At 33.0% G+C, this 57,671-nt stretch carries 50 protein-coding genes, 2 tRNA genes and 1 riboswitch (1 of these 53 running past the window's edge); of the genes, 24 read left to right on the forward strand and 28 right to left on the reverse strand.

Going from position 1 to position 57,671, the window contains the following annotated elements; genetic code table 11:
* Positions 1-29 precede the first annotated feature (29 nt).
* Entirely contained in the window at positions 30-455 is a 426-nt protein-coding gene (locus tag H6622_11665; GenBank protein ID MCB9062168.1) for a VTT domain-containing protein, read from the forward strand.
* 100 nt (positions 456-555) lie between these two features.
* On the forward strand, positions 556-2,679 hold the full coding sequence (locus H6622_11670; protein MCB9062169.1) for a hypothetical protein: 2,124 nt from the start codon (positions 556-558) through the stop codon (positions 2,677-2,679).
* Here the strand turns inward: H6622_11670 and H6622_11675 are convergent.
* Both H6622_11675 and H6622_11680 read right to left on the reverse strand, forming a co-directional pair.
* Positions 2,676-3,455, reverse strand: a complete 780-nt coding sequence (locus H6622_11675; GenBank protein MCB9062170.1) for a SpoIIE family protein phosphatase — start codon at positions 3,453-3,455, stop codon at positions 2,676-2,678. The genes H6622_11670 and H6622_11675 overlap by 4 nt on opposite strands.
* Positions 3,442-4,185: a protein kinase gene (locus H6622_11680; protein MCB9062171.1), complete on the reverse strand. Its 744-nt coding sequence runs from the start codon at positions 4,183-4,185 to the stop codon at positions 3,442-3,444. Before H6622_11680 ends, H6622_11675 begins: the two co-directional genes overlap by 14 nt.
* Before the next feature lie 249 nt (positions 4,186-4,434).
* Between H6622_11680 and H6622_11685 the strand changes: the two genes are divergently transcribed.
* Positions 4,435-5,811 carry an MBL fold metallo-hydrolase gene (locus H6622_11685; GenBank protein MCB9062172.1) on the forward strand — a complete coding sequence of 459 codons (1,377 nt, stop codon included), beginning with the start codon at positions 4,435-4,437 and terminating at the stop codon, positions 5,809-5,811.
* 45 nt (positions 5,812-5,856) lie between these two features.
* Here the strand turns inward: H6622_11685 and H6622_11690 are convergent, their stop codons facing one another.
* Genes H6622_11690 through H6622_11700 form a run of 3 tightly spaced genes read right to left on the reverse strand, consistent with a single transcriptional unit; the run spans position 5,857 to position 8,612 of the window.
* Positions 5,857-6,198, reverse strand: a complete 342-nt coding sequence (locus H6622_11690; protein MCB9062173.1) for a hypothetical protein — start codon at positions 6,196-6,198, stop codon at positions 5,857-5,859.
* Positions 6,199-6,217: 19 nt separating this feature from the next.
* Positions 6,218-6,958: a transporter substrate-binding domain-containing protein gene (locus tag H6622_11695; GenBank protein ID MCB9062174.1), complete on the reverse strand. Its 741-nt coding sequence runs from the start codon at positions 6,956-6,958 to the stop codon at positions 6,218-6,220.
* A 40-nt stretch (positions 6,959-6,998) separates the two neighbouring features.
* A complete protein-coding gene (locus H6622_11700; GenBank protein ID MCB9062175.1) occupies positions 6,999-8,612 on the reverse strand; it encodes an FMN-binding glutamate synthase family protein in 1,614 nt (537 codons plus the stop codon).
* A gap of 216 nt (positions 8,613-8,828) precedes the next feature.
* Between H6622_11700 and H6622_11705 the strand changes: the two genes are divergently transcribed.
* The gene (locus H6622_11705) at positions 8,829-9,068 is read left to right on the forward strand and encodes a hypothetical protein (GenBank protein MCB9062176.1); all 240 of its coding nucleotides are present in this window, start codon (positions 8,829-8,831) and stop codon (positions 9,066-9,068) included.
* Here the strand turns inward: H6622_11705 and H6622_11710 are convergent.
* The 5 genes from H6622_11710 to H6622_11730 form a co-directional block, all read right to left on the reverse strand.
* A complete protein-coding gene (locus tag H6622_11710; protein MCB9062177.1) occupies positions 9,062-11,032 on the reverse strand; it encodes a DEAD/DEAH box helicase in 1,971 nt (656 codons plus the stop codon). The two genes, H6622_11705 and H6622_11710, sit on opposite strands and share 7 nt — an antisense overlap.
* A gap of 177 nt (positions 11,033-11,209) precedes the next feature.
* The gene (locus tag H6622_11715) at positions 11,210-11,683 is read right to left on the reverse strand and encodes a CBS domain-containing protein (protein ID MCB9062178.1); all 474 of its coding nucleotides are present in this window, start codon (positions 11,681-11,683) and stop codon (positions 11,210-11,212) included.
* Between the two features lie 3 nt (positions 11,684-11,686).
* Positions 11,687-12,136, reverse strand: coding sequence for a CBS domain-containing protein (locus tag H6622_11720; protein ID MCB9062179.1), 450 nt, complete (start codon positions 12,134-12,136; stop codon positions 11,687-11,689).
* A gap of 67 nt (positions 12,137-12,203) precedes the next feature.
* Positions 12,204-12,599 carry a cyclic nucleotide-binding domain-containing protein gene (locus tag H6622_11725; protein MCB9062180.1) on the reverse strand — a complete coding sequence of 132 codons (396 nt, stop codon included), beginning with the start codon at positions 12,597-12,599 and terminating at the stop codon, positions 12,204-12,206.
* Position 12,600: 1 nt separating this feature from the next.
* Complete coding sequence (locus tag H6622_11730; protein MCB9062181.1) at positions 12,601-14,991, reverse strand: hypothetical protein; 2,391 nt, start codon at positions 14,989-14,991, stop codon at positions 12,601-12,603.
* 380 nt (positions 14,992-15,371) lie between these two features.
* Between H6622_11730 and H6622_11735 the strand changes: the two genes are divergently transcribed.
* From H6622_11735 to H6622_11745, 3 genes are all read left to right on the forward strand, one after another.
* Complete coding sequence (locus tag H6622_11735) at positions 15,372-15,551, forward strand: transposase (protein ID MCB9062182.1); 180 nt, start codon at positions 15,372-15,374, stop codon at positions 15,549-15,551.
* Positions 15,552-16,040: 489 nt separating this feature from the next.
* Entirely contained in the window at positions 16,041-16,337 is a 297-nt protein-coding gene (locus H6622_11740) for an RNA-binding protein (protein MCB9062183.1), read from the forward strand.
* A gap of 82 nt (positions 16,338-16,419) precedes the next feature.
* Positions 16,420-17,844 carry a LysM peptidoglycan-binding domain-containing protein gene (locus H6622_11745; GenBank protein MCB9062184.1) on the forward strand — a complete coding sequence of 475 codons (1,425 nt, stop codon included), beginning with the start codon at positions 16,420-16,422 and terminating at the stop codon, positions 17,842-17,844.
* Positions 17,845-17,849: 5 nt separating this feature from the next.
* On the opposite strand, the gene H6622_11750 is transcribed toward H6622_11745, so the two are convergent.
* From H6622_11750 to H6622_11765, 4 genes are all read right to left on the reverse strand, one after another.
* Positions 17,850-18,038: a hypothetical protein gene (locus tag H6622_11750; GenBank protein MCB9062185.1), complete on the reverse strand. Its 189-nt coding sequence runs from the start codon at positions 18,036-18,038 to the stop codon at positions 17,850-17,852.
* 92 nt (positions 18,039-18,130) lie between these two features.
* On the reverse strand, positions 18,131-19,225 hold the full coding sequence (preA, locus tag H6622_11755) for an NAD-dependent dihydropyrimidine dehydrogenase subunit PreA (protein ID MCB9062186.1): 1,095 nt from the start codon (positions 19,223-19,225) through the stop codon (positions 18,131-18,133).
* 72 nt (positions 19,226-19,297) lie between these two features.
* Entirely contained in the window at positions 19,298-19,759 is a 462-nt protein-coding gene (locus tag H6622_11760; GenBank protein ID MCB9062187.1) for a glutathione peroxidase, read from the reverse strand.
* A 3-nt stretch (positions 19,760-19,762) separates the two neighbouring features.
* Positions 19,763-21,493 (reverse strand): OPT/YSL family transporter, encoded by a 1,731-nt coding sequence (locus H6622_11765; protein ID MCB9062188.1) that lies wholly within the window; start codon positions 21,491-21,493, stop codon positions 19,763-19,765.
* 134 nt (positions 21,494-21,627) lie between these two features.
* Between H6622_11765 and gltB the strand changes: the two genes are divergently transcribed.
* The 3 genes from gltB to H6622_11780 are packed head-to-tail and all read left to right on the forward strand — an operon-like array spanning position 21,628 to position 27,665.
* Positions 21,628-25,905, forward strand: coding sequence for a glutamate synthase large subunit (gene gltB, locus H6622_11770; protein ID MCB9062189.1), 4,278 nt, complete (start codon positions 21,628-21,630; stop codon positions 25,903-25,905).
* Positions 25,906-25,915: 10 nt separating this feature from the next.
* Positions 25,916-27,139, forward strand: a complete 1,224-nt coding sequence (locus tag H6622_11775) for an OsmC family protein (GenBank protein ID MCB9062190.1) — start codon at positions 25,916-25,918, stop codon at positions 27,137-27,139.
* Positions 27,129-27,665 (forward strand): GNAT family N-acetyltransferase, encoded by a 537-nt coding sequence (locus tag H6622_11780; GenBank protein ID MCB9062191.1) that lies wholly within the window; start codon positions 27,129-27,131, stop codon positions 27,663-27,665. Before H6622_11775 ends, H6622_11780 begins: the two co-directional genes overlap by 11 nt.
* Here H6622_11780 and H6622_11785 read toward each other — a convergent pair.
* Positions 27,636-29,246: a Na/Pi cotransporter family protein gene (locus H6622_11785; GenBank protein MCB9062192.1), complete on the reverse strand. Its 1,611-nt coding sequence runs from the start codon at positions 29,244-29,246 to the stop codon at positions 27,636-27,638. The two genes, H6622_11780 and H6622_11785, sit on opposite strands and share 30 nt — an antisense overlap.
* 55 nt (positions 29,247-29,301) lie before the next feature.
* On the opposite strand from H6622_11785, the gene H6622_11790 reads away from it, so the two are divergent.
* Entirely contained in the window at positions 29,302-29,772 is a 471-nt protein-coding gene (locus tag H6622_11790) for a hypothetical protein (protein MCB9062193.1), read from the forward strand.
* An 89-nt stretch (positions 29,773-29,861) separates the two neighbouring features.
* On the forward strand, positions 29,862-30,416 hold the full coding sequence (locus H6622_11795) for a fasciclin domain-containing protein (protein ID MCB9062194.1): 555 nt from the start codon (positions 29,862-29,864) through the stop codon (positions 30,414-30,416).
* Between the two features lie 1,810 nt (positions 30,417-32,226).
* Here the strand turns inward: H6622_11795 and H6622_11800 are convergent.
* The 9 genes from H6622_11800 to H6622_11840 all read right to left on the reverse strand — a co-directional run bounded on the left by H6622_11800 (position 32,227) and on the right by H6622_11840 (position 38,287).
* Complete coding sequence (locus H6622_11800) at positions 32,227-32,433, reverse strand: hypothetical protein (GenBank protein ID MCB9062195.1); 207 nt, start codon at positions 32,431-32,433, stop codon at positions 32,227-32,229.
* A 1,110-nt stretch (positions 32,434-33,543) separates the two neighbouring features.
* Entirely contained in the window at positions 33,544-33,738 is a 195-nt protein-coding gene (locus H6622_11805; GenBank protein MCB9062196.1) for a hypothetical protein, read from the reverse strand.
* Between the two features lie 935 nt (positions 33,739-34,673).
* Complete coding sequence (locus tag H6622_11810) at positions 34,674-34,877, reverse strand: hypothetical protein (GenBank protein MCB9062197.1); 204 nt, start codon at positions 34,875-34,877, stop codon at positions 34,674-34,676.
* A gap of 9 nt (positions 34,878-34,886) precedes the next feature.
* Positions 34,887-35,417, reverse strand: a complete 531-nt coding sequence (locus H6622_11815) for a hypothetical protein (protein MCB9062198.1) — start codon at positions 35,415-35,417, stop codon at positions 34,887-34,889.
* 287 nt (positions 35,418-35,704) lie between these two features.
* A complete protein-coding gene (locus H6622_11820) occupies positions 35,705-35,908 on the reverse strand; it encodes a hypothetical protein (protein MCB9062199.1) in 204 nt (67 codons plus the stop codon).
* Positions 35,905-36,474, reverse strand: a complete 570-nt coding sequence (locus tag H6622_11825) for a hypothetical protein (protein MCB9062200.1) — start codon at positions 36,472-36,474, stop codon at positions 35,905-35,907. The genes H6622_11820 and H6622_11825 overlap by 4 nt, the downstream gene beginning before the upstream one ends.
* Before the next feature lie 236 nt (positions 36,475-36,710).
* Positions 36,711-37,610 (reverse strand): hypothetical protein, encoded by a 900-nt coding sequence (locus tag H6622_11830; protein ID MCB9062201.1) that lies wholly within the window; start codon positions 37,608-37,610, stop codon positions 36,711-36,713.
* 3 nt (positions 37,611-37,613) lie between these two features.
* A riboswitch (cobalamin riboswitch) is annotated at positions 37,614-37,742 on the reverse strand.
* The gene (locus tag H6622_11835; GenBank protein ID MCB9062202.1) at positions 37,724-38,122 is read right to left on the reverse strand and encodes a hypothetical protein; all 399 of its coding nucleotides are present in this window, start codon (positions 38,120-38,122) and stop codon (positions 37,724-37,726) included. (Overlaps the previous riboswitch by 19 nt.)
* Before the next feature lie 90 nt (positions 38,123-38,212).
* Positions 38,213-38,287, reverse strand: a tRNA-Val gene (locus tag H6622_11840).
* Between the two features lie 123 nt (positions 38,288-38,410).
* Between H6622_11840 and H6622_11845 the strand changes: the two genes are divergently transcribed.
* The 5 genes from H6622_11845 (at position 38,411) to pyk (ending at position 46,718) form a co-directional block, all read left to right on the forward strand.
* On the forward strand, positions 38,411-40,078 hold the full coding sequence (locus tag H6622_11845; GenBank protein ID MCB9062203.1) for an ABC transporter ATP-binding protein: 1,668 nt from the start codon (positions 38,411-38,413) through the stop codon (positions 40,076-40,078).
* Entirely contained in the window at positions 40,050-41,798 is a 1,749-nt protein-coding gene (locus H6622_11850; protein MCB9062204.1) for an ABC transporter ATP-binding protein, read from the forward strand. Before H6622_11845 ends, H6622_11850 begins: the two co-directional genes overlap by 29 nt.
* A 76-nt stretch (positions 41,799-41,874) precedes the next feature.
* Positions 41,875-42,912, forward strand: a complete 1,038-nt coding sequence (locus H6622_11855; protein MCB9062205.1) for a DsbA family protein — start codon at positions 41,875-41,877, stop codon at positions 42,910-42,912.
* A 132-nt stretch (positions 42,913-43,044) separates the two neighbouring features.
* Positions 43,045-44,976, forward strand: coding sequence for a hypothetical protein (locus H6622_11860; protein MCB9062206.1), 1,932 nt, complete (start codon positions 43,045-43,047; stop codon positions 44,974-44,976).
* Between the two features lie 62 nt (positions 44,977-45,038).
* Positions 45,039-46,718 (forward strand): pyruvate kinase, encoded by a 1,680-nt coding sequence (gene pyk, locus H6622_11865; protein MCB9062207.1) that lies wholly within the window; start codon positions 45,039-45,041, stop codon positions 46,716-46,718.
* 224 nt (positions 46,719-46,942) lie between these two features.
* On the opposite strand, the gene H6622_11870 is transcribed toward pyk, so the two are convergent.
* Together H6622_11870 and H6622_11875 are read right to left on the reverse strand one after the other, a co-directional pair.
* A complete protein-coding gene (locus H6622_11870; GenBank protein MCB9062208.1) occupies positions 46,943-47,287 on the reverse strand; it encodes a DMT family protein in 345 nt (114 codons plus the stop codon).
* 241 nt (positions 47,288-47,528) lie between these two features.
* Positions 47,529-47,604: transfer RNA gene (locus H6622_11875), tRNA-Phe, on the reverse strand.
* A 100-nt stretch (positions 47,605-47,704) separates the two neighbouring features.
* Here H6622_11875 and H6622_11880 point away from each other — a divergent pair.
* Positions 47,705-48,475, forward strand: a complete 771-nt coding sequence (locus H6622_11880) for an alpha/beta fold hydrolase (protein MCB9062209.1) — start codon at positions 47,705-47,707, stop codon at positions 48,473-48,475.
* Here the strand turns inward: H6622_11880 and queG are convergent.
* On the reverse strand, positions 48,459-49,475 hold the full coding sequence (gene queG, locus H6622_11885) for a tRNA epoxyqueuosine(34) reductase QueG (protein MCB9062210.1): 1,017 nt from the start codon (positions 49,473-49,475) through the stop codon (positions 48,459-48,461). The two genes, H6622_11880 and queG, sit on opposite strands and share 17 nt — an antisense overlap.
* A gap of 147 nt (positions 49,476-49,622) precedes the next feature.
* On the opposite strand from queG, the gene H6622_11890 reads away from it, so the two are divergent.
* The 3 genes from H6622_11890 (at position 49,623) to H6622_11900 (ending at position 53,908) form a co-directional block, all read left to right on the forward strand.
* Positions 49,623-52,238, forward strand: a complete 2,616-nt coding sequence (locus tag H6622_11890) for a hypothetical protein (GenBank protein MCB9062211.1) — start codon at positions 49,623-49,625, stop codon at positions 52,236-52,238.
* A gap of 140 nt (positions 52,239-52,378) precedes the next feature.
* A complete protein-coding gene (locus H6622_11895; GenBank protein MCB9062212.1) occupies positions 52,379-53,329 on the forward strand; it encodes an SRPBCC domain-containing protein in 951 nt (316 codons plus the stop codon).
* 57 nt (positions 53,330-53,386) lie between these two features.
* Positions 53,387-53,908, forward strand: coding sequence for a GNAT family N-acetyltransferase (locus H6622_11900; GenBank protein MCB9062213.1), 522 nt, complete (start codon positions 53,387-53,389; stop codon positions 53,906-53,908).
* Between the two features lie 2 nt (positions 53,909-53,910).
* On the opposite strand, the gene H6622_11905 is transcribed toward H6622_11900, so the two are convergent.
* Positions 53,911-55,215 carry a deoxyribodipyrimidine photo-lyase gene (locus H6622_11905; protein ID MCB9062214.1) on the reverse strand — a complete coding sequence of 435 codons (1,305 nt, stop codon included), beginning with the start codon at positions 55,213-55,215 and terminating at the stop codon, positions 53,911-53,913.
* Between the two features lie 187 nt (positions 55,216-55,402).
* Between H6622_11905 and H6622_11910 the strand changes: the two genes are divergently transcribed.
* The 3 genes in view from H6622_11910 to H6622_11920 are tightly spaced (each overlapping or abutting the next) and all read left to right on the forward strand, a layout consistent with a single transcriptional unit that may run on beyond the window.
* Positions 55,403-56,173: an efflux RND transporter periplasmic adaptor subunit gene (locus H6622_11910; GenBank protein ID MCB9062215.1), complete on the forward strand. Its 771-nt coding sequence runs from the start codon at positions 55,403-55,405 to the stop codon at positions 56,171-56,173.
* A complete protein-coding gene (locus tag H6622_11915) occupies positions 56,173-57,411 on the forward strand; it encodes an ABC transporter permease (protein MCB9062216.1) in 1,239 nt (412 codons plus the stop codon). The genes H6622_11910 and H6622_11915 overlap by 1 nt, the downstream gene beginning before the upstream one ends.
* Positions 57,411-57,671, forward strand: partial view of an ABC transporter ATP-binding protein gene (locus tag H6622_11920; protein ID MCB9062217.1) — the start only. It continues 399 nt past the right edge of the window; 261 of the gene's 660 nt are visible here — the first part of the coding sequence; its start codon is at positions 57,411-57,413; its stop codon lies off the right edge, out of view. Before H6622_11915 ends, H6622_11920 begins: the two co-directional genes overlap by 1 nt.

The following is a 57,671-nucleotide window of genomic DNA, read 5'->3' on the forward strand; positions in this document are numbered from 1 at the left end:
GGGAGAATTGAGTCCCTTTAAAGTTTATATTGCCGCAGCCATTAGGTCTTAGTGTAGGTGAGAATGCGACCTATTTATTAGGACGACTTGTAGGTTTCAAACTTCTCAAGTTATTTCCTTTCAATTATTTTTTTAAAAAGAGGCATATCTACAGGGCATCGCGTTTTTTGAAGCATAGAGGTCCTTCAATGATGTTTTTAGTAAGATTTCTTCCTGGAACGAGGACAATAACCTTCTTTACTGCTGGATTGTTTAAATTGAAATACACAAAGTTTTTTCCAATGTGGGTTTTAGGATTGTATTTTCTTTGTGGAACTTTAATCTCTATTGGTTATTTTAGTATAAGAAGTGTAATTGAGGCCAAAGAATTTTTGCCCTTAATATTGCTCGGAATGTTCATCTTTGGGGTGATTTTATTTTTCATTTCAAGAAAAATTACCAGAAAGAAAAACTAATAATCAAGAGGTCTAGGATTACATTTAAAAGTTATTTTTCATTGATAGATTTTATTATCTTACGATATACTTCATATATTATTTTTTGAAGGATTAATGCATGCATCAAGACAGCTCTTATGAGAAAATAATTGATAATATTCTATTAAAGTTGAATAACCAAATCATTCTAGCAACGCCTTTGGGAGCAGGTAAACCAAACTATTTTTTGAATACTCTGTATAATAAGGCCAAACAAAACCCTGAAATTAACCTCACAATTTGTACGGCCCTTACTCTTCAAAGACCCAAGGGAGGAAGTCTACTTGAACAAAGATTTATTGATCTATTTGAAAACAGAGTTTTTGGAGATTATCCTGATCTCCAATACGAACTTGATAGGGTTGAAAATAAATTACCCAAAAATGTTGAAGTTATTGAATTTTATTTTCCCCCAGCTAAATATTTAAAAAACAAAAGAGCTCAACAGCATTATATATGTTCAAATTATACTCATGTTTGTCGTGATTTGAGTGATAGAGGGGTAAATCTAATTGCTCAAATGGTTAGTGTTGAAGACGATAAATGCAGCTTGAGTTGTAATGCGGATTTAACAATAGATCTAATTTCTTTGATGAGACAAAAAAATATACCATCCTTTGTAATTGGTGAAGTTAATCAAAATTTGCCTTTTATGTATGGAGAATGTTGCTTAGATAAAAATATATTTGATTTTTTACTAGATGATCCTAAAAAATATTTTAAAATATTTGGTCCTCCTAAAATGTCGATACCTGACCAAGATTTTATTATTGGTCTCTATGCTTCAAGCCTAGTAAAAGATGATGGAGAGCTGCAAGTCGGGATTGGATCTCTAGGGGATGCTGTTATCTATGGACTTACGCTCAGACAAAATCATAATGAAATTTATCAAGATGTTCTCAGAGAAACAAATTATTCGCAGAAATTTCAAGACGTAATCACCCGATTAGGGGATACAGCTACTTTTAAAAAAGGTCTTTTTGGTGCCACCGAAATGATGGTAGACGGCTTTAAAACTCTTTATGAAAATAATATTTTGAAAAAGAAAGTATATGATCACATTGGCATTCAAAGATTAATTAACATGGGTGAGATTGATCCAGAAAATTTACCTCATAATATCCTCGATATTCTCATAAAAAATAAGATAATATTTCCGCAAATCACTGATGAAGATTTATGTTTGATCAAAAAGTTTGGAATTTTAAATGCAGATTTAAAACTTAAAGGAAGTACCCTCATAATAGATGAATATAAACTAAGCAATGATTTGAATAACTCTGAAACCTACTCAATTCTATCGCAAAAATATATTGGTAAAAAATTGGTCAATGGCCATATTATTCATGCTGGATTTTTTCTTGGGCCTGAAAATTTTTATAGCTGGCTTAAAGATTTGCCGATAAAAGAAAGAAAACTTATAGATATGAGGAGCGTTCTTAAAATCAACCAACTCTATGGACATGAAAAAATCGATAGATTACATAGAAAAAATGCAAGATTTATCAATACTTGCATGATGACAACTCTTAGCGGTGCTCATGTATCAGACGGTATTGGAGATGGAAGAGTTGTCAGTGGAGTGGGGGGACAATTTAATTTTGTTGCAATGGCACAAGAGCTGCCTGACGGGCATTCTATTCTAACGATGCGTTCAACGAGAATAAAAAATGGAAAAGTATATTCTAATATTGTTAAAAATTACCCTCATATTACAGTACCTAGACATATGAGAGATGTTCTTATAACTGAATATGGAATTGCTTTTCTAAGAGGAAAAACGGACGCAGAGTTAATCCAAGAGTTACTAAAAGTTTGTGACAGTAGGTTTCAGGGAGAACTTTTAAAGTGGGCAAAAAAAAGTGGAAAAATAAACTCCGAATATGAAATTCCCATTCAATTTAAAAATAATTTTCCTCATACCTATGAAGATATTCTTAAAAAATTTAAAAAGAGTGGATACTTTCCTAAATTTCCATTTGGCACTTCATTTACAGAGGATGAATTAAAAATAGGTGCAGCACTAAAAAATATTGTCTTCTGCAAAGAGAAAAATTTAAATAAGTTTATAGGAATAGTCATTAAATCGATCTTTAGTCCCATTAAAAAAGATAATCAGAAATTACTTCAGATGATGAAACTAGATTCTTCATCCTCATTTATTGAACGAATTTATGCAAAAATTTTGAATTATTTTCTTTAATTTTTTCTTATAACGATAAAAGCAATATCGTCTTCTTTTTTCCAATTCTTCTTTTCAGTACAGGAATTTTTTAAACTATCAAATAAAATGCCAAAGTCACTTTCGTTGCATAATTTTCCAAGCTCGACATGGGAGATATTATCAAATATTCCATCTGTTCCCAACAAAATCGTATGACCTTTTTTTATCATTCGTTCAGTAGTTCCTTCAATCCTTACCGCTGGATCTCCAAGCATATTATTTACAATATGTCTTTCAGGAAAACCTAATGACTCCTCTTGCGACATTACCCCGGCCTCAATACTATGCCCAATCATAGAATGTGGAATAGTGGCAAAGCATTTATCTCCTATACTATTCCAAGAGATAATTTCTGAGTCTCCAACATGAAAAGTACGAAGAAAATCTTTATTAATTTCAACCATGGACAAAGTACAGAATGCTCCGGCCTTCAAACCTAAAACGGCCTTATTTGCCTTTTCAATGCAGGAGAAAAAATTTAAATTCTTGGCCCGTGATTTTTTGATTTCATTAAGTAAAGTTTCAGCAGTGGCAATCGCAGCATCCTGACCTCTTGGATGCCCTCCTGCTCCGTCTGAAACTCCAAATACTAATAAGTCAGCTTTTTGGGCAATAAATAATACATCTTCATTTTGAGTTTTATCTTTACCCATAGAACAATAATAGCCAACAGTGAAGTTTTCAAAATCAAATTTTCCAAACTGTGCTTCTCTATTATTTTTAATGATTAAGGGTAATTCTTTAATTAATGGCATCAGACCAATCCATTGTTTCTAAATGAAACTTTAAGTCGCTAATCGTTCTAAAACGATGTAGGATCAAACTTCGTTTTAACCCACATATTATATATTTTAGGGATGGAGGTAGTTTTTGATATTGCTTTTGTCCACCTAGAATATCATAAAAAATGCGTATGATTTTAATGATGTCTTCATCGCGATTATCTTTTTTTGAATCACCCCAGTGATGGAGATCGATAATTTTCAGATCAAATTCAAGGCCAAACTTTTGGATGATGATATTATCAGTATGTAAATCACCATGGTACTCTCCATGGAGATGAATACTCTCAACTCCACATACAATTGAGTAAAGTAGGTGAATGGCCGGGAATACACCAAGGCGTTTTCCTTTTTGTTTTGCTACAAAATTTCCAAGAATTTCTCCCTCAATAAATTCTGAAACTAAACAGGCGACGCGATGGCCACGAATTTTTACAATTTCATGAGAGAGATAATCCATCACAATAGGACTGCCTCTTAATTTATCCAACTTTTTTGCATAACGTATACTAACTTTAAATCCAGGATTTCGATGAGGGTAAAAAAGTTTAACAGCTCTTTCTTTATTAGTATGAGTTTCGACTACTTTATAAACTTCCCCCTCGTAACCTTCCCCAAGCTTTTGGGTGATTACGTAGCGCGGTGTGATGGCCCTACCGTTTAATAAGCAAAATTCTGTGAGTTTTTGCAAAATTTCCTCCATAAGCTCATTCTAAGACTATTTTAATAAGATAGCAATGCACTAGAGTATTGTATAAACTTTATGTTTAATTGTGTCGCGAATACAAAATTAATCGTACTTTTTAGAGATTTAAATCAATAAAGTTGCTAAAATGCACATAAGAATTTTTCTTGCTAATGTGTTTTTATTTTTTTTTCTACAACATCACCAGATGGTTATCTATATTTTTACAGAGATAGTGGAAAAGTATACAAAATTTTGGGAGTAATAATGGAATTAACATTTTTGGGAGGAGTGGAAGGAGTAACTGGTTCAAAGACTTTATTGAAAGTTGCGAAAGAAACTTATCTAGTAGATTATGGACTATTTCAAGGGAGTTCAGAAAGAAGAGAATTAAATTGGAAAAAGTTCGAGGGCATTGAGCAAGTTGATGCGTTGTTTTTGACTCATGCTCATATTGATCATTCAGGGCTTATTCCCAGATTAGTTAAGGAAAACTTTAAAGGTAAAATTTATTGCACAAGTGATACATTCGAACTTTGTAAAATTTTACTTGAGGACTCTGCTAGAATTCACGTGGAAGACGCTGAGTATAATAATAGGAAAAAAATAACAAAATTTTTACCAGCACTTCCTCTTTATACTCCAGAGGATGTGAATAAGATTTTGAACCAGTTTGTAACAGTAGAATTTGAAGAAGAAAAAATCATTTCTAAACATGTCACTATAAAATTTCATTGGGCCGGACATATTTTAGGTGCTAGTTTTATAGAGATTAAATTAAAAGAAGAAGAAAAAGAAAGAACAGTTGTTTTTTCCGGAGATATTGGACATGACAGAAACGTTCTTTTAACTCCACCAGATTCATTGTGTAAATTAGATTATCTTGTATTGGAATCAACATATGGTAATAGATTACATGCAAGGATTCCATCCAAAAAAGTCTTATCTTTGTTTCTTAATACTATTTTGAACAGGGATGGAGTGGCCATTATTCCATCATTTTCAATTGGTCGAACTCAAGACATACTTTATCTCATTGGAGAATTAATGAGAGGTGATGAAATATCTAACGTACCAGTTATTTTAGATAGTCCACTATCTAAGAAGGCCAACCATATTTTCAGAAGATCGATGAAAGCTCCCTATATAAAGAAAGAAGTTTTAGAACAGACGAATCTATTTCCACGTACTTTGCAAGAAGTAGAGTCTGCAAGAGAATCAATTGAAGTAAACAATATGAAGGGCCCTCTCATTATTGTGAGTGCCTCTGGAATGTTGGATGGAGGGAGAGTTGTCCATCATGTTAAAAATAGGGTTATAGATGAGAAGAACGGGATAATTTTTGTTGGATTTCAACCAGTAGGTACAAAAGGTCGTATTCTAATTGATGGTAATAAAATGTTGAGGTTGCATAAAGAAGAACTTCCAGTAAGAGCAGATATATTTTACGTTGATTCTCTTTCTGCTCATGGAGATTACCTAGATATTATCGAATGGATAGATCGATCTCAGGTATCTCCAAGTCTTGTAATCTTAAACCATGGAGAGGAGCTGGCCAGTAAAAACTTAAAAACGTTAATAGAATCTGAACTTGAATTTAAGACTACAATCGCCAAAGAAAATGAAACGATTTTTTTAAGTTAATATTTTTAAATAAATTAACAGATGCTCTAATTAAGTAAATCTTCTCTATATCATTTGGCATAATATATCGTTTTCTTTATCAGTATTAATTTGTCCAAATTGACATGTGAATTGAACATTTTTTATTTCGCCTTGGTCATCAGCAACTACATCTAATTGAAAAGCAACTTTTTTCTTCCTTTTGTTTTCAACGCAAGAGTTTTTTCTTATTTCAAAACTTTTGAAATTTATTTTTTGAGATTTTTTGTCACTAAGAGTATGTGAAAGAATATATTGTTCAGAAATATTAACTAATTTTGGAAGATTTGAGTCAGAACAATTAATTTCAGGTAAACTGTCACATGAGCTTATTGAAAATACTATTAATATTAAAAAGACAATATTCATGAAAAACCTCTCATTTAATTTAATTATTTTCTAAAGTTTTCTTTAATTCAATAAAAGCTGGAAGCTTACTTATTTTATCAAGGATTTTATTTATTTCATCAACTGAAATATTCCCCTGTTTTGAAACGAGTATTTTATGATGATATTTCTGATCGAGTTTGTTTGAAACAATTAATTTAGAAGTCGCATTTGGATTCTTTTTTAAAAAAAGATTGAGAAATGATTTCGTCACGACAGCAATATCTCCTCGTTCGAGCAAAATAAACTGGATGCTTCCTTCGTGATTGTTCGTGAAAATGGCATTGAAGTTTTTTATTAAATAGTCTTTATCAGCATTATAGTTTGCAAATCCATAGTGATATCCATCAATTAAGACCATTTTTTTATTTGAAAAATCATCAAAGAAGGATTGAGATAGATTATGTTTATTCTTGGCAATATAGACTTCACCACCTTTCATAAAAACATTTGAACTATCAACATCTTCATTTTTCCAGCCCCATTTATTATCTTCAAAGAGCATTATATCGAAACGTTTATTTTTGAGTGCTTCATACCTTCCAACTGAAGAAGTTCTCACAAAAATGAACTCATACTTTTTCTGTACTTGATTCATCATATCTATTATTTTATGTGAGACTGAGTGTTCTGAATCTCCTTGATAAACAAACGGAGGAAACGTATAGCCACCACAATAAATATGTGTTTTTGCAATTATGTTGAAGCTTATCAGAGAAAATATAATGACTTTAACTAGCATTCATCTATTAAAACTTAATTATTAAAATTAAAAAAGCAGGTTAAAAATCCCTAGGTGATTCACGACTAAAACTATCTGCACGACTGTGCTCTAGTGCCTCTTTATAAGATTCAGGAATTGGTCCTTCTATTAATTGATTTTCTTTCAAATATTCAAAAAGTTGTGAATAGTCTTTGCTTTCGACCGAATTTGTTCTGCTTAAAATATGCCAAGGTCTAAGTTCTTTTGTATTTGAAATTCCCATTGCTCCTATCAACTCAGCAACACTTTCAATTGTTTCAGCATGAAAGTTTTTTACGCGATCCTTTTTGTCGGATACGACGAGTCCGCTTGTTAAGTTCTTGTCTTGTGTTGCAATACCGGCAGGGCAATGATTGGAATTACATCTGAGTGCTTGAATACAACCAATCGCAAGCATCATGCCTCTTGCACTATACACAAGATCAGCACCTAAAGATAATCTTTTGATAATATCAAAACTTGTTAAAATCTTTCCAGATGAAATTAATTTGATATTTTTGCGCAATCCTAAACCGGTTAAACAATTATGAGCAAAGACGAGGCCATCTATTCCAGGTGTTCCCACATGATTTGAAAATTCAAGAGGGGCGGCTCCTGTACCACCTTCACTCCCATCAATTACGATATAATCTGGAGCTGTTCCAGATTCCTTCATCGCTTTACAAATACTTAAAAATTCTCTTTTTTTACCAAGACAAAGTTTTATACCTATAGGTTTTCCACCACATAGCTCTCTAAGCTTTGCTATGAAACTCATCATTTCTAGTGGTGTATTAAAGGATGAATGTCCTGGAGGAGAAATGATGTCTTTATCTTTGCCAACTCCTCTTATTTGGGCAATTTCGTCGGTGATTTTTTCTTTTGGAAGAATACCCCCATGTCCAGGCTTAGCACCTTGAGATAATTTAATTTCAATCATTTTCACTTGAGGCAATGTTGCTTTTTCCTTAAAGAGTACTTCATCAAAATTGCCATCTTGATTACGACAACCAAAAAGTCCTGTGCCAATTTGCCAAATTAAATCCCCTCCATATTTTAAGTGGTGAGGACTAATAGAACCTTCACCAGTATTGTGTGCAAATCCACCTTCTTTTGCTCCTGCATTGAGTGCCATAATTGCTCTATCACTTAAGGCCCCATAACTCATGGCCGAGATATTAAGAATGCTTGAGTTGTAGGGTATTTTACAATGAGGGCCACCAATCATTACCCTGAGTGATGAAGAGTCTATATGCTTGGCCAACAAAGAGTGATTTACCCATTCATGCCCGGCCTTATACTGATCTTTTTGAGTTCCAAAAGGAAGAGTGTCCAAGTTTTTTTTCGCTCTTTGATAGATAACTGAACGTTGCTCGCGATTAAATGGTCTACCATCGATATTGTTTTCAACAAAATACTGTTGGATTTCAGGACGAATAGACTCAAGCCAGTATCTGAAATTTCCTAAGACTGGAAAATTTCTCTTAATCGTTTGTTTTGTTTGGAGTGAATCCTTTACTCCTAACAATATTATACTAACGAAAATGAATGATACAGTGAAGTGTAGTGGATGATATATAGGTGGGAGTAGATAATAGAGGGTGATAAGGACGGCAATTGTGATTGTACTACCTATAAAAAACTGTTTACGCATGTATTTTCCTATGTATTCTCGAAACATTTGCGGAGATTGATAATTCTTTCGTCATGCCTAAAATTATCATCAAAGTGCTTTATTTTGGCAATAAATTCGAATTGGAATAAAACAGATGGATGTAACTAGCTGAAAATACTAATATCTATTCGTTGTATAGGATTAATCGAATTTACAATGTACTATCAAATTAACACTTAGCAATAGGTAATAAAGATGGATTACAATGAACTAATGAAAGCAATCATGTTAATAGACAAATATGTTATAAAAATGAAGTCACTTGGAAAAACACCAATACAAATAAACAATGCAAAAAGTTCCTTAAGCGCTTTAAGGAAAATATCGATCGACTTTGCCATTAACGGTAAAATCTTAGAAATCAATGCAATGAATGGAAATAATGGTGTCTATTGGACACTTGTCGACCATAGACACCAGCAAAGAGCTTATTGAATCATTGAGATTTTTATTTTTTTGAATCTTCCATCACCAATAGATGTTGTTTCGACTTGTGGGTCTTCTTGTAAGTGCGTATGAATTATTCTTCTTTGTGCCGCATTCAATGATTGCGTGAGGGCCTCTTTACCATTCTTTAAGACTTCCAATTTTAATCCATTGGCCATTTGAATGAGGTCTTCATCACTGAATCTTCCTGTAGAAGTTCTTTGTTGAGGTCTATTTCCTCTATTTTCTCTATTTCCTCTACTATCCCTATTGCCTCTACTATCTCTGTTTTCTCTTTTATCAGTAGATCTAAAGTTTTTTTCAGGCGATTTTTTGGCATTTTCTCCAATTGCATTGATAAAAACTTTAGAACCTTTTGGAAGATTCGATTTTTTAAAAATAAATTGTTTAACGACGTGATCAATGGCCAAAAGGAGCGCTTTTCGATTTGTAAGCACAAGGCCAATATCTTCACCTTTTAGATCAATTGATATATTTTTTCCAGTTACTTTTGAATCTATATATAGATTTAAATGCATTTTACTTAGAAGTTTGTTGATGAAATTTTCGATTTCTGTACTAGAAAGGGATGCAAATTTAAATTCATATGTACATTCTCTAGGTCCAAAAAAGAAAAACTTCTTTTTTCCTTTTTTTGTAATTTCGTGTTGAAGAAGTTCTTCATTGTGAATTTTAAAATAATTAAGAGCCTGGCTCTTTGCATCAGTTAGGTTTGATGTAGTAATAGTAAAAGTGTTTTCCATGTTTGATTTCTCTTTTCTGATAGGTTTAGTATTTTTAACTTCTTTGGATTTTTGAATCTTTTCTTTTTGTTTCAGGGGTTTCTTTTCTAGAGTTTTTAAAGTTTTTCTGTCTATTTTTGGTTTAGGACAAATATCTGTTGAAAAATCTTCATTAGATATCGGATGTTTTGGAATTGAGTAACCAAGAAGTTTATTTATGGCCTCAAGGTTTTCACAATCCTCGTGAGCACATAGTCCATAGGCCTCTCCTGATTGCCCTGCGCGTCCAGTTCGTCCAATTCTATGTACGTAGTTTGCACACTCAGATGGGAGGTCATAGTTAACAACAATGTCGACATTTTTAATATCGAGTCCTCTGGCCGCAACATCAGTACACACAAGAATTGTTGTTTCCTTATTACGAAAGCTCTCCATCAATTTTGTTCTTTTATTTTGTGGCAATCTTCCAGAAATAGAGTCAGCTTTTAGGCCCATGTCCTTTAACCACTGGCCTACGAGATGAGTTTTAAATTGAGTGTTGCAAAAAATTATCGCGTAAATATCCTCCTCACGTCTAAGGAGATTAACGACATATGGAAATTTTTCTTCTTCAGTCAACATGATTAATTTCTGTGTAATTTTATCAACAGTTAAATTATCTTCTCCAGTTTTTATTTCTTCAGGATGAGAGTGAAACTTATAAGCTGTACGAATAACGTCTTGGTTACTTGTTGCTGATAACATAATAATTTGTCTGTCATTGGGCGCTTGTTTAAGAATATATTCTATTTCTTTTTTAAATCCCATATCAAAGAGCCTATCAGCTTCGTCAAATATAATGGATTGAACGAGAGAAATATTTAGTTCTTTTTGTTTTGAGAGGTCATTTATTCTACCTGGTGTTCCAACAACAATATCGGGAAAAGTTCTAAGTAGTTTTATTTGTTCTTCTGCACTTTCTCCACCGATAACATTTACAATCGACAGGTCAAAGCCCGCTGACATAGATCTTAAAATATTAAAAGTTTGTTGGGCCAGCTCTCTCGTAGGTGACAGAATGAGATGGGAATGTTTATTTTGTGAGCTGGACTTACTTGAAATGATTTTTTGTAAAGTTGGAATTGCAAATGCCGCAGTCTTTCCACTTCCTGTTTTGGCAAGTGCAAAAATATCTTTTCCTTCCAAAATGAGTGGAATTGTTTTTTCTTGGATTAAACTAGCATTTTTCAAACCTAGGTGATCTAAATTTTGAAGCAGTGACTGATTGAGTTTGAATTGAGAAAAACTGACAGTTGTTTCGATCGTGGCCCCCTAAGATTAGTGCTCTTTTTTTGATGGCGTATATTAGCAGTATTGATGTGAATCTACAAGTAGTGTCAAAAGTAGGGAAAGTTTATACATATGGAATTAAGATTGTTTATCGTTTTTTTTATGCGATTTTCCAGAAAGTTTTGCAAGTACATCTATTCTAGAGACGATTCCAACTAAATAATTATTCTTGTCAACGACCGGTAACCTCCTAATTCTTTTAGAATAGAGTGTAATGAGAATTTCTTTAAGCGGTGTATCCTCTTGGACAGTTAAAACTTTATCTCTGTATTTTATTAAATCTGTTAATTCACCTTTTGCGGCCTGTAATAATAGATCGTATTCGGAGATTAGCCCTAAGAGTTTTTTATCGTCAGTGGTAACGGGGAGGCCACTAATTCGGTGATTTTGCAAAACTTCGATTGCATAGCTGATCGTAGATTTGGGTAAAATTGTAATTGGCTTTCTAGTCATGAGTTCCCGAGCAGGTATTCGACCAATATTATTGGCCTGAGCTTTTTCAATAATTCGATCTACACCATCTTGATCAAGGTTTTTTTTATCACTATCCATGGTCTACTTAACTTTAGAAAAAGCTCTAATGAGATCTCTTCGTGAAACTACTCCTACAATTTTGTCACCATCTAAAACAGGAAATCGTTTTAAGTTTTTACTTGTCATAAGTTCAACGATTTCATTTAAATTAGCTTCTGGCGAGATAGTAATTGGGTGATTTGTCATCACTGAAGAAACTGGATGTTTTTTTGCGTTCGAAAAAATTTCATCTACACTTTGATTACTAAAGGTTCTGCCCAATAATTGTTTTAGAGATACAAGAGCGTGAGGAATATCAACTTTTTTCCCAACAAAATCAGATTCAGTTAATATACCAATCAGTTTATTTGAGTCATCAACAACAAGTAGTGAACCAATATCTTTTTCCAGCATAATCTGTGCCGCTTCTTCTACTGTTTTATTCATATTAATTGTAGCAGGGTTTTGCGTCATGAATTCTTTTGCTTTCATTTAATTCTCCTAAATTTTTAGACAATTCAATTAAAGCATAGAGAGATACAAAATGTCATAGTAAATTTTATAGTCTTTGCCTTAACTTGTTATTTTCTGCCAATGTTTTAAGATAGTTTTCTTCAAGAATTGCAAAACGAGCAATAATATCTTTTAGGATGGTCTGGTACCATTTTGGAACTTCAGAATTGAGCATATCTGTTAAGTGATGAGTGCTGAATTCTTTTACTTTTGTCACGCCAATAGCTTTTGCATGGGCAGTTCTTTTGTGTCCAGGCAAGAGGGAAAGTGTTCCTATCACTTCTCCTTCTTTCATATTTGATAGTACAACTTCACTACCATTTTGATACTTGTATATTCTAATATTTCCGGAAACCACTAGAAATATTGAACCACCATCATCACCTTCATGAAAGAGGATTTCGCCATTACTTAATATGGTCTCTTTTTTTCCATCATTCATTTTATGCTACCTTTTGTTTTAGATTTACTTCAAGCAGTCTTTGTTCATGTTTGGTCAAGTATTCTTTGAGTAGAGCGCAGACATTATCAAGCTTCACTTTGTAGCGTATTGCTTTTAAACCTGAAATGCCCTGCAAATCATTTAGATCATAGAGCTCAATTTCACCAACCACATAATTAAGAGATTTCAAAAATTGGATATGCTTTAGATATTCATGTAATTCGTTATCATGGGTGTATACAATTGCTACATGGCCAGGAGAGGTTAATCTATCATCCTTACCTTTAATTGTGGCCTTATCAATTCTTTTTTTCATAATTTCATATCTAGCATTGTAGGCACCATCCACATTCAGCTTCTTTTCATCAATGTGAAATCTTATGTTTAATGGAGTTACTTGTGCAGCTATAATATGGGCCATATCTAATGGGATACTCAAAAAATGCTTTAATTTGTGTGCAATAACGGCACTTTGTGTAACGCAGATAAGTTGCCAGAGTCTTAAGTTTTTAATTGCTAAATCAGAATAAAGACTTTTATCTTCTAAAAGTGACCTACCAGCATATATATTGTGGTCGACACCATCTGTGCTAGATTTATCAAAGTAATGTGGGAATAATTTTTGAATTTCTTCTTGTTTAACTTCTAAAAACTTTGAAAGCGTATTATTAATATCTAATACACAATCTTCGTAAGTCTTTCTTTTGTTATAAATCAGTCCTGTTTCAGTATGAATGTGGGACTCATATTTTAATATGAATTGTTTGATTTCAGGCGAAAATTCTTTAAAAGTATCGAAATGTGGTAGAATCTCCAGTTGGAGAAAGCTTAATACTTTTCCTTCATCAGAAGCATTGAGGTCTTTACTCAGATTTTCGATTTTCTTTTTAACCTCGTAATTTAATTCTAAAATCATACTAAGTGGGCGATTTTGGTAGGCCATCGTTAATATCTGAGAAATAAACTGAAGTTGATCTAATAGGTCAAATTGAATAGATTCATTTCGAATAGTACTTGAATTCTTGATATCACTAGCTGCATATAAGGGATACACTTCCTCAAAAGTTATCGGAGGTAAGTCCCCATACTTATGACTTGAAGAGTCGTGGAGATAATTAAAAGCTACTTCCTGAAATTTCCACTCTAAAGATGGATGAATGGAAGTGCATTTCTCTCGAAGTATTTTATCAACTCCCATATCTAGAACATCTAGTCTTCTTTTTATAGTAAGTGCAAATGTAGGGATAAGCTCATTGAGTAATTTGATATCGAAATATCCTAAAGCATGCTTTGAAGATGATCTCAATTGAAAAAAACCAATGACTTCATTTTGAGCAACCATTCTAATAAGTAGACAACTTCGTGCTCCTTTTTTGAATAAGTGATTTAATACTTGATCATCTGACTCTCTATTGGCCATTTCTAAGTCGTTATTCAGAAAAAGACCTTCATTTAAAACAGTACTTACACTCGGTGGAATTCCTTCACTAATGTCTTTTGACATAGAATCAAGAAATATATTTTCATTTTTAAACTCACAATCAGTATCTATCAAATACACTTTATCGTTTTTAAAAACTGCCAGACCAAAGTCAATATCTCCATTATCTAATAAAGATTTGAAAGACTGATGAATATAACTAAAAAGATTAGCATTAGATATACTAGTCTCCTTAAGGAGTCTTTCTTTTACTCTTGTTGTGATAATCTCTGTCGTAACATCAGTTCCACGCAATAAAAATATTCCTTTAAATTCATAATCTGTTGTGGGGAATTTTTTTAAAAGATAGTCACAATCATTAAAGTTATTAAGAATTTCTTCGACCTCACTGGATGAATAAATTTGAGTATTTGGATTTATCTTAATAACTTCACAATATGTATCTTCCATTAACATATAAAAATATTTCATGGATCTTTCAATATGATCGCTATTTGCAAACAAGGTTTTTATTTTATTAATGTCAATATTTGTATTATAAAGTTTGTTCAATATAACAATAACACTGCCTTTAATATAAAGCTGTTCGAGATCTTCTTCTCCAAAGTAACGAGCACTAAACTCGTTTTTTTCATTCATAAATTCTTTTTTAAAAGGAGGAGAACTATAAATAGGTGAAAAATTAAAAGGCGCGATCGCAGCAACATAAATTTGTTCCATAGACATAGGGGGAAACACAAGATTAAATATTTCCCCCATTTTGTTGTGACATCCACAAATGACTTCTGTTATGTTTTCATAATTATGAGCTTGAGTCTGAATTTCATTTAAAATCCATTTTTTTGTATCTTCTCCAATATATGATGATTCATGAATAGACTCTATCAAAGGAGCTAAACTTAATGTCACCTTATATGGGCTTAAGGAGTTGCTGATTTTTTTTTCACTCAAATTTTACCTCGTATATTTTCTTATCGTAAATATTGGAAAAAATTTAAGAATTTGGCGGTACTTGATTTTATTAGTACGAGAATCCTCCCATTTTTTCAAACTTAGATTCATTTGGTATAGAGGAAAACTATCCAGTTTATACCAGGATACGTTTAAAGTTAGGTTCCCAATATGACTATATACAAAATTAAAACCGACGGTATCAAGTTTCAAATTCTCGATCTAGAAGTAAATGATTGTATATATGATGCCGCTAAGAACTCGGTTTCGACTCCATCTACATTGATATAAAAAAATATCAAAAGAGGAGAAAAATTCTTGCTCAAGGTTGCGGAATGATTCGTTTGCTCACAATGTACAAGTGCGAAGAACTTTGAAAAATTTTCGTTGAAGTTGATCCAAAATACACTTCGCAAACTTGTCCAAAGTGCGATGAAAAGCTTCCAGAAAATCGAGATAAGAAAAAACAATTCGAATTTAAGTGTCAAAATGAAAATTGCAATTATGAAGCAAATGCAGATATTGTCGGTTTAAAACATAACATTGAATTCTCTATCTGAAATTTCTTCACAGAAATTTGGGCAAAATGAAAGTATTTTAAATCACACACTGCCTGCCTAATATCGGACAAATCTCTCGAAGCTTTGATTATTCCAGATAGACTTGTGAGTTTTTTTCATGAAAATTAATTTTCAAATGGATTGGTGAATCTGTAAATACATATAATATGTTTACAGTAATGAAGTAACATGCTGTTTTTTAAAGAGAGGAGACAATAATCTCAGTGTTTCTTGTGTAGTGCGTTGTTAAAAAATGAATATTTTAATAACACTAGTGCATTGTTTGCTTTGTATGAAAGATTTTCTATGGTAGATAGTCTGTACTGTTACTTATAGATATCTGAGCGAAAGTTATTTCAGGTATCTTGAATACCACTGTTGTATTCAAATTTTTAGGATTTTTTACGTGCATTCTTCTCTATTTGGCCTTATCTCTCACAAACAATTTAATCAATATAATTCATCACGCATTTTTATAAGGAGAAAAGTATGAATTCAAAACTTTATGTTGGAAACTTGTCTTACAACCTACAAGAGCAATCTTTGAAAGATGTTTTTGCTGAGTTTGGAGAAGTTAGATCTGCAAAAATTATTATGGACCGTGACTCAGGAAACTCAAAAGGTTTTGGTTTTGTTGAAATGGGAAGTAATGACGAAGCACAATTGGCCATTGATAATCTAGATGGTAAAGAAGTTGATGGCAGAAATATCAGAGTTAGCATTGCAAAAGAAAAGCAAGGCGGTGCTCGTGGTGGATCTCGCCCTCAAAGAAATTTCAATAGATAATAATAGTTGAGGAGTTCAATTTGTTGACTCCTCAATTATTTCCTCCCTTTAGTTTTTGATTCCAATGAGTTATCATTAAGTAATGAGTTTTAAAAATTTCTTATTGTGCTTATTCACCGTTGTTTCCTGTTCTCACATTCAAAAACCTACTTTAAATGAAATCAATTCTGCTGATCATCAAGATTCTGATCCCCAAGAAACAGTAGTCATTAGTGAAACTGAAGAAAAACAACATGATTTTAATGCCTATAGTAATGATCGAGTCAATAAATGGATTGAATACTTCGTGTCCAGAGACAAAGATCGTTTTACTCGCTATCTTACGCGAGGGCTTAAATATAAAGAAGTTATCCAAACTATGCTGGAAGAAGATCAATTACCAAGTATACTTTACTATCTTCCTTTAATAGAAAGTGGATTTGCCCTTCATGCCCATTCTCATGCAAGTGCAGTTGGGCCTTGGCAGTTTATTCGTGGTACTAGTAAACGATATTCTTTAAAGACTAACTCTTATATCGATGAGAGAAAAGATCCAATTCGCTCTACTGAGGCCGCTACAAAATATCTTAAAGATCTTTATAATGTTTTTCATTCGTGGGAACTTGCAATTGCTGCATACAATTGTGGGGAAATTAGAGTTTTGCGCGCGATTATGCGTGGAAAATCTAGAGATTTTTGGGAACTAGCAGATAAAAAACTACTCCCGAATGAAACTATTAATTATGTTCCTAAATTTTTAGCAGCTGCAATTGTGGGTGAAGATTTCGAAAAATATAATCTCTCTGTGCCAAGTATTGAAACTTTTCCTGATGTAGAATCAGTAGAAGTGAGTGGGGGAGTGCATCTCTCACAAATTGCCAAAAAGTTAGAAATCACTCTTGATGAACTCAAAGAAGTAAACCCTGGTTTAAAGAATAATTATACTGATGGAAGTACAAAGCTTACAGATATTTGGATACCTTCAAATCTAGTAGCAAGGGCCAACCAGATAAAAAATACGTTTGTTAGAAGTGTCGATTATAAAAATATTAAATCAATAGATGATAGTCCTAGCATCCATAAGGTAAAACGTGGTGAAAACTTGAATCTGATTGCTCAAAAGTATAAAATGAGTATTTCAAAAATTATACACATTAATAATCTTCGGAGTTCTCGAATCTATCCAGGACAGAATTTAGCACTTAGAACTCGTCACTATAAAAAAGTAGAGGGAAGCAAATTTTATTTTGTACGCAAAGGTGATGGCCTAATTGCAATAGCTAATAAATTTGGAATATCACTGAATGATTTAAAAAAAATAAATAATATCTCTGGACAACGAATATACATTGGACAGAAACTAAGTATTCAGAATAACTCTCAAAAAAATGTTTTAGAGTACCGGGTGAGAAGAGGGGATAACCTCCATCGAATTGCAGATAGATACAATGTCACAGTTAGCTCACTCATTGAAAAAAATGGGCTGAGAAATTCGAAAATATTTGTTGGTCAAATTATTAAAATCTAAATTTATTATTTAACGTCCTCGTAGAAATTCTTTTGGCATTTTGATTTACAATCACTCAGGTTTTTGTAATCGTACTTACTATACTTTAGACTACAAGCGTCCTGACAAGCATCTCTTTTAGTTTCAGCATATATGGTTTTTGAAGTTCCACAACCGTTTATTGTTAGAAGGACTAATAGTATTAAAAGTTTCATAAGTTTTTTCAACCTTACTAAAAGTTAATATTATGACTTAAAATAATCCTGTGAGATTTGGAAACATAAAAATACTTTTAAGTCTAAAATTTTTAATTCACATCTGTCAACGAACTTGAGACTTCAATGATATTATCGCCATTAAAATTATTTGTATGTGCTTGATGTTGCATTTTGCTTGCTTCAAGTCGATTGGCCATCTCTTCCATTGTACCAAAAAATGAAAGTGACTTTCCACTAAGTTCCATTACATTTTTCATTTTATGTTCATTTAATATATCTGATAGCTCTCGTTTCATTTTATCGATAATTTTGAAACCATCTAACATTATTGCTGAACAGACCTGAAGAGTTGTTGCACCCATACACATAAACTCAGCAGCAGAATAACCATCAACAATTCCGCCAACTCCACTTATTGGAGTTTTGGGAAAGGCCATAGCAAGTTCACCAACCATTCTTAAAGCAATAGGTCTTACAGCTTTATATGAATATCCACCAAAGGCCGAAATACCTTTAACATTGGGAACTGGTTTAAAAGTTTTTAAATCAATATTTGAAATTGATAAAAGAGTGTTGATGGCCACCAGTCCATCTGCTCCCCCCTCAATGGAGGCCCTTGCTGGTTCACAAATATCAGTGATATTTGGAGTCATTTTGGCCCAGACAGGAACAGTACCCGCAACTTCCTTAACCCAACTTGTAACATCTTTTACAATATCAGGATTTTGTCCCATGGCCCCACCCATTTTTCTCTCTGGCATACCATGGGGACAAGAGAGGTTTAATTCAATAATATCTGCACCGGCCTTTATAACTTTATCAGTGAGTTCTTGCCATCGCAATTTATCAGGTTCTTCCATTATAGAGGCCACTATCACCTTCGTTGGGTAATTTTTTTTCAAATCTCGAATATACTCTAACCAATCGCTACAAGGAATATCGGATATGAGCTCATTATTTGTCATTCCAATACATTTTCCACCGTCAAATAATTTTCCATATCTTGGAGCAATATTTCTGACTTTTGTATGATCCAATGAAAAGGTTTTCAAAACAGACCCACCCCATCCAGCATCAAAAGATCTGGCCACAATTTTAGCATTGGTAGATGGTGGGCCTGATCCAACCAGAAAAGGATTTTCAAATCGAACACCATTTGAGAAAACTTCAAGTAATTTAGACATATTTATTATCCCTGATTGCAATATTGGGTTTGATTTTGAAGCGAAATAAAACCAATGGCAACTTAAGTTTTGTTAGAGATCAGATTCAATTTCTAGCGGTGATGTTTGAGGAGAAAATCTTTTGATTACTTTACCACTTTCATCAATTAGAAATTTTGTGAAATTCCACTTAATAGCTTTGCTTCCTAAAATTCCTGGTGCTTCATTCTTTAAGTAATTAAATAAAGGATGCGCATTTTCTCCGTTCACTTCGATTTTGGAAAAAACCGGAAAACTAATTTTGTAGTTTAGCTCACAAAAGTTTTGAATTTCTTCATCTTTTCCAGGTTCCTGTCCTCCAAATTGATTACACGGAAAGGCAAGAATCTCAACCGTATCGATATATTTACTTTTTAGCTCTTCTAATTCTTTATATTGAGGTGTAAATCCACACTTACTTGCTGTATTTACAATTATAAGCTTTTTCCCTTTAAATTTTTCAAGTGTAACATCCTCACCAAATGCATCTTTGACAATAAAATCATATATGTTCACAGTCTATCCTATTTTAAAGAAAGTTAATAAAGCTGTTACGATTCCCATCAGTCCTTCTCCTGCAACTAAACCAGAAGCGACAGAGAAACCCAAAGTCTTACTGTTTTCAGGTGAAATTTTACCCCAAAGCATAAACAACAAGCAACCGATGAACATTGCAATCGAATAATATGCAGGAATGATAAAAGATATACCCATCGCCAGAGCACTAGGAATATAGGGTTTAATTTTGTCATTCATTTTTAACAAAGAGAGAATGACTCCGCAAATCGCAGCAATAATAACGGCCTTTTCTGAATGTGTTGGAAGTGAATCAAACCCCTTTGTAAGAAGTTCGGCCATCGCTTTCCATGCAAAGGCGGCCGGTGCAGGAAGCTTTTCACTTCCAATTTCATAGGCAGAGTCAAACAATTTGTAAATTGGTGCTGTTAAGAAAACTCCTGCAGTGATACCAAATAACTGGGCCTTAAATTGTTTCTTGGGAGAAGCACCAAGCAAATAACCAGTTTTTAAATCTTGCATCATATCTCCTGCTTGAGTGGCCCCTGCTCCAGTAATACCCGCGGCCATGAGATTTGTGACCATATTTCCCGGACTAATTGCGCCAAAAGCTGCCTGAGCAATTTTACCCATTCCTCCAATTGGATTGATGTCAGTTTCTCCTGTACTTCTTGTGGCGATCATTGAAAGACCTGAAGAAATAATAATTGCAAAAACTGTCACTAAAAGTGGGATTTTGAAAATAAAATTGGCCATAATGACCAAAAAAATACTTGAAACAAATAAACCTGTTGTCCACCAGATTAGTGGAATTTCTTGAGAGTCAGCTTCAGAATTGTTTTTAGATTCTACTTTTTTAAAACTATTGATGATTGATTTATACGATAAGATCAGCGCCATAATTGCATCAGTTACACTTAAGGCCACTCCTGGCCATAGTAGCCATCCTCTTGCTCCAGTTTGATAGTTCATTATATCTTCGGATACCCAACCCATTTGAGTAATTGAGGGCCCAATAAAACCCCAAGCAATGAGAGTTCCAATAAAAAGTGAAACACTTATTCTTGTGCCAATGAGTATGCCTGCTCCAAACATCATAGGATTTATGTATAATTTGAATCCCCAGGCAGAAATGGCCAAAAGGCCTAAACTCTTAACAAGTGGAGGCATTCCAAATGAAGGAAAAAAGTGTACTAGCAGGGTGTGTAATCCAGCAATGATTGCAATATAGAGTAGAGTTTTACTTTTCATTTTTGCAATGTCACTTTTTGCAAACATGGCCATTATTGTTTCGGCCGTTGCGATTCCTTGGGGAAATCTTAATTTTTCAATGATGATCATTTGTCGACGTAATGGAACCGCAAAAAAGATACCAATATACGATACTGATAGTGCCCACAAAGTGAGTTCTAAGGTTGTAAGTTTTACCCCAAGTAGACCCAAGGCCGGAACACTTGAAACAAAACCAGCTGAAGCAATGCCACCAGCTGCTGAAGCTGCAGTTTGAGAAATATTTACTTCTAAAATGCTAGGACAATTTTTATTATTGAATAAATTCATTATTGAAAAAGAAAGTATGGCACCAAGCAGGGAGCCACCTATCGTCCATCCTGTCTTCATACCAAAATAAATATTCATACAGTTTATAAGTGCGCCAATTGAGCATCCGGTAATAATGGCCCTTTTTGTTAATTGAAGTTCGTTTGGGATTGGTTCATAGATTCTTTCTGTCATGAAATCCTTTCTAATTATTGTTTTTAGAAGACTATATGGTGCAGCAAAATAATGTCAACTCATTTTGAGTTCAAATATTGCTGTATATGTGTAAAAGCTGGTATTTTAAATCGAGATTTAAACATTGGGATTATATGGAATATTCAAGTTGTGGCGTTGGATTTTTAGCATCATTAAAAAATGTATCAAGCTTTGAGAATTTGCAAACTGGACTGACTGGGCTCTTAAATGTCGAACACAGAGGAGGGGCCTCAATTGATGGTAACATGGGTGATGGTGCGGGAATTATGACTGATATTCCCTTTGAACTATTAGGTCATAAAAAAAATGAAATAGGGGTGGCCACTATTTTCGCTCCAAGGGATAACGAAATATATGAACGTTCTATTGAAGTATTTAAACAAACTTTTGAATTCTTTGGCCTTAAAATATTAGAAATTAGAAAAGTACCAATTAATGTAGAGTCAATTGATCAAAGATCAATTGAAGTAATGCCCAATATCGTGCATGCAATTATCAAAAGACCTGAACACTCAAGAACAGTTGCCTCATTTGATAAGTCTCTATACGAGGCCAAACAGCTTGTGAGAACGAAACAAAAAGAAGCAGGCATAAAAGGCAAATTCTTTTTTACATCTCTATCGGCCAGAACAATTATATATAAGGCCTTATGTACAGGTAAACAACTGAGTGAATTTTACTTGGATTTAAAAGATCCTAAATTTAAAACAAGCTTTGTGTTATTTCATAGGAGATTCAGTACAAATACTTTATCAAGTTGGGACAAGGTACAGCCTTTTAGACTTATTGCACACAATGGAGAAATCAATACAATTGAAGGAAATAGATCTGCAGCGATTTCTAGAGAGAAATCATTAGGTTTAAGAGATGACGAACTCATTACTCACTTTGATGCAAGTGACTCCGGAAATCTCAATGGAATGGTGGAAGCTTTAAAATATAGAAGTTCTATACCACATCTTGCTGAAATTCTCTCAATAATGATTCCTCCTGCACCAAATTTACAGTCTGACTATTATGATTTTTGGTCCCGGGCAATGGAGCCCTGGGATGGGCCAGCTTTAGTTGCATTTTGTGATGGAAAAAGGATTGGAGCAAGGTTAGACAGAAATGGTTTTAGGCCTTGCAGGTGGTCGCGTACTAAGGATTGTTTTTATCTTGCTTCAGAAACAGGATGCTTTGAGGTTGATAATAAATGTATTGTTGAACAAGGAAGTTTATATGCAGGCAGAAGTGTCCATATTCATTTACTATCAAGTAAAATTGATTTTCAAAATCCTGATAAAACGATCTATTATAAGAATGCTAAATTTGATGCACGTTTAATAAAGTTAGAATATATCAATTTTGATCCAATAAAAAGATACAGAAATAATATTCATTATTTTTATTATAGTAGAGAAACTTTTAGCAAGGAACTTTATCCAATGGTTGAAAATGAAACTTCTCCTATTGGTTCGATGGGAGATACAGCAAGGATACCAGCTATTTCTACAATTGATAGATCTCTATATGATTACTTCTATCAGAATTTTGCTCAAGTCACGAATCCTCCTTTAGACTATATTCGTGAAAAAATGGTAACAGAATTGAGGGTATATCTTGGCAGAAAGCCTAATATTTTTGGGACAAAAGAATTAATTCCACCTCCAGAGGCCTATGAGGCAACAAGTCCAGTGTTGAGTTTAGGACAGTTAGATTTTATATTACAAAATGATGGAGAATCTAATAAGACTTCTTTAAAAGTTAAAAAAATTGGTATCCTTTTTGATAAAGAAAGTGGGAGTAGGGGATGTAAAAAAAGAATTTATGAAATAGTTGAAGAAGCAATTCTAGCAGTGAGAAATGGGTATAATGTTATCGTTTTATCAGATAGAGATGTTTCTCATTCGCTTTTACCAATACCTGCAATCATTGTCATGCGTGCTGTACAATTAGGTCTTAATCGTTCAGGACTAAGACTTAGACTTTCTATTGTTATTGATTCTGGTGAAATTTATAATTCTCATCAATTGGCCTGCTTAATTGGTTTTGGTGCAAGTGCAGTCTGTCCATATTTAGCTCTTGAGATAGCTAGGTATGATGATATTTCAAGTGTCCAAGATCAATTTCCAGAAGAAAGAGAAAAGAGGCTTATCAAGAATTTAGAAAACGGTCTGCTTAGAATTATGGCCAAGAGGGGTATATCTGTTGTTCGCAGTTATCAAGGTGCAGAACTCTTTACAATAGTTGGTCTTGACCAACAGATGCTCCAGGCCTTTTTTCCTGGCCATAAAAGTTATGTTGGTGGTCTTAGCTTTAAACAAATGGTTCAAAAAATAATTGGACGATCTGAAGCAATTCCTGGAACAGTACATAATGATTATGTTTACAGAGAGTCCAATAAAGAAGGAGAAGGAGAGTTACATTCTATTACTTCAAAAAGAAGTCGTATTCTCCATAATATTCTTAAAGAAAGTGATAAAACTGATTGGGCAGAATTTCACAAAGAGCTCAGTGAAAATGTCATCCATATCCGTCATTTCTTTAAAGTTAAAAAAAATGAAAAAGAACAAAAAATTTCAGAAACGAGAAAATCTATTCTTTCTAGATTTGGCTGTGGAGCAATGAGTTTTGGAGCAATATCTGCTGAAGCACAAAGGGACCTTATTAAAGCATTCAAACAAATTGGAGGAAGAAGTAATAGTGGGGAAGGAGGTGAAAATCCTTATTATTATATTGATGGCACTTCAGCAAATGTTAAACAGATTGCTTCTGGCCGTTTTGGAGTAACAGCTGAGTATCTGGCCAATGCTCAAGAAGTACAAATCAAAATAGCGCAAGGGGCAAAACCGGGAGAAGGTGGACAGCTTATGGGAGTGAAAGTAACTCAAGGTATAGCAAAAGCAAGATTCGCAACGCCAGGGGTAGATTTAATCTCACCACCTCCGCAACATGATATTTATAGTATTGAAGATTTAAAGGAACTTATTTATGAACTAAAACAATTCAAACCTGATCTTGAAGTTAGTGTAAAACTAGTTTCAGGAGATAATATCGGAGCTATAGCAGTTGGAGTTGTCAAGGCCGGAGCTGATATAATTCAAATTTCAGGAGGAGATGGTGGGACAGGTGCTGCTGATCTAATGTCTATGAAACATGCTGGCCTTCCCCTTGAAATTGGTCTAGTTGAAGTTCAAAAAACTCTAGTAGAAAATGATCTAAGAAAATATGTCAAATTAAGAGTAGATGGTAACCTCCAAAATGCACGGGATATTATATTAACAACGATAATGGGGGCAGACCAATTTGATTTTGGAAAAATAGCACTTGTCTCTCAGGGTTGTATAATGGCCAGAGTTTGTGAAAAAAATACATGTCCAGCAGGAATAGCAACTCACAATCCTCGTTTTAAAGAAAGGTATAAGGGGACAGTTGAAGGAATTGTTAAATATTTTGAACACCTCGCTGATGAGACAATAAACTTTTTGAAACTGATTTCTTTCAATACTCTGGATGAAATTAGAGGAAAACTTTCTCTACTTGAAGTAGATGAAAAATATAAAAAATTTGTTAAAGAAAAGAATTTGCATTTTCATTACTTCAATACAGGAGAGTATTCATGTCCTCGATCTGAATTTAATCCGTCTCAACTCAATGAACTCAATCAAAAAATCTTAAGTAAATTTCTTGAAAACCCCTCTCTCAATAATTTAGGGAGCTTTCAAATACATAGTACCCAAAGAGCAGTTCCAAGTGTTATCTATGGGCACTTGGCCAGTAAAGTTATTGAGAAAAGATCAAATCTTGAAGACCGTTCAGAAGATATAAAAAATGAATTCCAATATAATATTCATCTCAAAGGAAATGCTGGCCAAGGTTTTGGTGTTTTTCACTCAGAAGGCGTCAGATTGACTTTAGAAGGAGATGCCAATGATTCTGTAGCGAAGGGAATGAGTGGAGGTGAAATTATTGTCATTCCAGAAAGTTCTAATTCCTCACTTCAGATGGGGAATGTTTTAGTTGGCAATATTTGTCTATATGGTGCAACTGGAGGAAAGTTATTCATCAAAGGTATGGCCGCAGATCGTTTTGCTGTTAGGAACAGTGGTGCAATTGCTGTTGTGGAAGGGGTTGGTTTACATGCATGTGAATACATGACGGGAGGTACTGTTCTTATCTTGGGAAGAGCTCTTGAAAATATTGGAGCAGGAATGACTGGTGGATCGATTTATACTTTTAAAAATAATATAAAAAATATTAACAAAAATTATATTAAGCACTCACCTATGACTCATTCAGATTGGAAAGTATTTCGTGAAATTATTCAAGAACATATTGAAAAGACAGATTCAATCATAGCTAAAAATCTAGATGAGCTGGATATAATTAAATTAACGACTGTAAAATAGGAACATAAGTATGAAATCACAAAAGTTTGATTTTAAAAATACTAGCGGTGAAATTTTAAGTGGATTGCTAGAAACTCCAAATACTCCATCAAAAAGAGTGGCCCTTTTTGCACATTGTTTTACATGTTCTAAACAGCAACTTGCAGCTGCAAGAATTTCCAGAAACCTGGCCAAAAGAGGATTTTATGTTTTGAGATTTGATTTTACAGGAATTGGAAATAGCGAAGGTGATTTTTCAAATTCTAATTTTTCTTCAAATGTGGATGATCTTATAAAGGCCTATGAAGCGGTTAGTGAGAAAATTAATAAACCAGAACTTTTGATTGGACATAGTTTAGGCGGGGCCGCAGTTCTCATGGCCTCAAAAAAATTAACAGAAATTAAGGGCGTTGTTACCATTGGGGCTCCTAGTTCTATGGATCATTTCTTAAAACATCTTTCAAAAGATGAACTCGAGGCGATTGAAAAAGATGGGCTAACACAAGTAAATCTCTCTGGAAGGATTATGACAATTAAAAATCAGTTTATCAAAGATTTAAGAGACAATAATTTATTAAAGGATTTAAATAAAACAAACTATTCTTCTCTTATTATGCATTCTCCTGTAGATCATATAGTGAACATTGATAATGCTGAAAAAATATATAGCTCACTTAATCATCCCAAAAGTTTTGTTTCTCTTGATAAGGCAGACCATTTGGTCTCTAACTACAAAGATGCAGAGTATATCGCGGAGATGATTTCAGCATGGTCCAGTCGCTTTAATACCCAAGAAGAGAAAGATTTTTCCCATCACCATGATGTTGTGACAATTTCAAGGGATAAACATAAATTCACTCAGGACATTTATTCTGGCAAACATTCTCTGGTCGCAGATGAGCCTTTAGATATAAAAGGGGAGGATTTGGGGATGAATCCCTATCAACTCTTGCTTTCAGCTTTGGGTGCTTGTACTTCAATGACTTTACGAATGTATGCTGATCATAAAAAAATTCCGTTAGAGGGAATTGAAGTTCAACTTTCACACCGAAAAGACTATGTTTCAGATTGTGAAAGCTGTGATCAAGGAGAACAAAAATTAGATATTATTCATAAAAAAATAACCCTAAAAGGAGATTTAACAGAAGATCAAAGAATTAAGATTTTCAATATTGCTCATAAATGTCCAGTCAACAGGACTTTGCTTAGTGAAATAAAAATTTCTGAAGAGTTGATTCTACCCAATGGAAACTGAAAGATTAAAAATTATATATCCCGAAGAAAAACATATCGCAGATATAATTTCATTTTATAAAGAGAACTCAGATTTTTTAAAACAGTGGGAACCAAAAAGACCACTTTATTTTTTTAAAGAATTATATTGGAGAGAAAACATTTCCAAAATGCAAAATTGCAATCACAAAAAATTTTGTTTGAGAGTTTTACTTTATCTTAAAGAAAATGAACAATTTCTAGGAATCGTCAATTTTATTCAGACCACACAGGCCAAGAGCTCATTCAGAGTCGGTTATAAATTAGGCGAGAATTTTCAGGGAAACGGGTATATGCTTGAAGCACTATCCTATTTAATAGATAAAATATTTAATGATGGATATGATATTGATAAAATCTTTGGAAACTGTTTAAAGCGAAACCATAAGAGTTTATCTTTATTAAAAAGACTTGGATTTAAAGAAACTGACAAAGAAGTAAAAGTTGAAATTGATGGACTTATCCAAAACCATATAGAGTTAGCTCTCTTCAAGTCCCTTCAAATATGATTTTTCCACTGAATAAATCTCTCTCGATAAGGATAATATTGAAGTGATATTTTTTGCACTAATTATTTGTTTATTTGATTCTTTTAATATTTGAAAATGTAAAGTTTCATACTGAGATTTTAGAATGGATTCATGCTTTTGAATTTGTTCGTCATTAAATTGAATTCCCTCACAAAAATCTTTTGATAAACCGTTGAGAAAATTAACAAATTCATTTTTCAAATTAGTTAATATACTAATAACTTGGGAATCTTCATATTCAATATACAAATCTTCAAATATATCCTTGTAGGATTTTAGTGCATGTAATAAGTGCTGACAATTTGAAAGAAGACTTTTAATGATCAAGGATTGCTTTTCATTTAATTCAAGTTGCTCAAGAGAAACGACTCTTTGAATGATATTTCCATGAAGTGATTTTAGGGACTGATAGTGATGTATAAATCTATGATCTCCCAAATTTTCTAAAAAGAAAGATGAATCATTGTTATTGAGAGCTATAGACTTATAAAAAAGTTCAACTATTGAAATCCTCAAAAAATCATAATCTTTCGATAAAATGACAATTGCCTCACCCACAGGAAGTTTTAACAAAGATTCTTTTGGCATAAATTCATATGACATCTCAACCTTTTTGTCTGGAAATGATTTTATAAGTTTTTGGGAAAAAATTTCCAAAATAGGAATAAATAGTAAAATTCCTGCAAAGTTAAAAAATGAATGCAAAAAGACAAGTTGAAATAACTCATGCGAAGATGAAAATATAACTTGTCCAAGATAAATCAAAAGGGGAAGGCAAATGAAAGCGATTGTATCCACAACGAGGTTAAAAAAGAAATGTGCAAACGCGACTCGTTTTTTATTAGTTCCTTGCCCAATCGTGCCAAAAAAAACGGTTGTAGTTGTACCTAGATCAGAACCTATAACCATTGCGGCCGCTTGGTGAAAATCAATGATCTGAACGCTTAAACCAGATAATATTATGGCCATTGAGGCCGAACTTGATTGAATGATTGCCGTTAAAATGAGTCCTATAAAAAGAAAGCTTACCGTCCCTAGGTGAGCAAAACTTGAGATATCAAAACTTTGCGCTACGTTAACGATGGAAGATTTCATAAAATCTAGCCCACTAAAAAGGAGTCCAAATCCTAAAAAAGCTGTCGCATAGTTTTCTACAATTTTTGACTTCTTATTTAAGATAAGAAGTAACGAACAAGTTCCTATGATAATATAACTAATCTCTTTAATCTTTAATTTAAAACCGAAGACCGTTAGAATCCAACCTGTAATCGTGGTCCCTAGATTTGCACCTAAAACCATTCCAATACCCTCTGTTAGATTAATGAGATTTGTTCCTACAAAAGACAAAACTAACAAAGAAACAAGCGAACTACTTTGTAAAAAAGCAGTTGCAATGGCACCACTTGCGATTGATTTGTATTTATTATTAACATTGTTTCTTAAAAATTTACGAAATCTTTCCCCGGAAATTGATTTTAACCCTTTTTCAAAAGTATTCATTCCATAAAGAAATAGACCAAGGCCAAGAAAAAATAGTGAGTAGTGAACATTTGACGGCATGTGTTTATTATGGCATTTTTTTCACACTTAGAACAACTTTTTGTTAGATTTAGATATGGATAAACAAAGAATAAAAGATCAACTCTTAAGTAAATTTCAATTGGATTTATCCAAGGCGAAAGAATCTCTAAATACAACCCAAGATTTTTTGAAATCTGATGATTTGGCACAAGAAAGTAAATATGACACTCGTTCTATTGAAGCGGGCTATTTAGCTGATGGACAAAGAAAAAGAATTGAAGAAATTGAACAAGATATTCAATTGATTCAAGATATTACGACAGATCTTTGTCACTCTGTGGCCATTGGCTCCCTTGTCTTACTTGAAATCAATAAGATTCAAAAATGGTATTACTATTCTCCCACCAGTGGTGGAACTATTTTAACAATAGATGGCCATCCTGTCGTTGTGATATCAGTATTCTCTCCCATAGGGGCACAATCTGTTGGATTAGCTGAAAAAGATAGTTTTGAAGTTGAACACAATAATGACGTTAGAGAATACATTATCAGAAAAATCGAATAGATTTCAGTACAAATTCTAGACAATGTAGGCAAAATGAATTTTTACTGTTAATATAGTGCATAACTTTGCTGTGGAAGGGAGAGAAGAATATGCAACGACTTGTTTTTACTTTTTTTATTCTATCATTTTCAGTTTTTGCAAATGAGTTGGATGCTCCTTCATTTACAATGTTCAAACAACTTCTTAAAGAGGCCAATAGACTTCAGTCTGTTATAGGTAGTCGGGCCATATCCCTGCTTGCTCCCACAAATCAGGCATTCAAAGAACTTTCCACTGAACAAATCAATGAACTAATAAATAACAAAGATGAATTGATTGCTTTTGTTGACTACCATATTATTGAGCATTCTCTCAGCTTTAATAGACTAAAAAATTCTAAGGCACTAAAATCAAAAAGTAATAAATTAATCAAAGTTTCAAACAAGAATTCTGATATTCTCATAAACGATTCTTTTGTTTTAAGTGTTGATGTTCAAAGAAAGGGCCCTACCGTTGTGGCCATCGACAAAATTTTAAATTATCAAAATCAAGTTAGCTATAATCCACAAACAGAACCGAATATTGATCTCAACAAATATTTAGGCACTTGTTTGAAATCGCCAATTGATCAATTTTTCGTGAAGGTTGCGTTTCTTCAAAAGTAGTTTATAAAAAGTTTGGAAGCTGAATCAGTGTATCAAATTACGTTTGAATGAAGATGGTGATCTCAATGTGCCAATGGATTAGCAAAAGTTAAAAGTTGGAGGATAATTCAAAAACTTAAAGAAGCTGAAATTATTTTTAAAGCAGCTCTGATTTTCATGGAGATTATCTGATATTAAAATAGATAGGATATCAAAATGTTCTGATTGGCGAATATTCAAGAAAGTATTTAAGGGTTCTTCGATCTCCTATGGTAATAAAAGAAATTCGAAGAGTATCTTGAATACTCCTTGGATATGAGAGGTAGAGAATTTCCAAAATATCTGACCGCCAAAAAAGAATAATATCTTTTTAATCATAGTTTGAAATTTCTTTTTCTAGTCAACCATCAAGTGGTTTTTCACTGAAGTAAAGTGAGAAACAAAATTTGGGCTTTTGTCGAATAAAAACTTTTTCAAAATTCCAACTGATATCAGTATTTTTGATTTAGTGTTTTAAGGAATTTGAATATTTCTAATTTTTCTTTTTCCCTGATCACTCTCATTTTTTCTGTAATAGGAATTCAACTCCATACTTTAACCTGCAAAATTTTGCCACACCTTCATATTAGTTTCTGGCGTTTGCCCACCAAAACTGGTCTGGAAGGAATACCTAAGGATCATTAAAACCTTTGTTTCAGTAGTTTTGAATATAATTTTCTAGACTTTCATCTTGAACTGATGGAGATAACTCACATTTGCGGCAATATTTGTAATTAAGACTACGCTAAAAAGATTGAGGAGAGCTTTTTCCTATTATGGTCTAAAGCTCAAATGAATAAATTCGGGATTGGTTTCCTGAGTAAAGATGACTTGAAAAAGATTTATAAATGATGAGAAATATTTCATTTCATACAACTGTCCTAAATGATTTACGAGAAAAAGTGTATCAAACTTTAATTCTAATGAATAATCTTAATAAAGTGTTGCTAAGTGAAAGTTGCATTAAAATTATATGTCATTATCTAAACCCCTCTATGAGCACCAGTAGCAGTTGATGAATAAAGAAGTGATCAAAGTGAATATTCCATAAGATTTGGTAGTAGATTGATTGATGTAAAAAATTCCTCTTGCCCCATATCCTTGTGTGTTGCTCAAGAAAAGCATACCAGTATATGGCAGACGTGTAGGTTCCGTTCTTCATGTATTATATTCAACATCATTCGCATGAGGAAAATGAAGCAGTTGTTATTGTTCAACTATTGGTGTACAAGTCGGGAAATGGGGTTGAGCTGTGCCACCTTTTGCATAGTCAACCCATTCGTTGACATTCCCACCTAAATCCCAAATTTCAGAACCATTACTAAGAACATGTTTCGCATCACTTGAGCGAGAAGTACCATAGACATTTATTCCCTCGTTACTCCTGGTACTTGTTCCAGAAACATATAAAATTCCTCGTTGAGGTAGCCGTCAATTCCAACTGATCCACTTTGTCCAATTAGCATCAACATTTTCAATGTTTCGCAATGTCATCCATTCTGCATTCGATATCAGGTCGTATTTATCAGTGACCTATTGAGAGAATTTCTGAACTTAAGCAACTCACTTTTAGCATTTATTACATGTGATACCGGCCCATGGGGCTGAGTCTTGCCTCGCGATATGGGATTATTTGACCCATCATTTTTGCTTCATATGCCATGACACAGAAATCAGAACTTGTACCCACTGTAGGTTCGCCGGGACTGCAACATAGCCTGTTGGACAAGAGTGCCAAAACCTCAAGTAATCTACTTTGTTTAGAGAAGCTGACCACCTCCTGCTCGGATTATTAGTACTTGGTTGTATAAATTGAATAAGTACCAGTAGAGACGAGAGAAGCTTGCACATCTACGTATGTGTCACTTGCTGTTGCAGACCCAATAAGCTGTGTACAAGAATTATCTTTGTATAATTTGATCGACTCCGTTATTAATATTTGAAACCCTAATAGTTGGAGAAGTGGGTCAGTTCCAGAGCTGGACGATGGTGATTGCATCGCTATTGTTGTTGAAGGTGAATCTGTGATGAATTTGTAGTAAGAGTTTGGTCATTTGTATTTCCATCAAAATCTCCATCATTGTTCATGTGACTCTCACCCTATAGGTGTATGAGGTTTTGCACTTAGTGATGAAACATCAAGATATGTTGTAGGTGCATTAACAGCTGCGATTAAACTCTCGTTGTCCCTCCAGACACGAAAAACATGGTAAATTGCTGCTCCAGAGAATGTTCAATTGATTCTCGGCTGAGCGGTCTGTAACTAATGAATAAGAAGATATTCCTGAAAAAGTAAGTTGCATCACTACCACTGCTACCACCCGAACCACTATTACTTCCACTTGATCCAGTTAAAAGTTAGAGTTAACATTTGAATTATCTATAATCTCAGGAGCATCAAAGGATGTATTTGAGGAGCCATTACAACTCAAGAAGGACAGAGTTGCAAATGAGTAGAAATAAATAGATTTTTTGGTCATTCCAATAGAAATGAACTCTTTTCTTATTCATGATGATGACATTTTTAACACAAGTTTTCAAAAAGGAAAGCAACCGTTGAATTTGCGCAAAGGATTGTTGATGTTTCAAAAACGCCAATAAATGTTGTTTTTTTTCTTATTTATACAAGGTTACTAAGGAGAATCTTTAACATTCTAAGTTTTCCGCCTTTTTACAAGATGCTCTTTGGGAAGGGTAAACTTTTCTTCCTTGTACTTGCCCATCGATTTTCTTAGCGCATTTTGCTTGGAGAAGTCGTCTACATCTGAGTTTTGTCAGTAAAGCCTACATTTTAAAAGTTTTATAAGGGAAATTTCTTCTCCTTTAGTACTTTGATTTCAGGTAAATTTTCAGGAGTTTTTCCTTTGGAGAAGCGGTCTTCAAATCAAGTTCACCATCGCCATCTCTATAGGTAGTAATGAGAAACAATTTCAACGGCGAGTTGCTTTTTAGCTTCCATAGGATGGATTTTTCCTTCTTTAATCTTCAGAAAACCTTCTTTTCAACTTCCTTTTAGTGGTTTGCGACTTAATAAATTATAGTAGCGGAATCATCAAGTCGTCTGAAATTCTATAACAATTTTTTCCAAACATGTTCTCAGCAGACTCATCTATACCAATATAGTTACCAAGACTTGACATTTTTGGACACCATCAAGTCCTTCGAGTATGGGCATCGTATGATTGTTGCTGTTCTTAAGTCCAGCTGCCCTTTGTAAATCACGTCCCATGAGTAAATTAAGTGTTTGGTCCGTTCCTCCTAACTCAACATCACTTTCTAAGACAACCGAATCATATCCTTGCATGATAGGATAAATTCAGAATATGATAGAGTTTCACTTTTAATTCGCTTTGAAAATCATCTCTTCTGATCATGGTTTGAATAGTTATATTAGACATAAGTCTAATCATCTCAACACTGGAGAGCTTTCATCGAGCCAATCTCCATTGAAGACAAATTTTAGTTTTAGAGAGGGGTCCAAGATTTTGCAACCTGTGCTTTATAGGTTTCTTGCGTTTCAATTACCTCTTCCTTCGTGAGTTGAGGGCGCGCGAGTTTTACTCTTCCGGTAGGGTCCCAATTCTGTGGTAAAACTCCAAATTAAAAAATCAGGCCTCATGCCCGAAATCTTGAAACTATACTTTCAGTTTATTTATGACCACGGCAGGTCCTATGTGGATATCAGGCGTGAGGGGTCTGCCCAAATTTAATTTTGAGGGTCTGAGTTTCATATGATTTTTAGTTTCTTCTAAAAAAAAGATCCTCAGGTATAATCTCTACACAACCCTCTTTAAGTTCAGAAGCTAATTGTTCTGGAGGACTGGATAGAAATAGTTTTCATTGACGGCCTTAAATAATTCAGAGGTTCTTTCTAGTCTTTTAAATTAAAAAGATCACAGAAAGCGCAGCAGGCGTTATTATTGTTTGACCAGTTCAGGTCCACATCGATTGGAGAGAGGTCATCAACGGCTAACCATTAAAAAGGTTTGGCGCTTCAATGTCATGCTGTGGAGAGCATAAAAGGAATTTTTTCCAACTGATTTAAATCCATTTTCCGTTTCGAGTTATTTTAAAGGAGATACCTTTGTAAGTATGTTTCAATGGCGATTGAACTTTAAGTCAACAGGTACTTCACCATTTGCGTTTGAAGGAAGCTCAAATTTACTTGTACCATGGATTTTTAGCGCCTTCAAATATTCGCTATTAAGATCCCTCTTATCATCTTTGACTGAAAAGTTTTTAACTAAATGCCACGATAAATTGACATGAATTACTTTCACATTTTGCAAGTCCTTTAGATTCTGAACTTGTTCCTTCAATTTTTTTAAGAAGATATTTCATATGATATGAAATTTTTGAACTTTTGAGGGAATAATTCCCATTTAGTCCAGCAAGAGCTGAGTAAGAAAAAACAATCACAAAAATAAAAAACAAATTCTTCATCGTTTCTCCTTAGAATTCAAATGTCATGGTAGTAGCAGCTGCAAGTAGTGAAAAATAGGCCGTTCCAGCAATTACACTATGTGCCTTTAATATTCCTTCGACTTTTTCACCCTTTTTATATTTCTCGTTTGCTAAGTATCCTAAGACTGGAGCAAGTAGCATTGCTGGCCCGTGAATCCAAGCAAGTCTTTTGTGCCATTTCATATTCCAGCTTTCTTCTCTTTCACCATCTAGTTCGGGAGCGGCCAGTGCAAAACCAGCTGCTGTATAATAAAGCGCTCCACCCGCTATTCCTGACCATTTGTGAAAATCAGTTGATTTGCCCTCTTCACCTGATAAAATTGTGCCGGTTAAGACAGCAAGAGAACTTAGGGCCAAAATTTGATGTGTTTTAAGCATCGATTTTCTCTGTGTTACTTTCGCTGACATAACGGGATCAATTTTGACTTTAGATTCATCGAACTTTAGATCATCTAAAGATAGTTCATTTGCAAATAGTAAATTACTGCAGAAAAATGTTAAAAAGAGTAGGTGCTTCATAAAATATCCTGATGAGAGTTGATTTATTGAATGTATTGAAATGTACGCTAGATAAAATTGCAAGAAATAAATGCAAATAAACATATATTTTTTATTTTGTAAATTTGATTTAATCCTAACAAATGCTTAGAAAATAAGTTTAAAAACAGGGGAGCTTAAGTTGAGATACATTTTTATTTCGAAGAAAGTGAGTCTAGCAGTTTTGAAAAACAGACAAGTTTACATGTTATATTTTTTTAAAAAATAGGAAGTGTATGATTTTTCCAAAATACTTAATTTTTGTTAGACTATTTGTTTTTATTTTTTCTTTCTGCCCGAATAGATGCAAAGATTGATACAATATACACAATAAAAACAGGGATTAAATTGTTATAGATAAAATCTTCAAGTGATAATGTTTTTTCAAACCTATATTCATAATATGAACGATAACCAAAAATATAGATTAATATAAAGACTCCACCCCAAAGAACAGTACCCTTAGTTTTCACAAGGAGAATCTCTTTTTAAAACTGCTGCCTGAAGCTAAATTTAGAAAAAGTTCATTATTTAATTCATTCAAATTATATTTATTATTATGAGTCGCAAAAAATTGAGTGACTCCTGATATATTTACAATTTCTATAATTACTTTTTCAGTGTATTGAGAATTTCCTACAACATCATGTAAATATTTTCTAAATATTCTTATCTTTAATTCCCAACCTTTTAGCACTTTTGGAACTTTAACAGCGGCTTGCAACTCATCTTTACCAATTGCTATTGCAATGACGGCGGCAATTTTGGGATTATAAAATGAAGTTAAAGCACTAATTAGAACAGTTATTGCATGTCCTGCAAACCTAATATTATCATCCAATAATTTATTCCATTTTAAAACAGCTTCATCTGTATGAAATTCTAGCAAATACTCATGCGTGACACCTACGTTGTTTGAGATAGAACACCTAGGTTCTTTGCCTGTTCCCATCCATCGTCCACCATCTGTCCAATTTGAAATTCGATTACACTCGTTTTTTAAAACCTCTATATCACGAAAGTTAAGAACTTTTAGCATTGTGGACCTTTATTCAACTTATATCTTTACATTCAATAAATAAAAAATAATTCGACGAGTGTTGCTATAACACGTAAAAAGTTAAGGATATAGAGTAGAATTAAGTGATTGTAAATATCACCATGTAAGTAACTTAGATGACTCTAAAAGCTTATTTTCTCAAAAATCTCCCTAAGCTTGCTTCTTTTTTATTGTGGTGCGTTTGTGTTGAGAGGGGCATTAATTGGTGAAAATTCTTATTTTTGTGTCCAGAATTTATAAATTTGTAATGCACTTTCAACAGTTTCTTGATCATGAGCGTAGTATTGAAGGGATTTTTCAAGATGGTTGATAAAATAATTTTTTTGTTCTTGGGTTAAGTAATGTAAATAGGGGTGGACAGTTTGTTTGAGCCTCAGGTGGAGTTTAGGTATTGCCAAAAAATCTTCAATTAATAAAACAATGGCCTCAGAAAGAAGGTTTAAAGCTTTGTCCATTTGATTATCATTTATAGCAATACTCATACTTTGTAGATTATCTTTTAAAACTTTTCTGTATTGGTAGAATATATTTTTTGAAATTTGGTCATTTGTAGTTTCAATTTTTTGAGTTATATTCCAAGATCGTCCTAAATGGTCATATAAAGGGCCTTTTTTCTTAATATTTTGTAGACCTTCTAAAGCAAATGAAAGTTGCCTATATTTAGGGGCCAATCTTTCCCATATTGGTGCTCCAAATATGATAACTCCAAAAATTGAAATCTGAGTGACTATTGTAGAGAGAAACTTCAAATTGTCAGGTAAATTATCCAAGAGATATTGGCCACTATAGGCCGAAAGTACCATGATGAAGATTATAAACATGAGGGCGATTATTCTCTGTTTCGTTTCATGAATTTCATGGAGAGAACTCTCAAAAGCACTACTTTTATCACCGTTGTATTTTTGTAAATCATTTAAGAGTTTATTTACTTTTTTAGACAAAATCCATAGGTAGATTTTTGTATTTTTATCGAGTTTATAGTGTTTAAATAATTCTTTAACTTCATTTTCACTGAATTTATTCGAATTGATTTTTGTTAAAAAAAATTCACATTTGGGACTGGAAGCAAAAAGCAATTGGGGAATGAGAATTAAAATGAAAATTTTTCTGAACATGCCCACCTCGCGAGACTAAATGACGGGGTCTGACTTACACCGATTGGTGATTACAGTTGCGCGACAGTGGCGGATTTACACCGCTCTTCACCGTTTAAAACATTCACAGCAATCTATTCTGGTTTTTCTTTTGTGTCCATGTTTTTTAGGCCAGAAGGTAATACATTAATACCTAATTTTTTGCCAAGAGTTACAATAAGTGGAATTGTAATCGGTGCAAAAGGAAGAAAGAGAAAAACGCCTAGACCAAGACTTTTGATTATATCTCTGAATTGTTCATTTGCAAAATCCATCTCTTCAGCGCTGGCCTGACCAATTGTATATTTACGATATATTTCAAGCATTTGTTTCGTTTCTTTGCTTTCCTTCGCTAGACCATTTTTGAGTTTATTTAGTGACTCAATAAGAGTTGCTCGTTTGTCTTCTCTAGAATTATAGATAATCAAGAGTGAAGAGACTGCACGATAGAGATATTTTTTAATAGTAACCACCAATTTTCTAAAAAAATTCATGCAAGAAATTACATCTAACAAGCTTAAATGTCATCATATCAAGATCAAGTTTATAAAGAATTTAACGTAATGAGGGCCGCAGCTTTTAAATGGTGGTCGGTACAAGGATTGAACTTGTGACCCCTTCGATGTCAACGAAGTGCTCTCCCACTGAGCTAACCGACCGAGTGAATTCGTATGGTGACAGAGACTACTAAAAGAAAAGCAGAAAGTAAATGTGAATGTTTTAAATGAGTTTTGTTTTTAAACAGGATTGCCGAGTTTCGTTTGGGCCTTTATAATCAATTTATGCCTCATAGACTTGGTCACTCATTATTAAAACTTATCGCATTGCAATTAAAAGATTATGCTCATTACTATATTTTTGCTTTAATTACACTTATACTCACTCATTATATTCAAAGTCATCTCCCTTTTATGGCCAAAGAAATAGCCGACTTAATAGAAAAGGGGAGTCATGAATTTCCCTTTATCGCGCTACTTTTACTTGCTCTTGGAATAATTCTTTTTCGTACAAGTTCAAGACTACTTTTTTTCTATCCGGCCAGAGTAATGCAACGCAATCTTAGAGTAGAAATACTAGAAAAACTAGAGGAGACAATTCCTGAACGTTATAGAAACTATTCAGATGGACAGATTTTTCAAACAGTCTATAACGACTTTGAACAAATTAGAACCCTAGTTGGATTTGCTCTTCTCCAATTTGGTAATATTGTAATCGCTTGTGCAATCTTAATACCTAAACTATCGTCCCTTTCTCCAAAACTTTTGATTGCACTTTCTCCTATGCTCATAACATTTTTAATTTTTACACTCATAGTTTCAAATAATAGAAAATACTTTAAGGCATCTCAAGATATGGCCGCAGAAGTTCAAAATCATATTATGGAGTCATATAAGGGGAAGGCCACTATCAAAAATTATCAGGCCGAAAAAGCTTTCCTTGAAATTTTTAGAACTCATAGTTTTAAAGAACTATATAATTCATTTAAAGGCGGCATTAGTATATCCATCTCGATGCCTCTTATTCCATTAGGAGTAGGACTTTCTCTGATTTGGGGAGCAATGATTATAAAAGATCTTGATTTAGGAACAACACATTTAATAACTTTTTCAGGTTTTTCATTTTTATTTTTAGAACCACTTATGTTTGTCTCGTGGATTGGTGTTGTCACAGTGAGTGCTCTAGCATCTTGGAAGAGAATTAGGGAACTTCTTATTATTTTAGAAACTCAAAGTGATCTTGAAAAGAAATTAAAAATGAACAACTCTGATGTTCAAAAGAAGACTGAGTTTGAGTTTAATTTGAATTTTTGGGATAAAACCTTGAAAGTCGTGATTCCTAAAAATAAAATAAGTGTCCTAATTGGCAAAACTGGTTGTGGGAAATCTGAGATTCTCAAACAAATCGCTCTTTGTTTGAAACAAGAAGGAGTTCAAACATCTTACGTCTCTCAGGCCCCCTACCTCTATAATGATAGGCTTACGGACAATATATTTTTGGGGCATATACCAACAGATGAGCAACTGAAACAAGCAAAATGGCTCTTAGAACTTTTTGAACTAACCTATATTAATCGGGATTTATCAGAATTGATGAAAATGGAAATAGGGGAGAATGGAAAGAGGCTTTCTGGAGGACAGTCAAAAAGATTAGCATTGATAAGGAGTTTGATCCTACCGAGTCAAGTCATCATTTGGGACGACCCGTTTTCATCTGTAGATGTCATCCTAGAGAAAAGTATATTTTTAAAATTAAAAGAGTCTAATATTTTTCAAGGAAAAACAGTTATCATGTGCGGGCATCGACTCACAACGGTTAAGCATGCAGATAATTTAATTTATCTTTGTCACGAAAATGATTCTGTAGGAATTTTAGAACAAGGTAGTGTTGAGAAATTATTATCAATAAAAAATGGGCCTAGTTATGAGTTTTTCGAAAAACAGATGGTTTGAATTTATTCAATTTAAAAATTCATCGCTTGTTTTTTCAGGAATTTTAATTTCTTTTGTCCTCTCTATTATTACAGGGTTATTTGTTCCAGGGTTCATCGCAAAATTAGGTGAAACATATTCGAATGGGAGCTCGTTTAATCAATCTTTACAGAACTTGGGACTTTTATTAATCGTAATCTACTTGAATAGAGTTCTCTATCAATTGATCATAAACTACTTCGTCAGAGAATTAGTTGCCTCTGTTCGCAGTAAACTTTATGAAAAATGGATCACTTCTTATGAAATTAAAACGAGTGGTATGCAAAAAGATGACAAGTTTCCGATGGGAGAAGTTATCGCAAGAATTATCTCTGATACTGAATCTTTTAGAGATTTAGTGACTTCAGGTAGTTTTGGTATAGTTATTGATATTCTTTTTGTTATTTCAGGATTGATTGGTTTTATTAAACTCAATTTTACCTCTGGAATATTTTTAGGAGTGATTGAATTACTTGCGGCCTTTGGTCTTATTTTTGGCTCAAAATATATGAGAGATATTTTTCAAAAAGTTAGGGCCGCTAGAGGAAAAGTTTCACGGGCCGTTGCCAATGTTGTTGGTGGGCTAGGTGAAGCTCATTACATGGACAATCAAAAATACGCTAGTAAAAAAGGTAGTTTTTATTTCGATGACTTCCTTAAAAAACAATTGATGGCCAATGTTTGGGACGCCTCTTTTTATTCACTCGCTGAATCATTATTTCCGGTATTTTTAGTGCTTATTGTTCTTATCTTTCCCTACTCAAAAATCACAGAGACTGCCGTTATTATTGCCATTATTGATCTTATTCAAAGGTCCATAGGCCCGATAAAAGATATTGCTTCAAAAATTGCTAATATTCAAAGAGCAATAACGGGGTTTAACAGAATTTCAGAATTTCAGGATCATCTAGATGAAGGGGCCCATTCTCCACTTGAACATAAAGAACTGAATATCAATTTTAAAGAACTTAAGATCAATATCAAACACTTCTCTTATAGTGGAAATAGTGCAGAGTTTTCTCTTGATGATATTGAATTTAGTGGTTCAAAAGGTGAACTGATTGGCCTTGTCGGACTTTCTGGTTCAGGTAAGTCAACAGTGCTTAATATTTTATCAGGAAATATTATACCAAAAGAAGGTGAGATTAAAATATCTAGCGACAAAGAAGTTCTCTCTTTTCCCGGAGAAACAATTGAAGATATTATTAACTACCGATATCTCGTGGGCATTGTTTCTCAAGATTCTCATATCTTTACAAAACCAATGTATTTTAATCTAACTCTAAGCGATAATGATAACCCAGATTTTTATAAATTTTGGGATTTTGTCTGTGAACAGATACCATACGTGAAAATTTGGAATGAATATTTGCAAAAAGAACTAAATACTAATGAACTTTCTTTAGGGCAAAAACAACTCATTTGTGCTTTGAGAGCATGTTTTCTCAAAAGACCGATTGTGTTATTTGATGAAATATCTTCTGCCCTTGATTCAAATTTAGAAGAAGCTCTTCGCAAAGTTATTTTATTAGTCCAGAAACAAAGCTTAACAATTATTGTGGCCCATCGTTTTGAGACGATAATTCAGGCCAATAAAATAGTCATTTTAGAAAAAGGACGTAAAGTGGGAGAGGGGGTGCACGATAATTTGATCAAAACTCATCCTACTTATCAGCAATTTATATCACATTTGACTCACTAATAGATGTTTTCATTTCATTTTCTTATGAATAGAATAACCACTAACATTTTGTCCATGTTTTTAAGGAGTACATTTTATGAAGAAGACTAAGTTTTTACTTGTCCTACCATTGGCCATAATGGCGATTTTCTCTTGTACAAAGGAAGTTGTTTCACAAACAAAGTATATATTCAAAGGGCCATCTACAAACAAACTAGTGGCCAAGTCAAAAACATTTCAAATAAATGAGGCAGAGTTCTATAAAGATATTCGTTCGGATATTTATGAGGCCGAAATGAAAGTTTTTGAAATTAAAATGAATCGCCTGAAATCACTAGTTTTAGAAAAACTAGTGATGAATGATCCACAAAGAAAAAATATGACAAATGATCAATTTATGGATGAGTTCATTGCTAAAGGAATTAGTGTAAAACCATCTGATATCGATGATTTTGTTAAAGAAAGAAAAATTCCCTCAACTCATTTAAATGAGCAAATGAAAGAAAGAATTAAAAGTTTTTTAGAACTTGAAAAGAAAAAAGAAGCAGTTGAAAAATGGGTTGCACAAAAAGTGGGAGATGCTGGAATAGAAGTTTTTCTAGATGAACCTCAAAGACCTATCTTTAAAGTAGATGCAGGAAATGCACCCTTTTTAGGAGACAAAGATGCAAAGGTCACGATTGTAGAATTCTCTGATTTTCAGTGCCCATTTTGTCAGAAAGGTGCTGAAATAATGACGGAAATTAAGAAAAAATACGGAAATAAAGTAAAAATAGTTTTTAAAAATTTCCCATTACCTTTTCATAATAATGCACTTATCGCAGCACAATCAGCATTATGTGCTCATGAACAAGATTCAAAAAACTTTTGGAAAATGCATGATGTAATGTTTGCAGATCAGGCCAAACTTTCAGAGTCTGATTTGAAAGAAAGCGCTAAAAAATTAGCTCTTGATATGACAAAGTTTGAATCTTGTTTAAGTTCAAAAAAATATGAAAAACAAGTTCAGATGGATATGGAAGAGGGAAAAAATATAGGTGTGAAATCGACACCAACCTTTTTCGTTAATGGTAAATTAATTAATGGAGCTCATCCTGTTGAGGTCTTTTCTGAGCTAATTGATCAGGAATTATAGTCAATTGTTGAATTTATCCCCCTAAGATCTCTTGATTGAGGGGGATTTTTCCTTTTTTTCCTACCAGATTGTTACATCATCTTGCGTTATGATAGAAGTGTGGCATTTTGCCTTCTTCTCAAGGTGTAAAAGATGGATGTGAATGACTATTCTTATAGATTATCAAAAGCTCGAGAAAACTACAACGAAGCTCGAGATGAACTTAGTAAAGACTATAATGAGAGCTTAAAGGCAACACAGAACAGACATAATGCTGCCAAGGAAAAACAAGCTCAAAGTTTTATAAATGCAAAAAATGATCTTGAAGAAGATTATGGTGAATCAGTTGATCGTTTCAGAGAAAAATCAACAGAAGCATTGAAAAAACAAAAAGAATTTTTAAGTAATGTTAATGAAGATCAAAAAATAGAATTTGATAGAGAAAGAAGAGATATGCGAGATACTTTTGATAGAAAGTTTCGCAATCTCCAAGATTCGTACAATATGACTTTAAGAGATGTAGATCGAACTCACGAAGATCAAGTTGATTCAATGAGACAAAACCAAAAAGATCGTATTAAGCATTTACAAGTTAATACACAAGACAGCATTGATGAAATAAAAAAAAATGCAGATGAGTCGATTCTATCTCAAAAAGTAACTGCCAATAAAGAAAAAAGAGACCTGATTGATCGATATCAAATTGAAAAGAAAGATTTGGTAGCTGATTCAAGTACTGGAAAAAATAAAATGAAAGCAGAATTTCAAAATCAACTAGATGATTTGAGAAGAGTTCGTGATCGACAATTAGAAGATGTAAAAGGGCATCAAGAAACAATTGTGAAAGGCCTAATGAATAGAAATGATCAAAGGGTTGATGAAATTACAGAAAATTATGATTATCTCACTGATAAAATTAATCGTAAGAACCACGAAGAAAAAATTGCATCCAATGCCGAGAATAAAATAAAATTTAAAGATCTTGAAAGGAAATTTACAACAGATCTATCTGCCCTCAAAAGAAAAACTGATTCAATTACAAACGAGGGTGGATTTGGTGATTCAGGGAGAAGGGAAGCTATTGAAACCAAGAAAAACTATGAGGGAAAAATTGATGCTCTTAGAAATCAAATTCAAGAAATCAAATTTGCTGCAGACGATGCACTTGTAGATCAGCAGAATTCTTTTAAATCGAGTTCATTTCAACAATCTAAAGAATTTCAGAAACAAACTGACGATGTTGCGATAGATAACTCAAAAGTTTTAAGTGAACAAACAAGCAAATCTAGAATTGATAAAGAAAAGTTAATTGAAGATTTTAGAAAAGAACAAAATGCACAAAGTAAGTATATGACAGATACATTGGAATCTAAAGATAAGTTTGTAGATAGGCAGCTAGATGAATCACGCCGTCAATTTGCAGAAACTGTAAATGAATTAAACGAAGATAGTTTGGAGCGTTTATCAAAAATTCAAAAAGAGTATGCAACAGAGCAAACGAAGTTTGTAGAGAAGGCCAAAGTTGATGAATACAATAAACTTGAAGATCTAAAAGATAATTTTGCAGATAAAATTCAAAAAACTACTGATGCTTATGAAAAAAGGTTACGTACTCAAGGTCAAGAAAGTGAACAAATGAGGGAGAAGTTTGAAGAAAAAATTTCTACATTGATTAATGACACAAAAAAACAACTAGAAGAATTTAAACAAATCGAAGCACAACGTCGAATTGAAATTGATCGTGAAAATTCACGAGAATCTAAAGAAAGAGAAAAAATTCACGAGGATGAACGAGAAAAAATGAGAAAAGAATATGAAACGATGGTTGTTGACACAAAAAAAGAGAATGCAAGACAAATTAATAAACTAGTCTTTAAGTATGAAGAGCAATTAAAAACAGTTAAAAAAGAAAATGAACGTGAAAAAGCTCTTATGGAAAATCAGTTTAATCAAGAATTGAGTAGAATTGAAAAAACAAATAATCTTGAACTTGAAGGACTTGAACAAAAATATGAAGATAAACTTCAAAAACTTAAAGATTACAATGATGAACTTCAAGATAAATTATCGCAAAAATATTCATAATACTTTTTACCAATTAATTTGTTATTTGTTATAATACAAACAAGAAAATTAAAGGTAGTAAAATGAGAAGAGCAAAAATTGTGGCCACTTTGGGTCCATCAAGTAATTCTATTGAAATGATTGAGAAACTTATCCGAAATGGAATGAATGTTGCCAGGGTCAATATGAGTCATGGGTCGTATGACGACCACCGAAAATTAATTCAAACAATCAGATCAGCTTCTAAAAAAACAGGTTGGGAAGTTGCAATTCTTCTCGATTTACAAGGTCCAAAAATTAGAGTTGATAAACTTAGCGAAAATCTCACGTTAAAAGAAGGAGAAACTTGGGTTATTGGTGAAACAAAGCTAAAGAAAAATTATCCTGAATATGAAAATTGTTTTATTCCTACAAATTATGAAAAATTAGTCAATGATACAGAATCTGGAATGCGAGTTTTGTTTGATGATGGACTTATAATTGCTAAAGCAATTCAAAAAGATAGAGAAGTTTTAAAAATAGAAATTATTACTGGAGGAATTTTAAAATCCAATAAAGGAATAAACTTACCCGATGCAGATGTTTCTGCTCCTAGTTTCACACAAAAAGATCGTTCAGATCTCATGTTTGGACTGGAAAACATGGTTGATTATGTTGCTCTATCTTTTGTAAGGCGCGCTTCTTGCATTCAAGAAGTCAAAGGTATTATCCATGCTCTAAAACAAAGGGTGCCAGTTGTTGCAAAGATTGAAAAACCTCAAGCAATAGATAATATCGATGAGATTATCGACGTTGCAGATGTGATTATGGTTGCCAGGGGGGACATGGGAGTTGAACTTGGAAATCATCTTGTTCCACAAGTCCAAAAAAAGATCATTGGAAAATGTAATGATAAAGGAGTACCAGTAATTACTGCTACTCAAATGCTAGAGTCAATGATTAACAATCCTACTCCTACTCGGGCCGAAGCTTCTGATGTTGCAAATGCAATTTGGGATGGTACAGACGCAGTGATGCTCTCGGGAGAAACTGCTGCAGGCAAGTATCCTGTTGAGGCCGTGAAAATGATGAGCAGTATAATTATTGAGGCAGAAAGAGTCCCTAAAGAAAGACCCTATATGAGAAATATGGACTTATCTAGTGTCAATTCTGCAACAATGGTCGCAGCATCCCTCATCGCAGAGAAAACAAATGCTAAAAGAATTCTAGCAGTTACTCAAACAGGAAATTCATGTTTGAAACTTTCACGATTTCGACCTAAAACGAGTGTCTTAGGTGTGACAAATGAGATTAAAACTGTGAGGAGAATGTGCTTGATGTGGGGAGTGACACCTTTTTTATTAGATGAATATGACGAAGATGATTCAGAATTAGAATATGAAGTGATCGAAAGGGTAAAGAAGTTTCAAGAATTAAAAAATGGTGACAAGCTTGTTATAACGAGGGGAGATGGACAATTTTTTTCTAGAGGGACTTCTAATTCCGTTCGTGTTGAAATTATTAAAGATGCAAATAAAGAATATGGATCAAACGATGATATTTTATCGGTTGAATTTTCCAAAGGAAGAATTCTGCTAGACACAAATGTATGTGCTTCTTGTCAGAACTGTGTACAGATTTGCCCTCACCAAATATGGCAAGTAAAAGACAATGAATCTAGAGACACATATATTAAGAAAGAGAACGTTGAAAAATGCACTTTTGACATGGAATGTGTTAGAGTCTGTCCTTCTGGAGCAATTGAGATTTCAAGTAATGATTAAATACATCTTTAAATTCTCTAGTTTGAGATAATTTTTAAAATTGGTTACATTTATACTGTAATGGTTGCCTATAAAGGCAATTCAAAAATCACACCTTTGATAGTTTCTTGGTATATTTTTGTATATGGGTTTAAAAACAAGGAAGGATTGATCGAATTGATAGACTTATACATTTTACTTTTTTTAAAAAAAGCACTTCTTGTCTTATTCATTGGGTAAAAAAGTTAAGACTTTGGCAAATCTCTAAAGATAAAGAAAACGGCCATAATTAAACAGATTGAGGCATATGCAAAGTTTTTACTGAGAGGTACTTTCATATAAGTTAGGCAAAAAACTGCAAAAACTGTCATCGTTATGACTTCCTGAATGACTTTAAGCTGTGGAAGAGAGAAGTATTGATGTCCAATTTTGTTACCAGGGACTTGAAAGCAATATTCAAAGAAAGCTATTCCCCAGCTTATTATAATGACAAACCAAAGAGGTTTAGTGGACATATTTTTTAGATGTCCATACCAGGCCATTGTCATAAAGATATTTGATACAAGTAAAAGTCCAATTGGTTTTAACATGATTTTTCCTTTTGGTGGACAATATTCGGACTGCTATTCTAAAATATGTTACATAACTATCTATAGATCCGAAATTAATGCAATATGTGTCCTTCCTGAGACACACCAAAAGAGCTAGCTAGGTTTGACGCACACTCTTACAATTAGCTCTCCACCGATAATTAACAATTTTAAACCTAAAAACGATATTAAAATTGATAAGATCATAAATAATTTCGTGGGACTATAGGTTTGTTCAAGATGGTGCCCTCTCGCGGAATCGAACCACGGACACAAGGATTTTCAGTCCTTTGCTCTACCGACTGAGCTAAGAGGGCATAAACTCTATTTGATTTGTGAGATGTAAATTAATGGTTTAAAGAGTAAACGTCAAATTAAAACTGTAACTTTTTTATTAAATTATATATCCTCATACCTATGACAATTAAATTAAAAAAAATAGATCTCAATTTGCGCACATGGACAACTTCCGCTTTCATTTTTTCCCCTTCAGAGGAAGTTGAACATAAAAAAACTCTTGCAATAATGACACATGGTTATACATCTCATAAGGGGTCTATTCTAAACTGGCCAACAAGACTTGCAGAAGAAGGAATTTCTTCAGTGCTATTTGATTTGCCAGGTCATTATCTTGGCAGTTCAAACGAAGTTGAAGACTTTAGTGAATTTACTGAACATGTTCACAAGTTTTTTAATATTGCTTACAAACGTTTTATTGAGCAATCAAATTCAAATATTACTCAACTTGTTTTATGCGGGCACTCACTTGGCGCTCTTTTGAGTCTAAAGGCACTCCAACTCGAAGAATTTGAGACAATGAACAAATACAGTATTTGTGTTGGACTTGGAAGTGCCCCAGAGAAGGATACGCATATTTTTAATACTTCTTTTTATAAAAGTACTTTGAATATTAGATCTCAACTTGTTTCTCCACAAATTCACCCTGATTTAGTTTTTCCTTGGATAAAAAATGAAAAAGAAAATATTAATCTTTCTAATCAAAAAGTAATTTTGATAACAGGACAAGATGACTTAGTTGTCCCAGAAGATGGAACAGAAAAGTTTGCAAAGATCTTACAAGAACAAGGAAATAGTATACAGGTTCTTCGTCCAAGTAAACTTCCACATCACCAACCTGAACTTGCAAGTGGACACATTAAGTCAGCTGTTATTAAGAATCTAAATTAAGAGCTTTGATATTTTTGAGAATTCCTACTCTTCCCGTTCTTTCAAGAGGGGTATTTTTGAAAATTCTTCTAAATTCTCGATTACTAATGTTTTCCAACCAGTCAATGACATTGGGAATTTCAGGTGTAAGAAGATATTTATGGATATTTTTTGTTTCGTTACTATTACTGAAATCATACATTTCTGAAATATTTTCATTCCTTAGAAGACGTTTATTCCATGGACATACTTCTTGGCAAATATCACATCCAAAAAATGCACCATTAGAATGATTATAACCCTGAGGAGGTTCAACATCTTTAAAAATTTCAATAGTAAAAGTACTGATGCAAATAGAAGAATCGATAGTCCTGGTTAATGGATCAATCGCTAAAGTGGGACAAGCACAGATGCATCTGGTACATTGCCCACAATGATCAGGTTCATTTTTTTGTTCAACTTCAATCTCGATATTAAGAATTATTCCACCTAAAATTTGAAAACTACCTTTCTTTTTTGAAATTAACATCGAATTTTTTCCAAACCAACCTAACCCCGCCTGATATGCAAAATCTCTTTCAAGAACAGGTGATGTATCTAAAGTTAACTTGCATTCAAGTCCACGGATTGACTTTGATAACAATTGCATTATTTCCGTAAGATAACTTTTCACAATTTGATGGTAATCTAGACCTTTGAATCCTAGAGTATATGAAGAAATTTTTAAACCATTTGAATCTTTAGAATGATTAAAATTATTTAATTTATGCTTGTCGATTGAATAATCGAAAGCAAACATTAATACGCTTTTGGCATCAGGAAAGATTTCCTTAAGTGATTTACGTTTATCTTTTCTTTCATCACTCAAATATTTTAATGGGCCATGCTTGTTTTCACTAATCCAATTTTCAAATCTATTATAAGATATTGGAATATGGTTGTTTGCAATTCCCCAATCTGATATGAATTCGTTGGTTTCAATATAAGGTTGTATAATTTGTGCAATTAACTCTTTGTTCATTATGCATAGATAGAACCTTTAATTTTAAAATTCAAGTATATATAAATAAAATAAAATGAATCACAGAAATATTTATGGCCTATCACATTATATCTAGATATAGAGGGTCAATTCACTTAGTATTTTAGAACTTCTAGAGAGGATCAAATGCAAAATATCATTCGAATTTTTCTTATATGTATTGTTCTATTTACAACAAAAAATACTTTTGCTCAGTGGAATGCCAAAGACATTCTTCCTCCAATTACAGTTATCGGAGAGGGGAGTGAGTCCAATGATAGACATTTCAAAAACATATATAAAAAAATGGAAACAACTATAAATCATTGGAAACAAAGAGGTCTGGCCAAACCAGAGAAATTAGAAGGAATTTATGCAATTTCAAGTTATGAAAATATATCCCTTATACAATTTTTACAAATTTTAAATCCTACTATTCCTGATATTAAGGCCCATATTGAAAAACAATATAGTGATCTTGATGAGACTCAGTTAATGGACATTATAAAGCATGTTGTTGCCATTCTTAATAAAAAAAATAAAAAAGGCAAACACAAAAAACATATCCTAGAATTCAGTAAGTTCACTCAGAAAGTTATTGAAAAATATAAAGTAGAAAATGATGTTGATTTACAGAGGATTAAAGATTCAATTTTTGATTTATATGCCATGTTTAGATATGGACATTCAGTGAATAATTTTCATGAGGCCATTCAACAAGATCTCTCAATGAAAGAGATTATTGAAAATAATAAATCAGAGTTTCCTAATTTTGATAATGCCTACTATGGAAAATTTTATAAACTCGACTTATTGGATATTTTATATAAAAAATCTGAAATCATTAATTACACTTCAAAGGACGGTTTTCAATCTCAATCCTTTAGACTTTCTGAAATTGAACCAGAACAAGTTTTCAAAATGAACTCTTTAATGTCTTCTTCACAACTATTATCTCATAGACTAGTTTTACTTCCTCTTAGAACTCAAAAATCTTCCGATGATGATGTGAACTCTTTTTCCGATTACACAATTGCAGATCATGAATTTGCCCACCATCTCAATACAAGTCTTTCTAAAGGAGGGTTATTGAATCATCAGATTGATGAGGTTATGGCCGATTATTTACAGGCAGTTCCACACGGAAACCCCATTGTAGGAAGAGAATTTGCACAAGCTTCAGATTATATCCTTGACCGACTTTCATTTAGTTCTAAAGAAACTCCATTTCAGATCCTCCATAATTACGATAAATTGGCCAGTAAAGGATATTTAAGAAATCTTCAAAAAGAAGTTACATTCAATGATCTAAATCGAAAATTTTTAATGACCAATAACTATGAAGGGGGAGACCCTTTAAGGTACATGCTTTGGGAGTTAAGACACTTTGGTGAACTCAATCAAGAGCAAAAAGATGCTTTTGATGGGATAATTCTAAAAGCAAATACTACATTTTCAAAATTGCCATTAGTAATACCACATTCAACGAGCATAATATTGGCCATTAGAGATTCATTTATTCAATTTAAAATTTATCTTAGAGCTATGGAAATTGAAAAAGAGAGCAAGCTTGTAGATAAAGAGAGAAAAAATTCGAAAGTTCCATTAAGACCAGTAAATTTTGAAACGGCAAAGATTATGGCCATACAAGAATTTGAGAAAAAAGAATCTGATTGGAAGAAAAACAAGAAAAAATATTTTAAGAAGTATAGATTATTTAATCGAAAATCAATAGCCGCTGATTATATTAATTCTGAATATATTAGGGTTCTTTACAGAGAAGCTCAAAAGGCATCTAGACCTGATCTTGCAAAAAAAATAAGAGAATTCTCTGAAATCATTACCAATTCAAAGGCCCTAAAAATTAATTTTTTGGGGGATGAAAATGAACTTATTTTTTCTAGAAGTTTTCTTTCAAGATTAAATCCTCTTACAAGAATTCATTTGAGAAAGACTGTTAAAAAATTAAAAAAATTATCTAAAAAAATTAATGAGTTAAAATTGAAAGATTCACTGTCTTTAAAAGAAAGGGGAAAACTTGAGAAATTATTTAAAATTTATAGTTTAAATTTGTCAAAAATAGGAGAGTTTGAAAGAACAGGAAGCAGTTTTAGTTTGTTCTTTCCTCATGCTTTTTCAAGAGCAATGCTGTTATTAGGAAAAACAACTTCTTTGGCCTTTAAATTGGCCATATTTCCGTTTCAAATGTTAAGATCACATTTTAGTAGAGAATTTATTTGGGATAAGGTTGATAAGGTCGTTAAATATAAGGAAACATCAAAATATTTTATTCCTTTACCCAATGAATATAATCAAGAAGACATCGATCTTAGAATTAAGTTCAATGAAATGGAAAATAAAGCTTCTCGGAAACATGCTATAAATATTCCGAACCTTTTAAAAACAGATTCAACTAAAATTGAACAATTTATTAAAGACAAATCATTAGAGTCTAATATTGGCGAATACACTGCATTTACCCTTTATGGTAAGGCCAGCTCTACCTCACTTTTTCTTATTACTCAAAGAAATACAAATAATGAAATAGATATCTATATAGAACAAGCACAAAATGATATCTGGATGGATGTTGTACTTAACATATTTGCTTTTAATCAAAATAGAAGCTTCATTGTACCAAGACTCAGCAATGAATTGGCCCATATCACAAATGCATTTAAAGTTGATCATCGTAAAAAGACTAAAACTGAACGTATCGTTAGTTTCTGTCAGATGATTTTGATGGGTAGACGCTCCATTTAAGCGGAATACTTGACTTGATTGTGCTTGGACAATACTCTTTATAAAATATTTGTTTCTGTATTTTATTTCAATTTTTTGTATTTTAAATCTCTGTCTTATTGATAAAATATCTCTATATTATTTAAATAATGAGGAAAATAATGGCAAAAGCAAACAGAGATAACGAATTGAGAATAGTCAGAATTTTAAATTCTCCAATTGATTTAGTATGGAATGCATATACTCAGGTAGAACATCAAAAACATTGGTGGGGTCCAAGAGGATTTATTATTTCAACGAAAAGTAAGGATCTTAGCCCTGGTGGACAGTGGATCTATACAATGCATGGCCCTGATGGGGTAGATTATCCAAATATTGCAACTTACCATGTTGTCGAAAAAAACTCTAAACTTATTTATGATCATGGAGCGACAGAAAATACACCACCATTATTTCGAGTTGAAGTAACCTTTGAGGAAGTTCAAAAGAAAACAGTGATGGATATGACTATGAGATTTGAAACACCTGAAATGAGAAAGGAAATTGAAATATTCATAAAACAAGCAAATGGTGATTCAACTTGGGATAGATTGGGAGAATATTTAGAATTTATTCAAAATAAAAAAGATATTTTTATTATTAATCGATGTTTTGAAACCAATTTATCTGAAATGTTTAATCTTTGGGCCAATCCAGAGAATTTTTCTAGGTGGATGGGCCCCACAGGAAGTCAATTAGATTTTTTATCAGTGAATGTAAAAGTAGATGGAACTTCTCATTATATGATGACAAGTGATACAGGCGAAATAATGTATGGACTTATTGAGTATAAAGAAATAGATGACTCCCATAAATTAGTCTATTTACAAAGTTTTTGTGACGAGAATAAAAATATTTGTAAACCTCCTTTTGCTCCCATCTGGCCAGATAAAATGAAGACAACAGTATTTTTCACAGATGAGGGGGATGGAAATATTAGAATTACTCTTGAGTGGGAAATTGAAGGTGAAGCAACAGAAGAAGAACGTAAAGTATTTAATGCAGCTAAACCAGGAATGACTGTCGGGTGGAATGGTAGTTTTGATAAATTAGAGAGTTGTTTAAAGAACTGAAATATTTTAGATTTTTAACTAGATATTATTTTTTACAATTTGCATAGGTTAAGAAAATTGAAAGAAAAACTTAATCCCTTTATACGTATTGCTATACCAGGAGAAGAGGCCTCAATCCATAATGCTCATATGAAATCAATTAGAGAAATATGTGTACTCGATCACGGTGAACATGAGGTTAAAGGATGGGGTAATAGGGCCTTAGGAGATCGCTGGATTAATGAAATTGAGAAAGGAGAAGTTTTTATTGTTGAATTCCAAAAAGAAATTCACGGACTCGGCCATATAAAACTGATCGAAGATGAAAGTACAAGATATGGTTTTATACAAGCACTTTATTTCACTTCAGAAGTAATTGGACTTGGACTTGGAAAAAAGATGGTTGATACACTCATCCTAAAAGCTCAAACATGGAATGTCTCAGATATTAAACTAGAGTCAACTATCACGGCACATGGTTTTTATAAAAAAATTGGTTTTCATGATGATGGTAATGTCAAAAAGGTTGAAGTTGGTGGAAGTTTTGTCACTTGTTTTCCTATGGTTCTTCACCTCAATGGAAATAAGAAAACAATTTAGATTTATCCATTTAATGCTTCTTTATAAGCCAGAAGGGCCCTTTGATACGCATATTGATGATCTATCATTTTTTCAGGATATTTACTCGTTCCAAATTCTGGAATCCACTTTTTTACGTAGTCAAAATTCTTGTCAAATTTTTTTAGTTGGATTTCAGGATTGAATATTCTGAAATAAGGAGCGGCGTCACATCCAGTACCCGCAACCCATTGCCAATTTCCATTATTTGCACTTAAATCAAAATCTAAAAGCTTTTCAGCAAAATATTTTTCACCCCATCTCCAATCAATTAAGAGGTGTTTTACGAGAAAACTAGCGGTAAGCATTCTAACTCTGTTGTGCATAAATCCAGTTTGATTCAATTCTCTCATTCCTGCATCAACTAGTGGATACCCAGTTTTACCTTCACGCCATTTTTTGAATTGTGATTTATCATTGATCCATTGTATGTTTGAGTATTTTTCTTTAAATGGCCCTTTTACTACATTGGGATAGTGAAAGAGTATCTGCATAAAAAATTCTCGCCAAATAAGTTCATTTAACCAAGTTTTGTTAATTTCTAGACCAACCTGAGCACATTTTCTCACACTCACTGTACCAAAACGTAGATGAAGACTTAGGTGACTTGTTGCATTTAGTGCGGGTAAATCTCGTTTGAGATCATATTCTTTTATTATTTTGGTTTTTATTGATTTGACTAGATCAAATGGTTCACATTTCTCAAAACCAATAGAATTTAAAGATGGAAAAGAAGTTGAGCTTAATTGTGCAAAATTTTTGAATAATGGCCTATTTATAATGCTGGCAATAGCTTTAGGTGTTAGTAATTCATACCATTTATTTTTATAGGGAGTGTAGACCGTATACGGAGTTCCATTTTTTTTAAGGATTTCATCTTTTGCAAAAATACATTGGTCCTTAAATGAATGAAATACTACATCCATTTTTCCCAATAATTGTTCAATTTCATTATCTCTTTTAATGGCATCAGGTTCGTAGTCTTCATTTGTAAATACATTTGTTACATTATATTTTTCTAATATCTTTTTCCATGCATCAATTGGAGAATCATGAAACACAATTAAATCACTACCAAGCATATTTAGGTCTTTTTTAAGGACAAGAAGTGTATCATGAATAAATTGTACTCTCAGATCTTTTTTACTATGAAGTTTCTCAAGAATATGTTTGTCAAAAATAAAAACAGGAACAACTGGAAATTCTGATTTTAAGGCATAATGTAGCCCTATATTATCTTCGATTCTAAGATCTCTTCTAAACCAAAAAATTGTGTATTTTTGTTTCATATTTGCTCACATTTTTGAAGGTAGTCTTTTAGTCAATTATTTGAAATATCTATATTTAACTAATACACTTTATTCTTACGTTAACAAAATATATTTCAATTTTTAATATAGTCAATAATTAGATAAATTTAAGACACTGATGTTTCTATAACTTATAATGAAGATAATAAAAATAGAGGGGTAAGTAATGCATAAAAAAATTTGGGGAATTTTTGTTATCACATTAAGTTTGTTGGCCACTATTTTTTTGATATTTAATCAAAAAAATTTCAGTTACCTTGATTTAAAAGAAGGAAAAGTCATTGAAGCTGTTTATGGCCTTGGACAAGTAAAATCAGATCAAATCTTTGAAGTGAAAATTGGAATACTTACCAACGTATTGGATCTTTTTGTTAAAGAGGGCCAATTTATAGAGAAGGGGAGCAATATCATCTCTTTCGAAGGTGGAAGTACATTTCAGGCCCCTTTTGAAGGGACCATTACTTACGTGGGACTACAGAAAGGTGAAATTGCAACACCTCAAATACCTATCATTCGATTAGAGAATTTAAATCAAAAATATATAGAGGTTTCTTTGGAGCAAGAAGCAGCACTAAAAGTCAGAAAAGGTCAAAAGGCAAAAGTACTCTTTGAAAGTTTGAGAAAAGATGAATTTGAAGGGAATGTAAGCACAATATTTCCTAAAAATGGAGAATTTGTTGCACATATCACTATCAAAAATTTAACTGATAATATTCTACCAGGCATGACCGCTGACATAGTCATTCAAGTTGGTGAAAAAGACAAGGCGCTACTCATTCCAATCAAGGCCATCTCTGCAGGTAGGGTTACTAGACTGAGAGATACTAAAAAATCCAAAATAGATGTTAAAATTGGCCATTCCGATGGTTTGTGGGGAGAGCTACTAGAAGGAGACTTAAAGTTAGGTGATCAGTTGGTTCTAAAAGGTAGAAACTAATGCTTTACTTATCTTTTAAACAATTATTTTCAAAGAAAAAACAAACTTTTTTTATTATTCTAGGTATAGGTTTTGGAGCGATGCTATTTATTGCAATATCTGGAGTAATGCTTGGCCTAAGAAGTTATATTGTAAGTGCGCTTTTGAATAATACTGCTCATATTTTAATTTCAGGATCAGAAAGGCAGATTGATTCAGAAGATATAAAAGAGAGATTTTTCGGAGATGATCTCGTTCATTGGGTAAGTTCTCCTTATGGCAAAAGAGGAGAAGCAAAACTTGAAAACTATCAAGGATGGGCCGAAAGACTGAATAATCACAACGATGTTTTTGCCTTTTCTCCAAGACTAACAATTAATTCAATGTTCTCAAAAAGAAAAATCCGAACGAATGTTTCTCTAACCGGCGTGATTCCACATCGTCAAATGAGTGTAAGTAATATAGAAGATTACATGGTTGAAGGGCACTTTGAAGATTTATCAAAAGGTGGTAATAAAATTATTATTGGAGAAAAAGTCGGTCAAGATTTAGGGGTCAAAGTTGGACAAACCCTTGGAGTATTGTCTCGAATGAATGAAGTTACAATGTTTAAAATTGTAGGTGTTTTTCGATTTGGTGATGAGAGAATTGATGGTTCTTTAGCTTTTGCTTTATTAACAGAAGTTCAAAAACTAAATAAAACACCAGGAAGAGTATCTGAAATTGCAGTCGCACTCAATGATATGGAGAAATCGGAATCCTTGGCATCATTTTGGTCTCTATACAGTTCAGACAAAATCCAAGGGTGGAAAAACGCCAATAAAATGTTTATGGAAGTTATAAAAATGCAAGACGTTGTGAGATATTTTATTATGTTTTCAGTCTTAGTGGTTGCAGCTTTTGGGGTCTATAATGTTTTGTCTATTATGATAAATCAGAAACGTAAAGAAATTGCTATTTTGCGCTCAATTGGTTATTCGCCGAGTGAAATACTTCATTTAATTTTATATCAAGGTATTTTTTTAGGACTTTGCGGAGGGCTCCTAGGATTAGCCTTTGGCGTAACTCTCGTTACAGTTGTTAGTAAGATTGATATCGGTTTACAAATTGGAAAATCAAATCACCTAATTGTTAGTTATGATCATTCAATTTATGTCACTGCATTTATTGCTGCTGTCATTGCATCTATTTTTGCAAGTATTGTTCCAGCGTTGTCCGCGAGCAAAATGACGCCTATAGATATTATCAGGGGAGAGTAATGATAAAGTGTGATAATTTAATAAAAGAATTTGGTACTCCTCCACAACAAATCTTAAAAGGAATTTCACTTGAAATTAATGATGGTGAATTTGTATCGATTACAGGAAAGTCGGGAAGTGGAAAAAGTACATTACTCTACATTATTAGCTCCCTCGATTTGCCAAGTTCTGGAAGTGTATTTTTAGATGGAGAGAAGACTCAAAATATGAGCGTTGAGAGGATTCATTCTTTTAGAAACTCTCATGTTGGATTTATATTT

It is taken from the genome of Halobacteriovoraceae bacterium, assembly GCA_020635115.1.
Lineage (GTDB): Bacteria > Bdellovibrionota > Bacteriovoracia > Bacteriovoracales > Bacteriovoracaceae > JACKAK01.

Coding starts and splice junctions, on each gene's coding strand:
- H6622_11860 (MCB9062206.1), top strand. CDS start 43,045: ATGGATGTGAATGACTATTCTTATAGATTATCAAAAGCTCGAGAAAAC.
- H6622_11745 (MCB9062184.1), top strand. CDS start 16,420: ATGAGTTTTAAAAATTTCTTATTGTGCTTATTCACCGTTGTTTCCTGT.
- H6622_11695 (MCB9062174.1), bottom strand. CDS start 6,958: ATGCTAGTTAAAGTCATTATATTTTCTCTGATAAGCTTCAACATAATT.
- H6622_11905 (MCB9062214.1), bottom strand. CDS start 55,215: ATGAAACAAAAATACACAATTTTTTGGTTTAGAAGAGATCTTAGAATC.
- H6622_11690 (MCB9062173.1), bottom strand. CDS start 6,198: ATGAATATTGTCTTTTTAATATTAATAGTATTTTCAATAAGCTCATGT.
- H6622_11750 (MCB9062185.1), bottom strand. CDS start 18,038: ATGAAACTTTTAATACTATTAGTCCTTCTAACAATAAACGGTTGTGGA.
- H6622_11780 (MCB9062191.1), top strand. CDS start 27,129: ATGGAAACTGAAAGATTAAAAATTATATATCCCGAAGAAAAACATATC.
- H6622_11880 (MCB9062209.1), top strand. CDS start 47,705: ATGACAATTAAATTAAAAAAAATAGATCTCAATTTGCGCACATGGACA.
- H6622_11910 (MCB9062215.1), top strand. CDS start 55,403: ATGCATAAAAAAATTTGGGGAATTTTTGTTATCACATTAAGTTTGTTG.
- H6622_11700 (MCB9062175.1), bottom strand. CDS start 8,612: ATGCGTAAACAGTTTTTTATAGGTAGTACAATCACAATTGCCGTCCTT.
- pyk (MCB9062207.1), top strand. CDS start 45,039: ATGAGAAGAGCAAAAATTGTGGCCACTTTGGGTCCATCAAGTAATTCT.
- H6622_11670 (MCB9062169.1), top strand. CDS start 556: ATGCATCAAGACAGCTCTTATGAGAAAATAATTGATAATATTCTATTA.
- H6622_11815 (MCB9062198.1), bottom strand. CDS start 35,417: ATGAAGCACCTACTCTTTTTAACATTTTTCTGCAGTAATTTACTATTT.
- H6622_11855 (MCB9062205.1), top strand. CDS start 41,875: ATGAAGAAGACTAAGTTTTTACTTGTCCTACCATTGGCCATAATGGCG.
- H6622_11675 (MCB9062170.1), bottom strand. CDS start 3,455: ATGCCATTAATTAAAGAATTACCCTTAATCATTAAAAATAATAGAGAA.
- H6622_11785 (MCB9062192.1), bottom strand. CDS start 29,246: ATGCCGTCAAATGTTCACTACTCACTATTTTTTCTTGGCCTTGGTCTA.
- H6622_11850 (MCB9062204.1), top strand. CDS start 40,050: ATGAGTTTTTCGAAAAACAGATGGTTTGAATTTATTCAATTTAAAAAT.
- H6622_11890 (MCB9062211.1), top strand. CDS start 49,623: ATGCAAAATATCATTCGAATTTTTCTTATATGTATTGTTCTATTTACA.
- H6622_11835 (MCB9062202.1), bottom strand. CDS start 38,122: ATGAATTTTTTTAGAAAATTGGTGGTTACTATTAAAAAATATCTCTAT.
- H6622_11725 (MCB9062180.1), bottom strand. CDS start 12,599: ATGAATGATGGAAAAAAAGAGACCATATTAAGTAATGGCGAAATCCTC.
- H6622_11765 (MCB9062188.1), bottom strand. CDS start 21,493: ATGACAGAAAGAATCTATGAACCAATCCCAAACGAACTTCAATTAACA.
- H6622_11810 (MCB9062197.1), bottom strand. CDS start 34,877: ATGAAGAATTTGTTTTTTATTTTTGTGATTGTTTTTTCTTACTCAGCT.
- H6622_11740 (MCB9062183.1), top strand. CDS start 16,041: ATGAATTCAAAACTTTATGTTGGAAACTTGTCTTACAACCTACAAGAG.
- queG (MCB9062210.1), bottom strand. CDS start 49,475: ATGAACAAAGAGTTAATTGCACAAATTATACAACCTTATATTGAAACC.
- H6622_11800 (MCB9062195.1), bottom strand. CDS start 32,433: ATGCAATCACCATCGTCCAGCTCTGGAACTGACCCACTTCTCCAACTA.
- H6622_11845 (MCB9062203.1), top strand. CDS start 38,411: ATGCCTCATAGACTTGGTCACTCATTATTAAAACTTATCGCATTGCAA.
- H6622_11790 (MCB9062193.1), top strand. CDS start 29,302: ATGGATAAACAAAGAATAAAAGATCAACTCTTAAGTAAATTTCAATTG.
- H6622_11685 (MCB9062172.1), top strand. CDS start 4,435: ATGGAATTAACATTTTTGGGAGGAGTGGAAGGAGTAACTGGTTCAAAG.
- H6622_11775 (MCB9062190.1), top strand. CDS start 25,916: ATGAAATCACAAAAGTTTGATTTTAAAAATACTAGCGGTGAAATTTTA.
- H6622_11805 (MCB9062196.1), bottom strand. CDS start 33,738: ATGCAAGGATATGATTCGGTTGTCTTAGAAAGTGATGTTGAGTTAGGA.
- preA (MCB9062186.1), bottom strand. CDS start 19,225: ATGTCTAAATTACTTGAAGTTTTCTCAAATGGTGTTCGATTTGAAAAT.
- H6622_11825 (MCB9062200.1), bottom strand. CDS start 36,474: ATGCTAAAAGTTCTTAACTTTCGTGATATAGAGGTTTTAAAAAACGAG.
- H6622_11705 (MCB9062176.1), top strand. CDS start 8,829: ATGGATTACAATGAACTAATGAAAGCAATCATGTTAATAGACAAATAT.
- H6622_11915 (MCB9062216.1), top strand. CDS start 56,173: ATGCTTTACTTATCTTTTAAACAATTATTTTCAAAGAAAAAACAAACT.
- H6622_11680 (MCB9062171.1), bottom strand. CDS start 4,185: ATGGAGGAAATTTTGCAAAAACTCACAGAATTTTGCTTATTAAACGGT.
- H6622_11870 (MCB9062208.1), bottom strand. CDS start 47,287: ATGTTAAAACCAATTGGACTTTTACTTGTATCAAATATCTTTATGACA.
- H6622_11795 (MCB9062194.1), top strand. CDS start 29,862: ATGCAACGACTTGTTTTTACTTTTTTTATTCTATCATTTTCAGTTTTT.
- H6622_11715 (MCB9062178.1), bottom strand. CDS start 11,683: ATGGATAGTGATAAAAAAAACCTTGATCAAGATGGTGTAGATCGAATT.
- gltB (MCB9062189.1), top strand. CDS start 21,628: ATGGAATATTCAAGTTGTGGCGTTGGATTTTTAGCATCATTAAAAAAT.
- H6622_11895 (MCB9062212.1), top strand. CDS start 52,379: ATGGCAAAAGCAAACAGAGATAACGAATTGAGAATAGTCAGAATTTTA.
- H6622_11830 (MCB9062201.1), bottom strand. CDS start 37,610: ATGTTCAGAAAAATTTTCATTTTAATTCTCATTCCCCAATTGCTTTTT.
- H6622_11720 (MCB9062179.1), bottom strand. CDS start 12,136: ATGAAAGCAAAAGAATTCATGACGCAAAACCCTGCTACAATTAATATG.